52 protein-coding genes (1 of these 52 cut by a window edge) are annotated in these 56,974 nt (G+C 72.0%); 37 read left to right on the top strand and 15 right to left on the bottom strand.

The window, feature by feature from the left end; genetic code table 11:
- The 5 genes in view from ABZ215_RS11210 to ABZ215_RS11190 are tightly spaced (at most 52 nt apart) and all read left to right on the top strand, a layout consistent with a single transcriptional unit that may run on beyond the window.
- Positions 1-792 carry the 3' portion of a histidine kinase gene (locus ABZ215_RS11210; protein ID WP_354949414.1) on the top strand. The gene continues 288 nt to the left of window position 1, outside the view, so the window shows 792 of its 1,080 coding nt (coding positions 289-1,080); its start codon lies beyond the left edge, outside the window; it ends in the stop codon at positions 790-792.
- Complete coding sequence (locus ABZ215_RS11205; RefSeq protein ID WP_354949413.1) at positions 789-1,448, top strand: response regulator transcription factor; 660 nt, start codon at positions 789-791, stop codon at positions 1,446-1,448. Before ABZ215_RS11210 ends, ABZ215_RS11205 begins: the two co-directional genes overlap by 4 nt.
- 52 nt (positions 1,449-1,500) lie before the next feature.
- Complete coding sequence (locus tag ABZ215_RS11200; RefSeq protein WP_354949412.1) at positions 1,501-2,202, top strand: ATP-binding cassette domain-containing protein; 702 nt, start codon at positions 1,501-1,503, stop codon at positions 2,200-2,202.
- Positions 2,199-2,975 (top strand): ABC transporter permease, encoded by a 777-nt coding sequence (locus ABZ215_RS11195; protein WP_354949411.1) that lies wholly within the window; start codon positions 2,199-2,201, stop codon positions 2,973-2,975. Before ABZ215_RS11200 ends, ABZ215_RS11195 begins: the two co-directional genes overlap by 4 nt.
- Position 2,976: 1 nt before the next feature.
- Positions 2,977-3,576 carry a hypothetical protein gene (locus ABZ215_RS11190; protein WP_354949410.1) on the top strand — a complete coding sequence of 200 codons (600 nt, stop codon included), beginning with the start codon at positions 2,977-2,979 and terminating at the stop codon, positions 3,574-3,576.
- 50 nt (positions 3,577-3,626) lie between these two features.
- On the opposite strand, the gene ABZ215_RS11185 is transcribed toward ABZ215_RS11190, so the two are convergent.
- Entirely contained in the window at positions 3,627-3,902 is a 276-nt protein-coding gene (locus tag ABZ215_RS11185) for a DUF2631 domain-containing protein (RefSeq protein WP_020418174.1), read from the bottom strand.
- Positions 3,903-4,000: 98 nt separating this feature from the next.
- Between ABZ215_RS11185 and dxr the strand changes: the two genes are divergently transcribed.
- The 8 genes from dxr (at position 4,001) to map (ending at position 11,296) form a co-directional block, all read left to right on the top strand.
- Positions 4,001-5,206, top strand: a complete 1,206-nt coding sequence (dxr, locus tag ABZ215_RS11180; protein WP_354949409.1) for a 1-deoxy-D-xylulose-5-phosphate reductoisomerase — start codon at positions 4,001-4,003, stop codon at positions 5,204-5,206.
- A gap of 3 nt (positions 5,207-5,209) precedes the next feature.
- The gene (locus ABZ215_RS11175) at positions 5,210-6,433 is read left to right on the top strand and encodes a site-2 protease family protein (protein WP_354949408.1); all 1,224 of its coding nucleotides are present in this window, start codon (positions 5,210-5,212) and stop codon (positions 6,431-6,433) included.
- A 127-nt stretch (positions 6,434-6,560) separates the two neighbouring features.
- Complete coding sequence (gene ispG / locus ABZ215_RS11170; protein WP_027935889.1) at positions 6,561-7,712, top strand: flavodoxin-dependent (E)-4-hydroxy-3-methylbut-2-enyl-diphosphate synthase; 1,152 nt, start codon at positions 6,561-6,563, stop codon at positions 7,710-7,712.
- A 39-nt stretch (positions 7,713-7,751) separates the two neighbouring features.
- Positions 7,752-8,264: a Uma2 family endonuclease gene (locus ABZ215_RS11165; protein ID WP_354949407.1), complete on the top strand. Its 513-nt coding sequence runs from the start codon at positions 7,752-7,754 to the stop codon at positions 8,262-8,264.
- A 3-nt stretch (positions 8,265-8,267) separates the two neighbouring features.
- A complete protein-coding gene (locus tag ABZ215_RS11160; protein WP_354949406.1) occupies positions 8,268-9,098 on the top strand; it encodes an AraC family transcriptional regulator in 831 nt (276 codons plus the stop codon).
- Positions 9,095-9,490 carry a VOC family protein gene (locus ABZ215_RS11155; protein WP_020418180.1) on the top strand — a complete coding sequence of 132 codons (396 nt, stop codon included), beginning with the start codon at positions 9,095-9,097 and terminating at the stop codon, positions 9,488-9,490. Before ABZ215_RS11160 ends, ABZ215_RS11155 begins: the two co-directional genes overlap by 4 nt.
- Before the next feature lie 48 nt (positions 9,491-9,538).
- A complete protein-coding gene (locus tag ABZ215_RS11150; protein WP_027935890.1) occupies positions 9,539-10,393 on the top strand; it encodes a GNAT family N-acetyltransferase in 855 nt (284 codons plus the stop codon).
- A gap of 45 nt (positions 10,394-10,438) precedes the next feature.
- A complete protein-coding gene (gene map, locus ABZ215_RS11145; RefSeq protein ID WP_237336305.1) occupies positions 10,439-11,296 on the top strand; it encodes a type I methionyl aminopeptidase in 858 nt (285 codons plus the stop codon).
- Here map and ABZ215_RS11140 read toward each other — a convergent pair.
- Positions 11,283-11,951 (bottom strand): FadR/GntR family transcriptional regulator, encoded by a 669-nt coding sequence (locus ABZ215_RS11140; RefSeq protein ID WP_020418183.1) that lies wholly within the window; start codon positions 11,949-11,951, stop codon positions 11,283-11,285. The genes map and ABZ215_RS11140 overlap by 14 nt on opposite strands.
- 105 nt (positions 11,952-12,056) lie before the next feature.
- Here ABZ215_RS11140 and ABZ215_RS11135 point away from each other — a divergent pair, with 105 nt between their 5' ends.
- Together ABZ215_RS11135 and ABZ215_RS11130 are read left to right on the top strand one after the other, a co-directional pair.
- Complete coding sequence (locus ABZ215_RS11135) at positions 12,057-13,214, top strand: MFS transporter (protein WP_354949436.1); 1,158 nt, start codon at positions 12,057-12,059, stop codon at positions 13,212-13,214.
- A 43-nt stretch (positions 13,215-13,257) separates the two neighbouring features.
- Positions 13,258-13,413 carry a hypothetical protein gene (locus ABZ215_RS11130; protein ID WP_354949405.1) on the top strand — a complete coding sequence of 52 codons (156 nt, stop codon included), beginning with the start codon at positions 13,258-13,260 and terminating at the stop codon, positions 13,411-13,413.
- Positions 13,414-13,471: 58 nt separating this feature from the next.
- On the opposite strand, the gene ABZ215_RS11125 is transcribed toward ABZ215_RS11130, so the two are convergent.
- Both ABZ215_RS11125 and ABZ215_RS11120 read right to left on the bottom strand, forming a co-directional pair.
- The gene (locus tag ABZ215_RS11125; protein WP_354949404.1) at positions 13,472-14,863 is read right to left on the bottom strand and encodes a mycothione reductase; all 1,392 of its coding nucleotides are present in this window, start codon (positions 14,861-14,863) and stop codon (positions 13,472-13,474) included.
- A 64-nt stretch (positions 14,864-14,927) separates the two neighbouring features.
- Positions 14,928-15,761 carry a M15 family metallopeptidase gene (locus ABZ215_RS11120; RefSeq protein ID WP_354949435.1) on the bottom strand — a complete coding sequence of 278 codons (834 nt, stop codon included), beginning with the start codon at positions 15,759-15,761 and terminating at the stop codon, positions 14,928-14,930.
- 171 nt (positions 15,762-15,932) lie between these two features.
- On the opposite strand from ABZ215_RS11120, the gene ABZ215_RS11115 reads away from it, so the two are divergent.
- Positions 15,933-16,742 (top strand): serine protease, encoded by an 810-nt coding sequence (locus ABZ215_RS11115; RefSeq protein ID WP_020418187.1) that lies wholly within the window; start codon positions 15,933-15,935, stop codon positions 16,740-16,742.
- Between the two features lie 10 nt (positions 16,743-16,752).
- Positions 16,753-17,199, top strand: a complete 447-nt coding sequence (locus tag ABZ215_RS11110) for a GNAT family N-acetyltransferase (RefSeq protein WP_020418188.1) — start codon at positions 16,753-16,755, stop codon at positions 17,197-17,199.
- On the opposite strand, the gene ABZ215_RS11105 is transcribed toward ABZ215_RS11110, so the two are convergent.
- Positions 17,165-18,340, bottom strand: a complete 1,176-nt coding sequence (locus ABZ215_RS11105; protein ID WP_354949403.1) for an 8-amino-7-oxononanoate synthase — start codon at positions 18,338-18,340, stop codon at positions 17,165-17,167. The genes ABZ215_RS11110 and ABZ215_RS11105 overlap by 35 nt on opposite strands.
- Before the next feature lie 45 nt (positions 18,341-18,385).
- Here ABZ215_RS11105 and ABZ215_RS11100 point away from each other — a divergent pair, with 45 nt between their 5' ends.
- Positions 18,386-19,105, top strand: coding sequence for a PIG-L deacetylase family protein (locus ABZ215_RS11100; RefSeq protein WP_354949402.1), 720 nt, complete (start codon positions 18,386-18,388; stop codon positions 19,103-19,105).
- Here ABZ215_RS11100 and ABZ215_RS11095 read toward each other — a convergent pair.
- On the bottom strand, positions 19,102-19,698 hold the full coding sequence (locus ABZ215_RS11095) for a dihydrofolate reductase family protein (RefSeq protein ID WP_354949401.1): 597 nt from the start codon (positions 19,696-19,698) through the stop codon (positions 19,102-19,104). The two genes, ABZ215_RS11100 and ABZ215_RS11095, sit on opposite strands and share 4 nt — an antisense overlap.
- A gap of 94 nt (positions 19,699-19,792) precedes the next feature.
- On the opposite strand from ABZ215_RS11095, the gene ABZ215_RS11090 reads away from it, so the two are divergent.
- Positions 19,793-20,293 (top strand): helix-turn-helix domain-containing protein, encoded by a 501-nt coding sequence (locus tag ABZ215_RS11090; protein WP_354949400.1) that lies wholly within the window; start codon positions 19,793-19,795, stop codon positions 20,291-20,293.
- A gap of 425 nt (positions 20,294-20,718) precedes the next feature.
- Here ABZ215_RS11090 and ABZ215_RS11085 read toward each other — a convergent pair whose 3' ends face one another.
- Together ABZ215_RS11085 and ABZ215_RS11080 are read right to left on the bottom strand one after the other, a co-directional pair.
- Positions 20,719-22,095: a DEAD/DEAH box helicase gene (locus ABZ215_RS11085; RefSeq protein WP_027931758.1), complete on the bottom strand. Its 1,377-nt coding sequence runs from the start codon at positions 22,093-22,095 to the stop codon at positions 20,719-20,721.
- A 214-nt stretch (positions 22,096-22,309) separates the two neighbouring features.
- Positions 22,310-23,242, bottom strand: a complete 933-nt coding sequence (locus ABZ215_RS11080) for an RIO1 family regulatory kinase/ATPase (RefSeq protein WP_020418194.1) — start codon at positions 23,240-23,242, stop codon at positions 22,310-22,312.
- Between the two features lie 209 nt (positions 23,243-23,451).
- On the opposite strand from ABZ215_RS11080, the gene ABZ215_RS11075 reads away from it, so the two are divergent.
- On the top strand, positions 23,452-24,537 hold the full coding sequence (locus tag ABZ215_RS11075; RefSeq protein ID WP_354949399.1) for an FAD-binding oxidoreductase: 1,086 nt from the start codon (positions 23,452-23,454) through the stop codon (positions 24,535-24,537).
- Here ABZ215_RS11075 and yaaA read toward each other — a convergent pair.
- Complete coding sequence (yaaA, locus tag ABZ215_RS11070) at positions 24,524-25,255, bottom strand: peroxide stress protein YaaA (RefSeq protein ID WP_020418196.1); 732 nt, start codon at positions 25,253-25,255, stop codon at positions 24,524-24,526. The two genes, ABZ215_RS11075 and yaaA, sit on opposite strands and share 14 nt — an antisense overlap.
- 68 nt (positions 25,256-25,323) lie before the next feature.
- Here yaaA and ABZ215_RS11065 point away from each other — a divergent pair, with 68 nt between their 5' ends.
- Both ABZ215_RS11065 and ABZ215_RS11060 read left to right on the top strand, forming a co-directional pair.
- On the top strand, positions 25,324-26,265 hold the full coding sequence (locus tag ABZ215_RS11065) for a GNAT family N-acetyltransferase (RefSeq protein ID WP_354949398.1): 942 nt from the start codon (positions 25,324-25,326) through the stop codon (positions 26,263-26,265).
- 57 nt (positions 26,266-26,322) lie between these two features.
- The gene (locus ABZ215_RS11060) at positions 26,323-27,498 is read left to right on the top strand and encodes an FAD-dependent monooxygenase (protein ID WP_354949397.1); all 1,176 of its coding nucleotides are present in this window, start codon (positions 26,323-26,325) and stop codon (positions 27,496-27,498) included.
- Here ABZ215_RS11060 and ABZ215_RS11055 read toward each other — a convergent pair.
- Positions 27,486-30,617, bottom strand: a complete 3,132-nt coding sequence (locus tag ABZ215_RS11055; RefSeq protein ID WP_354949396.1) for a BTAD domain-containing putative transcriptional regulator — start codon at positions 30,615-30,617, stop codon at positions 27,486-27,488. The genes ABZ215_RS11060 and ABZ215_RS11055 overlap by 13 nt on opposite strands.
- Positions 30,618-30,694: 77 nt before the next feature.
- Between ABZ215_RS11055 and ABZ215_RS11050 the strand changes: the two genes are divergently transcribed.
- On the top strand, positions 30,695-31,447 hold the full coding sequence (locus ABZ215_RS11050; protein ID WP_354949395.1) for a PP2C family serine/threonine-protein phosphatase: 753 nt from the start codon (positions 30,695-30,697) through the stop codon (positions 31,445-31,447).
- Positions 31,448-32,136: 689 nt separating this feature from the next.
- Complete coding sequence (locus ABZ215_RS11045) at positions 32,137-32,649, top strand: DUF2087 domain-containing protein (protein ID WP_354949394.1); 513 nt, start codon at positions 32,137-32,139, stop codon at positions 32,647-32,649.
- Between the two features lie 307 nt (positions 32,650-32,956).
- Here the strand turns inward: ABZ215_RS11045 and ABZ215_RS11040 are convergent, their stop codons facing one another.
- Entirely contained in the window at positions 32,957-33,205 is a 249-nt protein-coding gene (locus ABZ215_RS11040) for a S1 RNA-binding domain-containing protein (protein ID WP_237336292.1), read from the bottom strand.
- A gap of 196 nt (positions 33,206-33,401) precedes the next feature.
- On the opposite strand from ABZ215_RS11040, the gene ABZ215_RS11035 reads away from it, so the two are divergent.
- Positions 33,402-35,219: a sugar-binding domain-containing protein gene (locus tag ABZ215_RS11035; protein ID WP_354949393.1), complete on the top strand. Its 1,818-nt coding sequence runs from the start codon at positions 33,402-33,404 to the stop codon at positions 35,217-35,219.
- A 256-nt stretch (positions 35,220-35,475) separates the two neighbouring features.
- Here ABZ215_RS11035 and ABZ215_RS11030 read toward each other — a convergent pair whose 3' ends face one another.
- Positions 35,476-35,856, bottom strand: coding sequence for a peptidase inhibitor family I36 protein (locus tag ABZ215_RS11030; RefSeq protein WP_237336291.1), 381 nt, complete (start codon positions 35,854-35,856; stop codon positions 35,476-35,478).
- A gap of 193 nt (positions 35,857-36,049) precedes the next feature.
- Positions 36,050-37,123, bottom strand: coding sequence for a LacI family DNA-binding transcriptional regulator (locus tag ABZ215_RS11025; RefSeq protein WP_354949392.1), 1,074 nt, complete (start codon positions 37,121-37,123; stop codon positions 36,050-36,052).
- Between the two features lie 66 nt (positions 37,124-37,189).
- On the opposite strand from ABZ215_RS11025, the gene ABZ215_RS11020 reads away from it, so the two are divergent.
- The 9 genes from ABZ215_RS11020 (at position 37,190) to ABZ215_RS10980 (ending at position 53,180) form a co-directional block, all read left to right on the top strand.
- On the top strand, positions 37,190-38,377 hold the full coding sequence (locus tag ABZ215_RS11020; RefSeq protein WP_354949391.1) for an MFS transporter: 1,188 nt from the start codon (positions 37,190-37,192) through the stop codon (positions 38,375-38,377).
- A 20-nt stretch (positions 38,378-38,397) separates the two neighbouring features.
- Entirely contained in the window at positions 38,398-40,407 is a 2,010-nt protein-coding gene (locus ABZ215_RS11015; protein WP_354711801.1) for a cytochrome c oxidase assembly protein, read from the top strand.
- A gap of 170 nt (positions 40,408-40,577) precedes the next feature.
- On the top strand, positions 40,578-41,075 hold the full coding sequence (locus tag ABZ215_RS11010; RefSeq protein WP_020418208.1) for a single-stranded DNA-binding protein: 498 nt from the start codon (positions 40,578-40,580) through the stop codon (positions 41,073-41,075).
- Positions 41,076-41,173: 98 nt separating this feature from the next.
- Positions 41,174-42,850 (top strand): energy-dependent translational throttle protein EttA, encoded by a 1,677-nt coding sequence (gene ettA, locus ABZ215_RS11005; protein WP_020418209.1) that lies wholly within the window; start codon positions 41,174-41,176, stop codon positions 42,848-42,850.
- Positions 42,851-42,902: 52 nt separating this feature from the next.
- The gene (locus ABZ215_RS11000; RefSeq protein ID WP_354949390.1) at positions 42,903-45,545 is read left to right on the top strand and encodes a hypothetical protein; all 2,643 of its coding nucleotides are present in this window, start codon (positions 42,903-42,905) and stop codon (positions 45,543-45,545) included.
- Between the two features lie 726 nt (positions 45,546-46,271).
- Entirely contained in the window at positions 46,272-51,233 is a 4,962-nt protein-coding gene (locus ABZ215_RS10995) for an NAD-glutamate dehydrogenase (RefSeq protein ID WP_354949389.1), read from the top strand.
- A 10-nt stretch (positions 51,234-51,243) separates the two neighbouring features.
- Positions 51,244-51,666 carry a thioesterase family protein gene (locus tag ABZ215_RS10990; RefSeq protein WP_017987638.1) on the top strand — a complete coding sequence of 141 codons (423 nt, stop codon included), beginning with the start codon at positions 51,244-51,246 and terminating at the stop codon, positions 51,664-51,666.
- Positions 51,663-52,301 carry a hypothetical protein gene (locus ABZ215_RS10985; RefSeq protein WP_237336285.1) on the top strand — a complete coding sequence of 213 codons (639 nt, stop codon included), beginning with the start codon at positions 51,663-51,665 and terminating at the stop codon, positions 52,299-52,301. Before ABZ215_RS10990 ends, ABZ215_RS10985 begins: the two co-directional genes overlap by 4 nt.
- A gap of 39 nt (positions 52,302-52,340) precedes the next feature.
- On the top strand, positions 52,341-53,180 hold the full coding sequence (locus tag ABZ215_RS10980; protein ID WP_237336284.1) for an LLM class F420-dependent oxidoreductase: 840 nt from the start codon (positions 52,341-52,343) through the stop codon (positions 53,178-53,180).
- A gap of 37 nt (positions 53,181-53,217) precedes the next feature.
- Here ABZ215_RS10980 and ABZ215_RS10975 read toward each other — a convergent pair whose 3' ends face one another.
- Together ABZ215_RS10975 and ABZ215_RS10970 are read right to left on the bottom strand one after the other, a co-directional pair.
- Positions 53,218-53,601, bottom strand: a complete 384-nt coding sequence (locus ABZ215_RS10975; RefSeq protein ID WP_020418215.1) for a globin — start codon at positions 53,599-53,601, stop codon at positions 53,218-53,220.
- 16 nt (positions 53,602-53,617) lie between these two features.
- Positions 53,618-54,574, bottom strand: a complete 957-nt coding sequence (locus ABZ215_RS10970; protein WP_020418216.1) for a mechanosensitive ion channel family protein — start codon at positions 54,572-54,574, stop codon at positions 53,618-53,620.
- A 382-nt stretch (positions 54,575-54,956) separates the two neighbouring features.
- On the opposite strand from ABZ215_RS10970, the gene ABZ215_RS10965 reads away from it, so the two are divergent.
- The 3 genes from ABZ215_RS10965 to ABZ215_RS10955 all read left to right on the top strand — a co-directional run bounded on the left by ABZ215_RS10965 (position 54,957) and on the right by ABZ215_RS10955 (position 56,874).
- Positions 54,957-55,454 (top strand): HNH endonuclease, encoded by a 498-nt coding sequence (locus tag ABZ215_RS10965; protein WP_017987643.1) that lies wholly within the window; start codon positions 54,957-54,959, stop codon positions 55,452-55,454.
- 678 nt (positions 55,455-56,132) lie between these two features.
- The gene (locus ABZ215_RS10960) at positions 56,133-56,402 is read left to right on the top strand and encodes a hypothetical protein (protein ID WP_017987644.1); all 270 of its coding nucleotides are present in this window, start codon (positions 56,133-56,135) and stop codon (positions 56,400-56,402) included.
- Entirely contained in the window at positions 56,389-56,874 is a 486-nt protein-coding gene (locus ABZ215_RS10955; RefSeq protein WP_020418218.1) for a DUF5130 family protein, read from the top strand. The genes ABZ215_RS10960 and ABZ215_RS10955 overlap by 14 nt, the downstream gene beginning before the upstream one ends.
- The last annotated feature ends 100 nt before the right edge of the window (positions 56,875-56,974 follow it).

The raw sequence follows: 56,974 nt of genomic DNA, 5'->3' as shown, positions 1-56,974 counted from the left end.
TCCCGGATCGCGCCGGTGACGCTCGCCGTGGTCGTGGCCGTCCTGCTCACGGCCGGATCGACGGCGTGGGACGACGTCCTGCGGTACGTCATGGTGAGCCTCCTGGTGCTGGCAGGCGCGTTCCGGCTCGGCGAGTCGGTCCGGCGGGAGCGCGCGGAAGCCGCGCGGCGCGCGGTGCTCGAAGAGCGGTTGCGGGTGGCGCGGGAAGTGCACGACGTGGTGTCGCATTCGCTGGGCACGATCGCGGTCACCGCCGGGGTCGCGGCCCACGTCGTCCCGCACGACGCCGCGAAGCTGACGAACCGGCTGACCCGCATCGAGCGGACGGCGAAGGACGCGCTGACCGACCTCCGGTCGGTGCTCGGCGCGGTCCGGGACAGCGACCGCCCCGCCGAACGCGCGCCCCAGCCAGGGATCGCCGACCTCGAAGCCCTGGCCGAACGGGTGCGTGGCACCGGCATCGAGGTGACCCTCACCGTGCGGAAGGCGGACGGCCTGCCCGCGAGCACGGGGCTGGCGGTGTACCGGATCGTGCAGGAAGGGCTGACGAACGCGGCCACGCACGCGCCGGGCTGCCGGTGCTCGGTGTCCGTCGCGGTGCGGGACGGCGAGGTCGTCGTGGAGGTGACCAACGGCGGTGGAAGCATGGGCGGCACGCGTCACGGCGGGGGAGGGTTCGGTCTGATCGGGTTGCGGGAGCGGGTGGAGTCGCTCGGCGGCGAACTGACGGCCACGCCGGCCGCGGACGGCGGTTTCACCCTGCGTGCCGTTCTGCCGGAGCCGCGCGGATGAGCGGCCGGATCCGTGTGCTCGTCGCCGAGGACGACGCCCTCCTGCGCGGCTCGCTGTGCGAACTGGTCACCGCCGACGCGGGGCTGGTGCTCGTGGGCGAGGCGGGCGACGGCGCCGCCGCGGTCGCCGCGGTGCGGCGGCTGCGTCCGGACGTGGTGCTGATGGACATCCGGATGCCGGTGCTGGACGGGCTGGCGGCCACCCGCGAGGTGTGCGCGTCCTCCTCGGCCCGGGTGCTGATCCTGACGACCTTCGACCTCGACGAGTACGTGTACGAGGCGCTGCGCGCGGGAGCCTCCGGGTTCCTGCTGAAGAACGCCGGCCCGCCGGAGATCCTCCGCGCGGTGCGGACGGTCCACGACGGGCACGCGATGCTGGCGCCCGAGGTGACCGGCCGGGTGATCGCGGAGTTCGCCCGGCGCCGCGAACAGCCGGAACGCGCCCGGTTCGACGAGCTGACCGAACGCGAGCGGGACGTCGTGGCGGCGATCGCCGAAGGCATGTCGAACGACGAGATCGCCGCCGCGTTGTTCCTGAGCCGCGCGACGGTGAAGACGTACCTCAGCCGTCTGTTCGACAAGCTCGGCGTGCGGGACCGGACGCAACTCGTCGTCCTCGCCTACGAAACCGGGTTCGTCGACTCGCTGCGCCGTTAGGTGTCAACCTTTGGCCGATGCCGCCCGGCCCGGCAGGCCACAGGCTGGCGGCATGATCGAAATATCGGGTCTGGTCAAGCGGCACGGGGCGAAGGTCGTGGTGCGCGAGGTCGGCTTCACCGCGAAGGCCGGTCAGGTCACCGGGTTGCTCGGCCCCAACGGCGCGGGCAAGTCGTCCACGCTGCGCATCCTCCTCGGCCTCGATTCGGCCGACGCGGGCACCGCGCTGATCGGCGGGAAGCCGTACCGGGCGCTGCGGAATCCGTTGCGAACGGTGGGCTCGCTGCTGGAGGGCAGCGGGGCGCACCGCTCGCGGACCGCGCGCGGCCACCTGGCGTGGGTGGCCACCAGCAACGGCATCCCGCGCAGGCGGATCGCCGAGGTGCTCGACCTCGTCGGGCTCGGTGACGCGGGGCGCAAGCGGGCCGGCGCGTTCTCCCTCGGCATGAACCAGCGGCTCGGGCTCGCCGCGGCGCTGCTCGGGGAACCGGACGTGCTGGTGCTGGACGAGCCGGTGAACGGCCTCGATCCGCACGGGATCCGGTGGCTGCGGGAGTTCCTGCGGTCGTACGCGGGAGAAGGCCGGACGGTGCTGCTGTCCAGCCACCTGATGAGCGAGCTGGCCAACACGGCCGACCACCTCGTGGTGATCAACCGCGGCACGGTCGTCCACAGTGGATCCGTGGTCGAGGTCTCCGCCGGTCACGCATCGCTGGAGGACGCCTTCTTCGCGCTGACCGGGGAGGGCCGATGACGTACCTGGGCGCCGAGTTCCGCAAGCTGGTGTCGTTGTGGCCGGCCCGGATCGCGGCCGGGATCTGCCTGGTCGCCGCTCCGGCGATCACCGGGCTGAACGCGAACACCATCCGGTCGCGGCTCGCCGAGGGGCATTCGCTCGGCGGCCGGAACCTCACCGAGCTGAGCATCGAGACCGGTGCCGTCGGCGCCGCCGCCGGGGTGCTGCTCGGTGTCGTCGCCATCAGCAGCGAGTACACCGCAGGCGCGGCCGACGCCGGTGGCGGGCGGCAGATCACGGTGAGCCTGACCAGCCAGCCCCGCCGCGGCCTGCTGTTCGCGGCGAAAGCGGTGGTGGTGGCGCTGGTGACGGCCGCGCTGACCGCCGCGTCAGTTGTGCTCGGGGTCGTCGTGGGACAGCCGTTGCTGGGTCCCCACGGCGTGCCGCCCGCGCAGGCGCTCGACGCGCTCGGCTGGCGGATCGGCGGCGTCGCCCTCTACTGCGCCTGCATGTCGCTGATCGCGCTCGCCGTCGCCACCGTGACGCGCGGCGGGGTGGTGCCGCTGGTCGTGCTCATCGCCAACACCACGGTGGTCTCGGTGTCGTTGCTGCTGGCCAAGGTCTTCCCGGCGGCGAAGTTCCTGCCCGACGCGGCCGGGGCGCAACTGTTCGTGCGGAACAGCCCCCTGACGGCGCCGCTGTCACCCACCGCAGGCGGTGTCGTGCTGGCCGGGTGGACCCTGCTCGCACTCGGGGTCGGCGCGGTGGTCTTCCGCCGGCGGGACGCCTGACGTGGCAGGCAGCAACGCGCTCCGCCACGTCGTCCTCGCCGAGCTGATCAAGCTGGCCACCCTGCGCGTGGTGCCCGGAACGGTCGCGCTCACCGTGGTCGTCACGCCCCCGCTCGGCCACCGCGCGGTCGAGTTCGGTCAGGCGGGGTTCCTGCTGCTCGGGGTCCTGTCCGCGGCCACCGAGTACGCCGGGGGTCAGATCCGCACCAGCCTGGCCGCCGTGCCGGACCGGCTCGTGCTGCTCACCGGGAAGGTGCTCGCCTACCTCGCCGTCGCCACCCCGGCCGCCGCGCTGACCGGCGCGCTGTCGCCCGGCGTGCCGGTGGTCGGAGCCACCGCGTACCTCGTCCTGATCGGCTTGCTCGCGCTCGCCGTCGGCCTCGCGGTGCGAAGTCTCGTCGGGGCGCTCGCGACGGTGGTGACACTGGTGTACGTGGTGTCCCCGCTGCTGCCCGCCGCCGCCTACCTGCCCGACCGGGCCGGGGCGGCGCTCTACCGGCCGGGTGCCCTGCCGCCCGCGCTGGGTGGACCGGTGCTGGCCGGGTGGCTCGTGGCCGCGCTCGCCGTGACCGGCTTCCTCTTCGCCCGGCGGGACACCTGAGCAGCAAAAAGGGGCCCCTCGCCGAGGGGCCCCTCATCATGTCCGGTGCGTCAGCGGCGCCAGGCCGTGCGCTTCTTCCTGATGTCCAGCAGCAGGCCGATCACGATGCCGGCCGCGATGCCGACCAGCCACACGTTCTCGGTGTTGTTCTCGTGGTTGTTGTAGATCATCGCCAGCAGCACGACGACCGTGACCCAGCCCGCGATGCGCGCGCCCTTCGGGAACCCGCCGTGCCAGCCCCACTCGGCCGACGGCTCGTCCCGCGGGTCCACCTTCGCCGGAGCGGCCTGCTGCCGCTTCTCGACCGCCTTGCTCGCCACGATCACTCCTCCAGGCCCTGCACGAACGTCCAACCGGATGATTCCACACCGCGACCCGCCCCGCGCCGATGACCCGCTCGGACGGGTTCGCGACAATGACCCCGATGAACGCACCCCGCACCGTGCTCGTGCTCGGCTCGACCGGCTCGATCGGCACCCAGGCCCTCGACGTCGCCGCCCGCAACCAGCACCTCTTCCGCATCTCGGGCCTCGCCGCGGGCGGGTCCGACCCGGCGCTGCTGGCGGCGCAGGCGCTGGCGCACGAAGTGGACGCCGTGGCCGTGACGAAGCCCACGGTCGTCGAGGACCTGCAGCTCGCGCTGTACGCCGAGGCGCAGAAGCGCGGCTACTCGCGGGGCGAGTTCAAGATGCCGCGCATCTTCGCCGGCCGCGACGCCGTCGTCCAGCTGATCGGCGCGGTCGGGGTCGACGTGGTGCTCAACGGCCTGCCCGGCTCCCAGGGCCTCGAACCGACGCTCAAGGCGCTCGAGACCGGCGCGACCCTCGCGCTGGCGAACAAGGAGTCGCTGATCGCGGGCGGGCCGCTCGTGCTCAAGCAGGCCAAGCCCGGCCAGCTGGTCCCGGTCGACTCCGAGCACTCGGCGATGGCGCAGGCCCTGCGCGGCGGCCGCGCCGAGGAGGTCGACCGGTTCGTGCTGACCGCCTCCGGCGGGCCCTTCCGCGGCCGCAAGCGCGCCGACCTGGCGAACGTCACGATCGACGACGCGCTGGCCCACCCCACCTGGGCGATGGGCCGCCTGATCACCATCAACTCGGCCACCCTGGTCAACAAGGGCCTGGAGCTGATCGAGGCGAGCCTGCTCTTCGGCGTCCCCTGCGACAAGATCGACGTGGTCGTCCACCCGCAGTCGATCGTGCACTCGATGATCACCTTCACCGACGGCTCGACGCTGGCCCAGGCCAGCCCGCCGGACATGCGCCTGCCCATCGCGCTGGCGCTGAACTGGCCGGACCGGGTGCCCGGCGCGGCCCCGGCCTGCCGCTGGGACCAGGCCGCGCGGTGGACGTTCGAGCCGCTGGACAACGAGGCCTTCCCGGCCGTGGAGCTGGCCCGGCACGTCGGGACCGTCGGCGGCTGCATGCCCGCGGTCTACAACGCGGCCAACGAGGTGTGCGTCGAGGCCTTCCTGACGCAGAACGCGGGCTTCACGGCGATTGTGGACACTGTTACCGAGGTGGTGGAGGCCGCCGACGAGTGGCGTCGCGAGCCGGGCGACGTCGCGGAGGTACTGGCGGCCGAGGAGTGGGCGCGAGCCCGGGCCGCCGAAATCATGACCGGAGGGAAGTAGCGGGTGGCCTACGTTTTCGGAGTCGTGCTGTTCGCGCTGGGCATCTGCGTGTCCGTCGCACTGCACGAGGCGGGTCACATGCTGACCGCCAAGGCGTTCGGCATGAAGGTCCGCCGCTACTTCGTCGGGTTCGGCCCGAAGGTGTTCTCCTTCCGCCGCGGCGAGACGGAGTACGGCCTGAAGTGGATCCCGCTCGGCGGGTTCTGCGACATCGCGGGCATGACCGCGCTGGACGAGGTGACGCCGGACGAGGCGCCGCGCGCGATGTGGCGCTTCAAGACCTGGAAGCGCACCGTCGTGATGGCCGCCGGGTCGGTCACGCACTTCATCCTCGGCTTCGTCGTGCTGTACCTGATGGCCGCCACGATGGGCCTGCCCAACGCGGTCGTCGGCAAGCCGCAGATCTCGTCCGTCTCCGAGTGCGTGCGCAGCGCGACCACCGACGAGGAGTACGCGAACCCGGTGTGCCGGCCCGGCGACGCCGCGCCCGCCAAGAACGGCGGCATCCAGCCCGGCGACGAGATCGTCTCGGTCAACGGCCAGCGCACCAAGACCTACGCCGACGTCACGGCCCTGATCCAGAACCTGTCCGGCCCCACCCGCTTCGAGGTCGACCGCAACGGCCAGATCGTGCCGCTGACCGTCGACGTCGTGCGCGTCGACCGCCCGGTCACCGACCCGGCCAACCCCAACGGCCCGGAGAAGATCGTCACCGTCGGCTCGATCGGCGTGACCTTCCCGAGCACGCTGGAGTACAACGCGATCACCGCGATCGGCGGCGCGGCGTCGTTCACCGGTGACATGTTCGTGCAGACCTGGCAGCGGCTGATCGAGTTCCCGGAACGCATCCCGGCGGTGGTGTCGTCGATCTTCGGCGGCGAGCGCGACCCGAACACGCCGGTCAGCGTGGTCGGCGCGAGCCGCATCGGCGGCGAGGCCGTCGAGGCCGGGCTGTGGTCGCTGTTCCTGCTGCTGCTGGCCAGCCTGAACTTCTTCGTCGGCGTGTTCAACCTGCTGCCGCTGCTGCCGCTGGACGGCGGGCACATCGCGATCGTCTGGTACGAACGCGTCCGCGACTGGATCCGCAAGCTGCGCGGCAAGGCCGCCGGTGGCCCGGTCGACTACTCGAAGCTGTCCGCGGTCACCGTGGTGCTGGTGCTGATCGGCGGCGCCGTAACCCTGCTCACCGTCACCGCCGACATCGTCAACCCGATCAGGCTGCAGTAACGCCAGGTCTTCGCAGGTCAGGGCCCCGCGCGGGGTAACTCACTCCGGCTGGTCACCACCGGGGCGGGCCCGGCCTGTGAGTAAGCTGGACAACGTCAGCAGCCCGTCTCACGCCGTAGAGGATTCGATGAGCGTCGAGCTTGGTATGCCCGCCCTCCCCGCCCCCGTGCTGTCCGAGCGCCGCAAGACGCGCCAGCTCATGGTGGGCAACGTCGGCGTCGGCAGTGAACACCCGATCTCGGTGCAGTCCATGACGACCACCCTGACCGCGGACGTGAACGCGACGCTGCAGCAGATCGCGCAGCTCACCGCGGCCGGCTGCGACATCGTGCGCGTGGCCTGCCCGTCCGCGGACGACGCCGAGGCGTTGCCCGCGATCGCGAAGAAGTCGCAGATCCCGGTCATCGCGGACATCCACTTCCAGCCCAAGTACGTGTTCGCCGCGATCGAGGCCGGCTGCGCCGCGGTGCGCGTGAACCCGGGCAACATCAAGAAGTTCGACGACAAGGTCAAGGAGATCGCCCAGGCGGCGAAGGACCACGGCACGCCCATCCGGATCGGGGTCAACGCCGGTTCGCTGGACCCGCGGCTGATGAAGAAGTACGGCAAGGCGACGCCGGAGGCGCTGGCCGAGTCGGCGTTGTGGGAGGCGTCGCTGTTCGCCGAGCACGACTTCCACGACATCAAGATCTCGGTCAAGCACAACGACCCGGTGATCATGGTCCGGGCGTACGAGATCCTCGCCGAGCAGTGCGACTACCCGCTGCACCTCGGCGTCACCGAGGCCGGCCCGGCGTTCCAGGGCACGATCAAGTCGGCGGTGGCGTTCGGCGCGCTGCTGCGGCAGGGCATCGGCGACACCATCCGCGTGTCGCTGTCCGCGCCGCCGGTCGAGGAGGTCAAGGTCGGCATCCAGATCCTGCAGTCGCTGAACCTGCGGCCGCGGAAGCTGGAGATCGTGTCGTGCCCGTCGTGCGGGCGGGCGCAGGTGGACGTCTACAAGCTGGCCGACGAGGTCACCGCGGGCCTGGAGGGCATGGAGGTCCCGCTGCGCGTCGCGGTGATGGGCTGCGTGGTGAACGGCCCCGGCGAGGCGCGCGAGGCCGACCTCGGCGTGGCGAGCGGCAACGGCAAGGGCCAGATCTTCGTCAAGGGCGAGGTCATCAAGACCGTGCCGGAGCACCAGATCGTCGAGACGCTGATCGAAGAGGCGATGCGGATCGCCGAGGAGGCGGGGGACGCGGAAGGAAGCGGTTCGCCCGTCGTCACGGTGAGCTAGCCTCCTGGCAGCGGGCCCCGGCAGAACGGGAGTGGGTCGATGAGCACCGCGTTCGCACGTCCCGAGACAGCCTGGAACCGAGCGCTGGACATCTGGCGCGAACTGCACGTGCCGGAGGGCTGGCGGCCGGAGCTCACCGCCGAGGGGATCTGCATGACCCCGCCACCCACCGGACAGCACAACCTGACCGCGAGCTCGGTGCACGACGCGCTCGCGTCGGCCGAGCTGGATGGTTGCGGCATTCTCCAGACGCTGGGTGTCGGTATCCGCGCGACCGGGAGCATCTACGTGCCGGATCTCTGCGTGGTGCCTCGCGACGCCGTTCCGGACAACTCTGATCCGGTCCCGGCGGAGAAAAAGAAGTGGGCCTACGCCCACGGCGGCATCCCGCAGTACCTGCTGATCGACGCCTACGACGAGGACGGTCCGGCGGTCTCGCTGTTCACCGAGCCGGTCCAGGGCGTCTCCAGCCGCACGGTGCGGGTCCCCTTCGGGCAGCCGGTCGAGGTCGGCGATCCGTTCGGGATCCGGCTGGAGACCACCGAGTTCTGAGCGATGGCCGCCGCCGAATGGGCTGTTCGCGCGCCGCACCCGCAGTTGCGGCCCGCGATCACGCGCTACATCGGCTACACGCAGCACGGCGTGACCCTCGGCACCCACCGCGGGCTGCCGTCCCGGCACGTCACCCTCGTCATCAGCCTCGCCGAGCCGATCCGCTTCACCGGCATGCCCCGCCCGGACCAGTCGCCCGGCCGCTTCACCGCCGCGGTCGGCGGCATGCACACCGCGCCCGCCCTCATCGCCCAGGACACCTTCCAGTCGGGCATCCACGTCGAGATCGACCCGCTCGCCGTGCCCGCCCTGTTCCACGTCTCCGCGGCCGACCTGTCCGGCTGCGTCGTCGACCTCGCCGAGCTGGGCCCGAAGCACCTCGCCGAACAGCTCGCGGAGGCGCCCACCTGGGCGGACCGCTTCGGCATCCTCGACGACGCCTTCCGCGGCGCCCTCGCCGACCGCCGGCCCGCCCGGGAGGTCGGCTGGGCGTGGCGCCGCCTCACCGCGGCAGGCGGGCTGATCCGCGTCGAGGACCTCGCCGCCGAGGTCGGCTGGAGCCGCCGCCACTTCGCCGAACGCTTCCGCCGCGAGCTGGGCCTGCCGCCCAAGCAGGCCGCCCGCGTGCTGCGCTTCGAACGCGCCATCAGCAGGCTCCGCGAGGCGCCCACGGACCTCGCCACCCTCGCCGTCGACTGCGGCTTCTACGACCAGGCCCACCTGTCCAACGAGTGGCGCGCACTGGCCGGGTGCACGCCCCGCACCTGGATCACCGAGGAGCTCCCGTTCCTCCAAGACCGCCACGCCGCCGCGGACGCAGACTCGCAGGCATGAGCGAAAACCCACCCACCGTCTGGCCCGCCTTCCGCTACGACGACGCGCACGCCGCGCTGACGTTCCTCACCGAGGTGTTCGGCTTCCGCGAGGCGCTCGTCGTGCCGGGGGAGGACGGGCAGATCACCCACGCCGAGCTGCGCTGGCCCGAGGGCGGCGGCGTCATGTTCGGCAGCACCAGCCACACCGAGGGCGTCCACGGCGACACGAAGCACGCCGGCTCCGCGTACGTGGTCACCGACCAGGTCGACGAGATCCACGACCGCGTGCGCCAGGCCGGCGCGGAGATCGTCGCGCCGCTCCACGACACCGACTACGGCTCCCACACGTTCACCGCCCGCGATCCGGAGGGCAACCTGTGGACCTTCGGGACCTACCGCGGGGCCCCTTGATCCCCCACGATTTCCCGATCCACCACTCCATCTGGCAATCTGGTGGATGTGTTGCGGCTTGCCGGTGCACGGCTGCTCAGTGATCGGGATCATCCCGTGGTCCGCGCCGTGCTCGCGGCGGACCCGGTGGCCAGTTGCATGGTCAGCGCGCGCGTCGAGGTGGCCGGTCTGGACCCCTGGCGCCTCGGCGGCGAGCTGTGGGCCGCCGACTACCGCGGCGCCCGCGGTGGCCGGCTGCCCGGACTGTGCTTCTCCGGCCCGAACCTGATCCCGTTGCGCGGCAACGCCGCGGCCCTGCGGTCCTTCGCCGACCGGGCCCTGCGCAAGCAGCGCGTGTGCTCCTCGCTGGTCGGCCCGGCCGAGCAGGTCCTCGGCCTGTGGGACGAGCTGGCGGGGGAGTGGGGCCCGGCTCGCGAGGTCCGCGAGGACCAGCCGCTGATGGCGATGGACGCCCAGCCCGCGGTGGAGCCGGACCCGCTGGTGCGCCCGGTGCGCCCGGACGAGCTGGAGCGGTACCTGCCTGCCGCGATCGCGATGTTCATCGAGGAGGTCGGCGTCGACCCGCGCGCCGGCGACGGTGGCGTGAGCTACCGCGCCCGCGTCGCGGAACTGATCTCCAGCGGCCGCGCCTTCGCCCGGTTCGAGAACGGCGAGGTCGTGTTCAAGGCCGAGATCGGCGCGATGTCCCGCAGCGTCGGCCAGATCCAGGGGGTCTGGGTGCGGCCGGACCGGCGCGGCCACGGGCTCGGCACGTCCGGCACGGCGGCCGTGGTGAGCCGGCTCGTCAACGGGCTCGGCCGCACCGCCAGCCTGTACGTGAACAGCTTCAACAGTCCCGCGCTCGCCGCGTACCGCCGCATCGGGTTCAGGCAGGTCGGCCGGTACGCGACCGTGCTGTTCTGACCGGGCTCACGGCCGCGCCGCCCGCGGGGGTCGTAGGGTGGAGTCATGTCCCAGCGTGCTCCGTTGACCCCTGGCGTCCAGACGCCGCGCCGCCCCGTGCCAGCCAGCATTCCGCGCCCCGAATACGTGGACAAGCCGGCGCCGAAGCGGGACACCGGCAACGGGGTGCGCACGCCCGAGGTCATCGAGGCCATGCGGGTGGCCGGCAAGATCGCGGCGCAGGCTCTGGAGGAGGGCGGCAAGGCCGTCAAGCCGGGCAACACCACCGACGACGTCGACAAGGTGGTGCACGAGTTCCTGCTCGACCACCACGCCTACCCGTCGACCCTGGGCTACCGCGGCTTCCCGAAGTCCTGCTGCACCTCGCTCAACGAGGTCATCTGCCACGGCATCCCGGACTCGACGGTGATCCAGGACGGCGACATCTGCAACATCGACGTCACCGCCTATATCGGCGGCGTGCACGGCGACACGAACGCCACGTTCTGCGCCGGTGACGTCTCGGAGGAGGTGCGGCTGCTGGTCGAGCGCACCCACGAGGCGACGATGCGCGCGATCAAGGCCGTGCGGCCGGGACGCCAGCTGAACGTGATCGGCCGCGTCATCGAGTCCTACGCCAAGCGCTTCGGCTACGGCGTGGTGCGGGACTTCACCGGCCACGGCGTCGGCCCGTCCTTCCACACCGCGCCGACCGTGCTGCACTACGAGGACCCGTCGGTGACCACGGTGATCGAGGAGGGCATGACCTTCACGATCGAGCCGATGATCACCCTGGGCTCCATCGACTACGACATCTGGGACGACGACTGGACGGTCACCACCAAGGACAAGAGCTGGACGGCCCAGTTCGAGCACACCCTGGTGGTGACCGCGACCGGCGCGGAGATCCTCACGCTTCCCTGATCAGGGAGTCCAGGAAACCCGCGGCCTCGGCCATCGCGCGCTCGGCGTCACGCGCCGCGATGGCCTCCAGCAGGCCGCGGTGGCCGATCGCCTCCGACTCCGGCAGGCGGGTGTCCGTCGTGGCCGCGACACTCGCGGTCACGGCCTCCAGGATGCCGCGGTAGAGCTCGGTGAGCAGCTCGTTGTGGGCGGCGCGCACGACAGCGAGGTGGAACTCGGTGTCGGCGCGCACGTACGTCTCGATCTCCTCGACGCGGTAGGCCGCGTCACGCCGGTCCAGCAGTTCGGTGATGGCCGCCAGCTCCTCTTCGGTGCGGACGGTCGCCGCCAGCCGCGCCGCCTCGACTTCCAGCGCCCGCCGCACGCCGAGCACCTCGCGCAGCTCCGAGCCGCAGAGCCGGCGGATCGCGCCGGACACCTCACTGGTCGCGCGCACGTAGGTGCCGTCGCCCTGGCGCACCTCCAGCAGGCCGCTGTGCGCGAGCGCGCGCACGGCTTCGCGGACCGTGTTGCGTCCCACACCGAGGCTCTCGGCGAGCGCCGCCTCAGTGGGTATCCGTTGCCCGATCGGCCATTCGCCCTGCGCGATGGCGTCCCTGAGCTGCCCGATCACCTGGTCGACGAGACCGGTCCGGCGGGTCGTGGCGAGTGGCACGGGGATATCCCTTCACCCGATCATCCTACGTTTGTCATACTAGCCTCTGTGACGGTCAATGATGAGGCATCGGTGCAGGAGAAGACGCGCGTCCCCGCGTCCCGCGTGCTCATCGGCACCGGGTTGCTCGGCGTGGCGGTTCTGCTCGCCGCGCTGAACCTGCGGCCGGCGGTGACCAGCGTCGGCGCGGTGCTCGACGAGATGCGCGACACGCTGGGGGCGTCCGCGACGTGGGCCGGTGCGCTGACGACCGCGCCCGGCCTGTGCTTCGCGCTCGCCGGCCTGACCGCGCCGGTGGTCGCCCGCCGACTGGGCATCGCGGTGGCCGTGGCGCTCGCGCTCGCGTTGCTGGCCGGCGGCCTGGTGCTGCGGGTGCTCGACGGGCCGCTGGTGGTGCTGGGCGGGACGCTGATCGGCACCGCGGGAATCGCGCTGGCGAACGTGCTGATCCCGGTCGTGGTCAAGGAGTCCTTCGCGACGCGGATCGGCCTGATGACCGGCCTCTACACCGGCGCGCTGCAGGCCGGCGGCGCGCTCGGCTCCGCGCTGACGCCGCCGCTGGACAGCGCGTTCGGCGGGTGGCGCCCCGGGCTCGGAAGCTGGGCGGCGCTGGCCGTGGCGGCGCTCGTGCTGTGGCTGGCCGCCGCGCGCACCCGGCCCGGCGGCCCGACGTCCGCTCAGAACGCGACCGCCGCGCGCTCGCTGTTCCGCAGCCCGCTGGCGTGGGTCGTGACGATCTTCTTCGGCCTGCAGGCCTGCCTGGCCTACATCGTGATGGGCTGGCTGCCGCAGGTGCTGATGGACGCGGGCGTCAGCCGCGCCGACGCGGGCCTGCTGATGGGCCTGGTGTCGCTGCTCGGGCTGCCGGTGAGCCTGATCGTGCCGCCGCTGGCCGCGAAGCGGGGCAGCCAGAGCGGGTGGATCCTGCTGCTCGGCGTGTTCGGCATCGCGGGCGTGATCGGCCTGATGGTCGCGCCGGAGGCCGCGCCGCTGCTGTGGTCGATCTTCCTGGGCATCGGGATGGCCGTGTTCTCGCTCGCGCTGACCACGATCGCGCTGCGGGCCCGCACGGGTGCGGAGACGGCGAAGCTGTCCGCGATGGCGCAGGGGATCGGCTACCTGCTGGCCGCGGTGGGCCCGTTCCTGTTCGGCCTGCTGCACGACGTGACGCACGGGTGGAGCGTGCCGTTCGCGATGCTGCTGGCCGTGGTCGTGGGGCAGATGGTGTTCGGCTTCTTCGCGGGGCGGCCGCGCTACGTCTGATTCCCGCCAGCGCCCGGCCGAGCCGTGATCCACGGTGGTGATCGTGGAAACCACTGTGCACGCTCGGTCCCGGGCAACCGGGCGCGAGCTGCGGTTCCCGATCCTCCAGACCATCGCGATCGTGCACGGGCGGATCGCCGAGGTGCATCCGTTCTACCGGGACACCTCGGTGATAGCCGATGCCTGCACGCCTCGCTGACCGGCCGCGCTACGTCTGACCGCGCCGGCGCACTTCCGTCGGGGAAGTGCGCCGCCGCTCAGAGCGGCAGGTTGAGCAGCGCGTTCTCGATCAGCTCGGGCATCGCCGGGTGGATCCAGTACTGGCCGCGCGCCATGGACTTCGCGTCGAGGCCGAAGCTCATCGCCTGGATCAGCGGCTGGATCACCGTTGGCGCCTGCGGGCCGATGATGTGCGCACCGATCAGCTGCCCGGTCGACGGGTCGGCCAGCAGCTTCGCGAAACCGCTGGTGTCCTCCATCGCCCAGCCGTACGCGATGCCCGCGTAGTCCTGTTTGGACGTCACGTACGCCACGCCCCGCGCCTGCGCCTCCTGCTCGGTCAGGCCCACCGAGGCGATCTGCGGCGACGTGAACACCGCGTGCGGCACGAACCGGTGGTCGGCCGTCATCGGCGACTCCGGGTTCAGCAGGTTGTGCTGCACGACCCGCGCCTCGTGGTTCGCGACGTGCTTCAGCTCGTACGGCGACGAGATGTCGCCGAGCGCGTAGATGCCCTCGACCGCGGTCTGCTGGTGGTCGTCGACCACGACGTGCCCCGCCTCGGTCGTCGTCACGCCCGTCGCGGCCACGTCCAGCAGGTCGGTGTTCGGCCGGCGCCCGACGGCGATCAGCAGCTCGTCCGCCTCGACGGTCTCGGCGCCCGACGGCCCCTCCAGCTCCACCGCGACACCCCTGCCCGACGGCCGCACCCGCACGGCCTTCCGGTTGAGCCGCACGTCGAACCGCTGCGCCGCCAGCTCGGTGAACCGCTCGCTGATGTCGAAGTCCTCGCCGCGCAGCAGCGCGCCGGACCGGGCCACCAGCGTGACCTCGACCCCGAACGAGCGGAACACGTGCGCGAACTCCGCGGCGATGAACCCACTGCCGATGATCACCATCCGCGCGGGCAGCGCGTCGAGCCGCATCACGGTGTCCGACGTGTGGTAGCGGACGTCCTCGAGGCCGGGCAGGTCCGGCACCACCGGCCGGCCGCCCGCGGCGAGCACGAACTTGTCCGCGGTGACGACCTCGTCCGGCCGCCCGTCCGCGAACGACACCGTCAGCTCCTTGTGCCCGGTGAACCGCCCCTGGCCCTCGTAGACGGTGACGCCGGCGTTGTCCTCGTGGCTCTTCCGGTACTCGCGCCCGCCCTCGGCGATCGGGTCGATGCGGCCGAAGATCCGGTCGCGCACGTCCGTCCAGCGCACCTTGTCCAGCGTCTCGTCGACGCCGAACCGGCCGGCCACCGACGGCGTCGCGGCGACGTCCGCGGCGTGCACGAACATCTTCGTCGGGATGCACCCGACGTTCAGGCACGTGCCGCCGAACACGCCCTTCTCCACGATCGCCGTCTTCCAGCCCGCGAAACGGGGATCGAGGATCGAGTTCCCCGAGCCGGTTCCGACGATCACCAGGTCGTAGTGGGGCACGTGATTACCTCCCAAGCAGTCCGCACCCGTACAACCGGGCCGGACCCGAAATCTGTTCCCGTTCCTACCCGCCGGTCGCCGTGAAATGCATCCTGTCCACCGGCTCCCGCCAAGCCCCGCCCCAGTCCCAGCCGACCGCGGCGAACGCCCGCACGGTCGCGTCGCCCGCCTCCACCATGCCCGGCCGCACCCACGAGCGGTCCAGGTACGCCGAGGCGAGTTCCGGCAGCACCACGTCGCCCTTGGTGTAGGGGTTGCAGAACGGGTTCAGGTCAATCGCCAGACCGTACGCGTGCGCCGACCAGTTCGTCTGACCGCGCACCGGACGGCAGACGAAGGCGCTGGTGTTGTTGCCGTCCCCGGTCGGCGGGGCGTCGAGTTCGGCAGGCGAGGTGACCCGCATCTCCTCGATCGGGAACCGCGCCGCGAACAGCTGCCCGAACACCCGGGTCACGTCCTCGGCGACGGAGGCGCCGACGAGCATCTCGCCGGTGTGCGGCTTCCCGTCGAAGCCCCAGAACGACATCGTCAGGTACCGCAGCGCGGACGCGGCCACCGGGCACGCGGGCTGCCAGGTGCTGCGGGCCAGCACGTCGGCCGGGACCGCGCTGACCGTCGACGCGTAGCGGCCGTCCGCGGGCGGCGGCAGGAAGTCCCGCGTCGGCAGGCGGCGGTCGCGCAGCACCGCCGGGGTCGGCCGGATCTCGCCGAAACCGTCCGGGCGGCGGGGCAGCGTCGTGGCGCCGACGGTCCACGGCGGTGCGGCGGAGGTGGTGGTGGTCGGCGGCGCCGTGGTCGTGGTGGTGGCCGCCGGGGCCGTCGGCGAGGGCACAGGCGGGGGCGGCGGCTCGGGTGGGGCGCCGCACGCCACGAGCCCGAGCGCCAGCAGGAGCGCCACGATTCCTCGCACGTCTCCAGCTTCGCAGAGCCGGAGTCCACCCGATCCAGTGACACCGGTTCCGGGCCCTTGTCGATTACTGTATGTGCGGCAATCTCACGCCCCGAATTCGTTTCCGGCGATCGGGTGTGGCACCGGGGGACATCGAGCTTTTCCGAAGGGAGCGCGCGCATGGCGAAGCACCGCCGACGCGACCGCAAGTTCCGCCTGGCGCTGACGGCGGTCATCACCGCCGCCGCGTTCGTGCCGGTGGTGGCAGCGGCCATGCCGAGCACCGGCGCCCGCCCGAACATCGTCGGCGGCACCGAGGCGTCCACCAGCAGCTACCCGTTCGCGGTGTACCTGACCGACAAGAGCGGCAACCAGTTCTGCGGCGGCGTCATCGTCAGCTCGACCGCGGTGGCCACCGCGGCGCACTGCGCCAACGCCGTGAAGCGCGCGGACCTGCGGGTCGTCGCGGGCCGGACGGACAAGCGCACGAACGACGGCAAGACCGTGTCGGTGCGCGAGGTGTGGACGCCCGACTCGTTCTCCGACCCCGGCAAGGGCGACGACGTCGCGGTCCTCAAGCTCGCGCAGAGCCTGCCGTACCAGCCGGTGGAGCTGCCCAGCGACGACTCGCTGTACGCCGAGGGCACCCGGGCGACGGTGCTGGGCTGGGGTCGCACCTCCGACGGCGGCCCCCGCTCGGACGTGCTGCGCAAGGCCGAGGTGCCGCTGCTCAGCGACTCCGGCTGCCGCGCCAGCTACTCGAACTACGACTCCCGGTCGATGGTGTGCGCAGGCTACCCGGACGGCAAGATCGACGCCTGCCAGGGCGACTCGGGCGGTCCGCTGGTCGTCGGCGGCACCCTCATCGGGCTCGTCTCGTGGGGCGATGGGTGCGCGCAAGCGGGCAAACCGGGCGTGTACACCCGCGTGCTCACCTACGTGAACGAGATTCGCAGCGAAGCCGAGTCGTCGCGGCTCGTGTTCTGGTAGTCAGGAGTCCGTGAACCCCGACAGAGGCGTCCGCGGACCGGACCTGACCACGCAGCAGCTGTACGACATCCTCCGGCTCCGGGTGGAGGTGTTCGTCGTGGAGCAGACCTGCCCGTACCCGGAGCTGGACGGGCGTGACCTGCTCCCGACGACCCGCCACTTCTGGATCGACGGGCCCGACGGCATCGAGTCCTACCTGCGGGTGCTTGACGACGGGGACGGCGTCCAGCGCATCGGCCGGGTCGTCACCGCGAAGCACGCCAGGGGCCGGGGCCTCGCCGCCCGCCTGATGACCGCCGCGCTGATCTCGGTCGGCGACGCGGACAGCGTGCTCGACGCGCAGACCTACGCTCGCGGTTTCTACGAGAAGTTCGGGTACGTCGCGGAGGGCGACGAGTTCGACGAGGACGGCATCCCGCACATCACGATGCGGCGCCGGCTGGCGCCGATTCGCTGATCACCTTCACCGCGGTGTCCACATCGGACTCCGTCAGGTCGGCCCGGGCGGTCAGGCGCAGCCGCGAAATCCCGTCCGGGACCGACGGCGGGCGGAAGCAGCCGACCCGCACGCCCTGCTCGGCGCAGCGGTCCGCCCACTCGACGGCCGATTCGGCCGAGGGCGCCTGAACCGAGATCACCGCCGCCTCCGGGTTGCTCACCCGGAACCCGGCCGCGCGCAGCTGGGCGGACAGCGTGATCGCATGGGTCAGGACCTTCTCTGGCAGGTCAGGCTCGGACTTGAGCACCCCGAGCGCGGCCAGCGCCGCGGCCGCGCTGGCCGGCGCGAGCCCGGTGTCGAAGATGAAGCTGCGGGCCGTGTCGACGAGGTGCCGGATCACGCGGCGCGGTCCGAGGACGGCGCCGCCCTGCGCGCCGAGCGCCTTGGACAGCGAGATGGTCGTGACGACGTCCGGCTCACCGGCCAGCCCGGCGGCGTGCACCGCGCCCCGGCCGCCGTCGCCGAGCACGCCGAACCCGTGCGCGTCGTCGACCAGCAGGGCCGCGCCGTGCTCGCGGCACACCTGGGACAGCTCCGGCAGCGGCGCGAGGTCGCCGTCGACGGAGAATACCGAGTCGGTGACCACCAGCGCCCGCGGCTTGCGGCGGGTCGCCAGCGCGTGCTTGATCGCCGCCGGATCGCAGTGGCTGATGGCCGCGACGTCGGTGCGGGACAGGCGGCAGCCCTCGATCAGCGACGTGTGGATGTGCTTGTCGCTGACGATCGCCGACTCCGCCCCGGACAGTGCCGTGACGGCGCCCAGGTTGGCCGTGAAGCCCGAGGAGAACACCAGCGCGGCCTGCGCGCCGCAGAAGCGCGCGAGCTCGTACTCCAGCTCGGTGTGCACCTCGGTGGAGCCGGTGTCCAGGCGTGAGCCGGTGGCGCCGGCGCCCCAGCGGAGCGCGGCGGCCGCGGCGGCACCGGCGACGCGCTTGTCGCGGGCCAGGCCGAGGTAGTCGTTGCCGGCGAGGTCCAGCTCCGTCGAGGAGGCTCCCCGCGGCCGCAGCCGGCGGGTCAGCCCGGCCGCCGCGCGCTTCTCGGCGGCGGCGTCGAGCCAGTCGAAAACCTGCTCTGGGGAGGAGGAAGCCGGTAGGTTCACGTCACGCAGTGTCGCACCGAGCCACGGCTGGGCAGTGGAGGGGCCATGACCGACACGGGACCGGCGATGATGCCGGAGGACTGGAACCGGGCGCTCGCGGTGGTCGCGCACCCGGACGACCTGGAGTACGGCGCGGCCGGGGCGATCGCCCGGTGGACCGGGCAGGGGAAGTCGGTGGTCTACGTGCTCGCCTCACGCGGCGAGGCCGGGATCGACACCATGCCGCCCGAGGAGGCCGGGCCGCTGCGGACGCGGGAACAGCTCGCCGCTGCCAGGGTCGTCGGAGTCGAGGAGGTCGAGTTCCTGGACCACCCGGACGGCCTGATCGAGAACGGGATCGCGTTGCGGCGGGACATCGCGGCGGCGGTCCGGCGGCACCGCCCGGAGCTGGTGGTGACGCTCAACCACCGCGAGTCCTTCCCCGGCGGCGGGTACAACATGGCCGACCACCGCAACGTCGGCGTGGCGACCCTGGACGCGGTCCGGGACGCGGCGAACCGCTGGCTGTTCCGCGACCTCGGTCTGGAACCGTGGAGCGGCGTGCGGTGGGTGGCCGTGTGCGGCTCGCCGGTGCAGACCCACGCCGTGGACATCACCGACACCTTCGACGCGGCGGTCGCCTCGCTGCGGGAGCACAAGGCGTACCTGGCGGCGCTGGGCGGCGAAATGGCCGAGCCGGAGCCGTTCCTGCGCCAGTTCGCCGCCATGGCCGGTGAGTCGTTCGGCGTGCCGCTGGCCTGCACGTTCGAGCTGTTCCCGATCTAGTGCCGGACCCGGTAGGTCACGTGCGTGGCCAGTGAGGTGGTGCGCGACGAGACGGGCTCGAGGTCCAGGCTGGTCACGCCGGCGAAGAGCCGGGCGCCGTCGCCGAGCACCGTCGGCGCGATGGACAGCCGCAGCTCGTCGATCAGCCCGGCCTGCAGGTACTGGTCGATCGTCGACGCGCCGCCCATGACCGCCACGGACCGCTCGCCCGCGGCGGCGCGCGCCTGGTCGAGCGCCGACTCGATCCCGTCGGTGACGAAGTGGAAGGTCGTGCCGCCCGCCATCTCGATGGGCTCGTGGGGGTAGTGGGTCAGCACGAAGACCGGCGCGTGGTACGGCGGCTCCTCGCCCCACCAGCCGCGCCAGCCGGGGTCGTCCCACTTGCCGCGGATCGGGCCGAACATGTTGCGCCCCATGATGTACGCGCCGTGGCCGAGGATCGCTTCGCGCTCGGCCTTGTTCTCCTCCGCGGCTTCGAACATCCACCGGTGCAGCTCCTCGCCGCCTTCGCCGAGCCCGTGCTCGCGGCTCTGGCGGGGACCGGCCATGAAGCCGTCGATCGAGATGGTCGGGCTGCTGAACACCTTGCTCATGGGAGTTCTCCTGACTGGTTGTGGTTTGCAATCGGTCTTGGGAACCGTACTGCTTCCGGAACCGGTTGTAAACTGCAATCGGAAGGAGAGTTGGATGACGGACGAACGCCGGTCGGGATGCCCGATCAACCTGTCGGTCGAGGTGCTGGGCGACAAGTGGTCGCTGGTCGTGATCCGGGACATGATGTTCGGCAACCTGCGGCACTTCCGGGAGCTGCTGCAGAACTCGCAGGAGGGGATCGCGTCGAACATCCTCGCGTCCCGGTTGCAGCGGCTGACCGAGCTGGGGCTGGTGTCCCGCGCCTCGGACCCGACGCACAAGCAGAAGGTGATCTACAGCCTGACGGAGCCGGCGATCCAGCTCGTGCCGGTGATGGCGCACCTGGGCGCGTGGGGGCGCAGGCACCTGCCGGTGACCCGCGAACTGGCCGTGCGGGCGGAGCTCCTGGAACGCGGCGGGCCCCAGCTGTGGGACGAGTTCATGGACGAGCTGCGCGAACAGCACCTTGGCATCCCGCGCCCGCCAGGGCGGGAGTCGGTGTTCGTGAAGCTGCGCACCGCCTACGAAGCGGCGCTCGCCGAGCAGAGCGCGTAACCCGCGGCGCCGCGCCTGCACGCCGCGAGACTCACCGGGGAAGGCCGCTGAATGAAAGAACCGCCGCGACCCCGGGCTGGGATCGCGGCGGTTCTGGGTTCAGCAGGATCTGCTGGAGCGCTGCCTGGGCTTGTACCCGGCGGAGGGCGTAGCGGCGGTGGTCGGGCCGCTCGATCCCGCGCCGCGCGACTTGCCGGGAAGGCTCGCTGACTGAAGAACCGCCGCGATCGCGGGCTGGATCCCGGCAGTTCTGGGTTCGGCAGGAATCGCTGGAGCGCTGCCTGGGGCTTGTACCCGGCGGAGGGCGTAGCGGCGGTGGCCGGGGCTGTTGATGAGCGCGCCGCGCGACTCGCTGAAAAGGCCCGCTGAACGAAAGAACCGCCGCGACCCCGGGCTGGGATCGCGGCGGTTCTGCGTTCAGTACGTCAGCTGGCCGACGGCGTGCTGCGACGCGGGCCGCGGCCCGGACGTCCCTGCCGGTAGCCGCCACCGTGACCGCGGTCCCGGTCGCCGTAGCTGCCGCCCCGGCGCGGCCGCTGCGGCCCGCCGAAGCCACGCGAGCCGCCACCCCGGCGCGGGGCGGTGTCGCGCGGACGGTCGACCACCGGAACACCGCTCGGCTCGCGGGCGCCGGTGATGTCGGACAGCTTCGCGTCACCGGGCCGCACGACCAGCTGGTCGGCGCGCACGCCGGCCTTGTCGGTCATCCGGCGCACGGTGCGCCGCTGGTCCGGCGTGATCAGCGTGACCACGGTGCCCGACGCACCGGCGCGCGCGGTGCGGCCGGCGCGGTGCAGGTAGTCCTTGTGGTCCGCGGCCGGGTCGACGTGCAGCACCAGGCTGACGTCGTCGACGTGGATGCCGCGCGCCGCGACGTCCGTGGCGACCAGCACCGTGGTGTGGCCGTCGCGGAAGTCCTGCAGGACCCGGTTGCGCTGGCCCTGCGACTTGCCGCCGTGCAGCGCGCCCGCCCGCACACCGCGCTCACGCAGCCGGTCGGTCAACCGGTCCACGTGGTGCTTGGTGCGCACGAACATGATCGTGCGGCCCTCACGGGCGCCGATCTCGGTGACCACCGACTGCTTCTCCTGGCGCGAGACCTGGAACACGTAGTGGTCCATGGTGTCGACGCTGGCCGTGGCCGGCGCGACCGAGTGCTCGACCGGGTCGTGCATGTACCGGTTGACCAGCTGCCCGACGTCGCCGTCCAGCGTCGCCGAGAACAGCAGCCGCTGGCCGTCCCGCGGGGTCAGGTCCAGGATCTCCCGGACCTGGGGCAGGAAGCCCATGTCCGCCATCTGGTCGGCCTCGTCGATGGCGATGAACTGGACCTCGCTGAGGTCCGCGGTGCCCTGCCGGACGTGGTCGGACAGACGGCCCGGCGTGGCGATCAGCAGGTCGACGCCGCGGTGCAGCGCGTCGGCCTGCCGGGGGAAGGCCATCCCGCCGACGGCGGTCCGGCACCACAGGCCCAGCGCGCGGGCCAGCGGGGTGAGCGCGTCGCTGACCTGGAGGGCCAGCTCACGCGTGGGAACGAGGACCAGGCTGCGGGGCTTCCGCGACCGGGCCTTCCCGCCCTCGAGGCGGGCCAGCAGGGCCAGCCCGAAGGCGAGGGTCTTCCCGGACCCGGTCTGCGCCCGGCCGAGCACGTCGCGCCCGGCGAGCGCGTCCGGCAGGGTCGCCGACTGGATCGGGAAGGGTGCGTCGATGCCGGCCTTGCGCAGAGCCCCGAGCAGGGGCTCCGGCAGGTTCAGGTCGGCGAACGACTGCACGGTGGAAGTGGACTCAAGGGTGATGCTCACGCACTGCCTCTCGGACGTGGTGGTACGTCGCAAGGGAGGCCCGGTGTGCCTGCGCGCAGGCAGGCTGAAGAACAAGTTCGGCGGGCTTTCACAAGGACGAACCCGGCGCGGCTGCGCCATCGGTGGTGTGTCCGCGTCCCATGAAGGGGGCGACCCGAATTCACGTCGCCCGGTTGCGGACTGTGATCAGAATACCTGAAGACCGTCGGGGACCTCACCTCAGCCCCGCCCGCTGCCGCAGGTCGAAAGCCAGGTCATCGGCCTCGACCTGCAGACCCCGCGCGGCAAACCACGCGGAGATGTTGTGGACGTCACGGGTGAGGTACTCCGCTCCTCTCGGATTCGCCACGACATCCACGACCTGGGGCAGGTCGATGAGCACGATCCGGCCCTCGTGGACGAGGATGTTGTAGGCGGACAGGTCTCCGTGCGCGAGCCCCTCCGACGCCAGTACGTCGAGCGCCCCGATCGTCTGGAACCACAGTTCGCGTAGTTCGTCCGGTTCGGGCCGCAGCTGTGCCAGGCGTGGCGCCGCTGTGCCGTCGGGCTCTCCGACGAACTCCAGCAGCAGTTCCGTGCCGTCCCGCTGCACCGGGTACGGCACCGGCGCGCCGATCGTCCACAATCGACTGAGCGCGGCGAACTCGGCGACCGCCCACTGCTCTGCGATGAGGTTGCGGCCGAACGAGGTGCGCTGCGCCATGGCCCGGTTCTCCCGGGACCGGCGCATGCGCCTGCCCTCGAGGTAGCCGGAGTCGCGGTGGAACTGGCGGTGCTCGCTTGATCGGTAACGCTTCGCGGCGAGCAGGCATTCCCGGCTGCGGTCGGGGAGCCCGCGGCGCAGCAGGTGCACCTCGGCCTCCTTGCCGGTCTTGAGGACACCCAGCTCGGTGTCCACGGCGGCCAGTTCGGTGACCAGCCAGGCCGGGTGCGGGCGCGGGCCGTGCTCGGCGCTGTCCCACGTCGAGTACCGGTCGGCGCCGCCGGGCACCGCCGGTTCGGCGTAGCTGTCGTCGCGCACGCGGGCGAGCCGCTGCCGTTCCTGTTCGGTCAGGCGGCCGCTGCGGACGGGGTTGATCTCGTCGTCGAACCGCGGGCGGCGACGACGTGAGCGTGGGGTGAAGTCTTCGAAATCGTGCTGACGCACTGGTGGGTCTCCAAGGCTGAGGGGCCCCACCGGCGCCGTTCGATCAGGCGGGTGGGGCGGGTGGACGGGCGGCGAAGGCACGGCCCAGCACAACGACGGACACAACGCACCTCCTTCACTCGCCACCGGGGCCCAGCACACCGGCGTTTCGCGTGATCATGCCCGCGGCGGCGCTGCGGCCGCAACCGAATTACCGGCAGACTGGCGGCATGCGCGTGATCGTGATCGGCTCCGGGATCGCCGGAGCGAGCACCGCCCACCAGCTCGCCCGCCGCGGCGCCGAGGTCGTGGTGGTCGAGGCAGGCCGTCCGGGAGTGGCGACGGCCGCGGGTGCGGGCATCGTGTGCCCGTGGACCAGCCGCCGCGGCGACGACGAGTACCGCTTCGCCGCCGCGGCCGCCGCCTACTACCCGGAGCTGGTCGCCCAGCTGGCCGAGGACGGCGCCGGTGACACCTCGTTCGAGGTGGTCGGCGGGATGGTCGTGTCGGCGGACCCGGCCGAACTCGACGAGGCGTTCGCCCGGGTGAGTGCGCGCGTTGCCGGGGAACCGGCGGCGGGCGAGGTCTCCCGGCTCGATCCGGCGCAGGCCCGCGAGCTGTTTCCCGCGCTCGCGCCCGATCTGGCCGCGGTGCACGTCTCCGGCGGCGGCCGCGTGGACGGGCGGCGGATGCGGCAGGCGCTGCTCGACGCCGCGGTGGCGCGCGGCACCCGGATCGTCGAGGGCGCGGCGGAGCTGACCGGGCGCGGCGTCCGGGTCGCCGGGGAGGAGCTGGACGCGGACAAGGTCGTCGTCGCGGCCGGGGCGTGGAGCAGCGAGCTGGTGCCGTCGGTGTCCGTGGCGCCGCAGCGGGGCCAGATCAGCCACTTCGAACTGCCGGGCGCGGACACCGCGCGCTGGCCGGTGGTGCTGCCGGTGTCCAGCCACTACCTGCTGGCCTTCCCCGGCTCGCGGGTCGTCGCGGGCGCCACGCGGGAGACCGGCTCCGGCTTCGACCACCGCATCACCGCGGCCGGGCAGCGGGAGGTGCTGGACCACGCCCTGACCGTGGCGCCGGGCCTGGCCGACGCGACGCTGCTGGAAACCCGGATCGGCTTCCGGCCCGCCTCGCCGGACGGCCTGCCGCTGCTCGGGCCGCTGGCGGAGCGGCCGGACGTGCTGATCGCCAACGGGTTCGGCCCCGGCGGGCTCACCGCGGCGCCGTTCGCCGGACGTCTCGTCGCCTGCCTCGCGCTCGGCGAGGAGGTGCCGGTCGACCTCGCGCCCTACCGGCCGGAGCGGTTCACCGGTCGGTGATCAGCTCCAGCTCCTGCTCGCCGACCCGGTCCAGCGTGATGCCTGCCCGCTCGGCGGCGCCGATCAGGCCCTCCACAGTGGAGGGTTCACGGGTGGCGGTCGCCAGCGCGGCGGCGAGCTTTCCCTTGTAGGCCTTGTTGAAGTGGCTCACGGTCTTGCCGCTCGCGGTGACCACGCGCACCGTGATCGCACGCGGGATGCGGGCCAGCGCGGCGTAGGCGCCGGAGCGCAGGTCGACGATCAGACCGTCCACTTCGGCCAGTGCGGGCTCCAGGACGGGCCGCCACAGCGACCGCAGCGTGCCGAGCGCGGGCAGGGTGGTGCCCCCGGAGAGCCGGTAGGCCGGGATGCGGTCGTCGCCGCGGGCGATGCCGAACAGGGCGGAGGCGACGGCCAGCCTGCGGTCCGCCTTAGCCCGCGCGGCGGGACGGAGACCGCCGTAGTCGAGCGCGTCGTAGAGCACGCCGGTGTAGCGCTCCAGCGCGGGCAGGGTGGGCGCGCTCCAGAGCGCGGCGTTGCGCGCCACCTCGTCCTCCTGCCGCGCCGACAGGCCCAGCACGTCCAGGCTCTCCCGAACGTTGCCGGCCAGCTCGACCAGCGCGTCGGCCAGCTTGCGCCGCAGCGGGTTCAGCTCGGCGAACGACAAGGCGTCGAGATCCAGCGGAGGGCCGTCCCCACCGGCGGCTTTGGTTTCCGAAGGAGGCAGCAGCACCAGCACGGCCAGCAGGGTAACCCGGGCGCGGAAAATCGCTGGGACGGGCCAGCGGCTGTGCCTACGCTCGACCGATGACTGTGACCTGGCGCGCACTGCGGCTGGACGACGCCGAAGCGGTGACGGAGTTGTTCGCCGCAGGCGAGAAGGTGGAGCCCACGGGGGAGGAGCACAGCGTCGACGACATCAGGGAGAGCCTGGAGTCGCCGAACTCGCCGCTGCCCGAGGCGGGGGTCGCCGTGCTGGACGGCGACCGGATGATCGCCTACGCGATGACGGCGCGACGGACCGCCGCCGATCCGGTGCACCAGATGCGGGTCGAATCGATGGTGCACCCGGACCACCGGACGGACGCCCTCGGCGCGGAGCTGCTCCGGTGGTACGAGGAGGCGAGCTCCGAACTTCACCGGAAAGTGTTCCCGGGAGCGCCGCTGGAACTGCACGCCATGGCGCACGACAACCAGCGGTGGTACGCGTCGGTGCTGCGCCGCGGCGGCTACGAGCACGTGCGCACCTTCCTCGACATGACGGCGGACCTGTCGGCCCTGCCGTCCGTGGAGTCCACGGTCGAGCCGGTCCGGTACGAGCCGCGGCACGAGGAGGCCACCCGGCTCGCCCTCAACGAGGCGTTCGGCGAGCACTTCGGCAGCGCGCCGCTGACGCCCGAGGTGTTCCGGCACCGCGTCACCGGCAGTGCCGGGTTCCGGCCGGAGCTGTCGTTCCTGACGCTCGACGGCGACCGGGTGACCGCGCTGGTGCTGTGCGTCGAACGCGGCGTCGCGGACGGCGAGGTGGTCGTCGAGTACGTCGGCACCCGGCCCGAGGCGCGGGGTCGCGGAGCGGCGAAGAGCCTGGTGGCGCGGGTGTTGCGGGAGGCCCGCGAGCGCGGCTACCAGCGGGCGGTGCTCGGCGTGGACGGCGAGAACCCGACCGGCGCGCAGCGGGTGTACGAGCGGTGCGGCTTCGTGGTGACCGGCCACTGGCACGTGCACGCGCGCCCGGTCAGCGGACGGTAAGCCGCCGGTCAGCGCTCCTGGCGAAGCTCGGGGCAACCGAGTTCGAGGAGTGCTTCGATGAGTAGGACAGTGCTGATCTCCGGCGCGAGCATCGCCGGCCCGTCCACCGCGTTCTGGCTGAACCGCCTTGGCTACGCGACGACCGTGGTCGAGCGGGCGCCCGCCCTGCGGGAGGGTGGACAGGCCGTCGACTTCCGCGGCGAGCAGGTGGCGGTGCTGCGGCGGATGGGGTTGCTGGAGGAGATCCGCGCGCACCAGACGTCGATGGGGGAGCAGCACATCCTGGACGCGTCTGGGAAGCGCGTGGCGAGCCTGCCGTCCTCGATGATCAGCGGTGAGGTCGAGATCCAGCGCGGCGACCTGAGCCGAGTGCTGTACGAGGCGACGAAGGACCGCACGGAGTACGTCTTCAGCGACTGGATCACGTCGCTGACGGAGACCGGTTCGGGTGTCGAGGTGACGTTCGCCCACGGCGCCCCGCGGACCGTCGACCTGGTGATCGGCGCCGACGGGCTGCACTCGGGCGTGCGGGCGCTGGCGTTCGGGCCGGAGTCGCGGTTCCGCACCGAGATGGGGTACGCGTGCGCGGGGTTCAGCGCGCCGAACCACCTGCGGCTCGACCACACCGGGCTGATCTACAACGTGCTCGGCCGCGGCGTGACGTACGCGGCGCAGGACCCGGACGGCCCCGCCAGCATCGGTTTCGTCTTCGCCGCCGACGGCCTGACCTACGACCGCAAGGACGAGGACCAGGTGAAGCGTTTGATCGCGGACGTGTACGACGGCGTCGGCTGGGAGGTCCCGCGCCTGCTGGACGCCCTGCGCGACGCCGCTGATCTGTACTTCGACGAGCTGGCGCACGTGTACCTGCCGCGCTACACCAGCGGCCGGGTCGCACTGGTCGGCGACGCGGGCTGGGGCGTGGGGCCCGGCGGTGGCGGCACGGGCCTGGCGATGATGGCGGCGTACGTGCTGGCGGGCGAGCTGGCCGCCGCGGGCGGGGACCACGCGGTGGCCTTCGAGCGGTACGAGTCGGAGGTCCGCCCGGCCGCCGAGGCGGGCGCGAAGCAGGCGAAGGGCACCGGCCCGTTCCTGGCGCCCCGCACCGCGCGTGGTCTGTGGCTGCGGAACCAGTCGCACCGGATGCTGACGACCCGCGTGTTCTCCGGGGTGTTCGACAAGATGACCCTGAAGGCGGCGAACACGTTGAAGCTGAAGGACTACGGGATCTGAGGCTCCCGGGAGCCGAGGGTTTCGGCGATCTCCTCGAAGGACATGGCGGTGCCGCGGTCGTAGGCGGCTGCGAAGGCGTCGGCGCCCAGCAGCTTCTGGCAGCCGGCCGCCACCGCCGCCACGTCCTGGTCGTGCGGCCTGGCGGCGCTCCGCAGCGCCACCGCCATCCCCAGCTGCTCGGCCGCCCGCTCGGGGTCGCCGTCGAGCAGGGTCATTCCCGCCTGGCCTTCCAGCGCGTCCGCGATGTCGGTCCGGAAGTGCTGCGCGAGCGTGATGTCCAGCGCCTGCCGGTGCCGTGCCCGCGCCTCAGGCCAGTCGCCCGTCGCCTCGGCGAGCCTGCCCATCGCCGTGAGGGTCCGGGCGCTCGCCGCGTCGCTCTGCCAGTCCGTGCCCAGCGTGGCCAGCGCCCGCTCGAAGTGCACCCTGGCCTGCGCGAAGTCCCCGCGACGCCGGGCCAGCTCGCCGAACCCGCGCTCGGTGAGGCCGAGCAGGGTCGAGGCGCCCGCGCGCCGCGCGAGGTCGGCCGCGTGGCGGTGACCGGCTTCGGCGTCGGTCAGGTCGCCGTCGCGCAGCAACCGGTCCGCCCGCCGCGCCCACAGCTCGGCCAGCTCCTCCGTCGCGTTGAGCTGCCCGAGCAGGTCCATCGCCTCGTCGACGAGCGCCGCGGACCGGTCCCGGTCACCCCGCAGGTCCGCGAGCTCGGCGAGCCCGTCGAGCACCTGCGCGGTGCCCCACCGGTCGCCGATCCGCCGGAACAGCTCGAGCGATCTGGCGAAGGCCTCTTCGGCGCCCGCGCTGTCACCGTTGAACAGGCGCAGGTAGCTCGTCGAGAAGTGCACCAGCGCCTGGAACCACGGATCGTCGTCGTCGACCATGGCCTGTTCCAGCTCGTTCGGCCGCCGCGCCGGGCTCGGCGGGCCGGCGAACAGCGCCCAGTAGACGAGCAGGTACGGCTGACGCAGCGGCCACGGCAGCGACGGCACGATCGAATCGACCCGCCGCAGGTGTTCGTCGAGACCAGGTGGTTCGGCGGGCGCGGCGTTGAGCACGCACAGCACGTACTCCTCCGCCAGGTCGGCGGGCGGTTCCGGGCCGAGGTTGGCCAGCAGCCGCGCGGCGAGCGGCGCGATTTCCGTGCGCACGCCCTGCAGACGCCAGTACGAGGACAGTGCGCCGACCAGTCGCAGTGCCAGCGCGGTGTCCGACTCGACCGCCCAGCGCAGTGCCGCGTGCAGGTTCGCCCGCTCGGCGGTCAGGCGGGCGAGCCATTCGATCTGCTCGGTGCGGCGCAGGTGCGGGTCGGCGGTCTGGGCGAGGGCGAGGAAGTGCCCGGCATGCGCCCTGGCCACCGCGTCCCGTTCGCCCGATTCGTCCAGCCGCTCGGCGCTGAACGCCCGGATCGTCTCCAGCATCCGGTAGCGCTCACCGGAGAACTCGATGAGCGACTTGTCGACAAGGCTGTCGAGGAGGTCTACGGTGTCCGGTTCGGACAGTCCGCACACGCTCGCGACCGCGTCCACCGTCGCCCCGCCCGCGAAGATCGCGAAGCGGCGCACCAGGTTCTGTTCGTCCGGCGTGAGGAGGTCCCAGCTCCAGCCGACGACGGCACGCAGCGTCTGGTGCCGGGGCGCGGCGGTGCGGCTGCCCTTGGACAGCAGGCGGAACCGGTCGTCGAGGCGGGCTTCGAGCTGGTCCAGCGGCAGGGTCCGCAGGCGCGCCGCGGCGAGTTCGATGGCCAGTGGCAGTCCGTCGAGCGCCTCGCAGATCCGCCGCACCCGCTCGGCCGAGTCGTCGTCGAGGCGGAACCCGGGCCGCACGGCGGCGGCGCGTTCGGTGAACAGCCGCACCGACTCGTAGCCGGTGGCCTCGGCCGCGCCGCTGCCGTGCGGCGGGGACGCGAGCGGCGGCACCGCGCACAGCGCCTCGCCGGTGATTCCGAGTGGTTCGCGGCTGGTGGCGAGCACCCGCAGCCCGGGGCTCGACGAGAGGAGCCGGTGGACGAGCTTCGCGGCGTCGGCGATCACGTGCTCGCAGTTGTCGAGGATCAGCAGCAGGCGCCGGTCGGTGAGCGCGACCTCGATGCGCCCGACCGGGTCCGGCGGGGCGCCGCCGGTGGGGAACAGGCCGGTCTCCCGCAGGCCGAGCGCGGTGAGGACGGCCTGGGCGACGTCGGCGCCGCTGGTGACGGGGGACAGGTCCACGAAGCACACTTCGCCGTCGGCACGGCCACCGGCCTCGATGGACAGACGGGTCTTGCCCGCGCCGCCGGGGCCGGTCAGGGTGACCAGGCGCCCGGTGTCGAGCAGGTCGGCGATGCGGGCCAGTTCCGCTTCGCGGCCGATGAAAGTGGTGAACTGGGCGGGGATCTTCGGCGGTTCGGGCGGCGGCTCGGCGCGCAGCACGGCGAGGTGCGCGGCGGCGAGTTCCGGGGACGGGTCGGCGCCGAGTTCGTCGGCGAGCACGCGCCGGGCATCGGCGAAGACGGTGAGCGCCTCGGCTTGGCGGCCGTTGGCGGCGAGCGCGCGCATGAGCAGGACGCGGGGCCGTTCCCGCAGGGGGTGCGCGGCGCACAGTTCGGTGAGTTCGCCGATCACCGCGCGGGATTCGCCGACGGCGAGGTCGGCTTCGGCGCGGTCCTCGACGGTGGCGACGCGCAACTCGTCGAGGCGCGCGGCCTGTGCTTCGGCGAAGGGGGCGTCGCGCACGTCCGCGAGGGCCGGGCCGCGCCAGAGGTCCAGGGCTTCGCGTAGCAGCTTCGCGGCGCGGGCGTGTTCGTTGGTGGTGAGGGCTTGGCGCCCGTCGCGGGCGAGGCGGGTGAAGCGGTGGAAATCGACCTGGTCCGGTTCGACCGCGAGGCGGTAGCCGGCGGGGTGGGATTCGATGCGGGCTTGGTCGCCGAGTTTGCGGCGGAGGCGGGACACCTGGGCCTGCAGGGCGTTGGCCGCGTCGCCCGGCGGGTGGTCGCCGTAGAGGCCGTCGACGAGCCGGTCCGTGCCGACGACGCGACCGGCGTCGAGCAGCAGGAGCGCGAGGAGGGACCGGGGCCGTGGCCCGCCGAGGGGCACCGGGTCGCCGGCCGCGGAGCGCGCCTCGACAGGACCCAGGACGGCGAACCACACCCCGCGATTGTGGCGCATGGCGCGCCGGACGGGGTGAGGCTGTGCCGCGGTTCGCGGGCCGCTGCTTTACTTCACTCATGGAACCTGGGCCGCTGACGATTTCCTACGCCGTGGCTTCCGACGTCGGGCAGCGACGCGAAGCGAACGAGGACTCGGTCTACACCAGTCCGCGTCTGCTCGCCGTCGCCGACGGGATGGGGGGTCACGTCGCCGGTGAGGTCGCCAGTTCGGGCGCGGTCGCCGCGATCGCCGCCCTGGACGAGCGCCTCGAGGCGGAGTCCGCGAAGGCCGACGTGGAGGCGCTGGCGACCGCCGTGGCCGACGCCGGTGCCCGCTTGCGGGCCCAGGTCGAGGAGGACAGCCGGCTGCAGGGCATGGGCACCACGCTGACGGTGCTCGCCTGGGACGGCACGTCGTTCGCGGTGGCCCACGTCGGGGACTCGCGGGCGTACCGGCTGCGCGAGGGCGAGCTGGCGCAGGTGACGCGCGATCACACGGTGGTGCAGGAGCTGGTGGACCAGGGCCGGATCTCGCCGGAGCTGGCGATGAGCCACCCGCAGCGTTCGGTGCTGACGAGGGCGCTCCAGGGCGCCGGCGAGCCCGAGCCGGACCTCTTCGTGCTGGACGCCAGGCCCGGCGACAGGTACCTCATCTGCTCCGACGGCCTCTCCGACGTCGCGACGCCGGAGCAGCTGACGGAGGTGCTGACGACGGTGCCGACCCCCGAGGAGGCCGTCCAGAGGCTCGTGGAGCTGGCCAACGCGGGCGGCGGACCGGACAACATCAGCTGCGTCGTGGCCGACGTGGCGGAGGCGAACGCGGCCGACTGAGGCCGACGCGGGCGGCGTGGCCGACTGAGGCCGACGCGGGCGGCGTGGCTGGCTCGGTCCGGTGTGACTGGCTGGGGCCGGTGTGGCGGTCATGGACGCGGCCGGCTGACGCCGACATGTCGGACGCGGCGGCATGGCCGGCTGAGGCCGGCGTGGCTGGCTCGGCAGGCGTGGTGACGCAGACGCGACCGGCTGACGTGGTCGGCTAGGACTGGCGCGGTCGGTTAGGGCTGATGGGGCTGGCGCGGCCGGCTAGAGCCGATGGGCCGACCCGGCTGACGTGCTCGGTTAGGGCTGACGCGGTCGGTTGGGGCTGATGCGGCTGGCGCGGCCGGCTAGGGCCGATGGGCCCGATGGGGCTACGCTCGGGTCGGTCGTCGCGATGGCCGAGGCTGGTCAGGCCTGCGGAGTCGCGCGCCGGTGGAGGCTGTTCCAGCGGGCGGCGGCTGCCCGCGGCGGCTGAGGCTGGTCGCGCGCTCTGCGAACGCCGCTGGTTCTTCCACCCGGGCGGCGGCCCGCCTTCCGGCGGGTGTGCCCTCCGAGGTGGGCTTCGCCGCCCGGCGGCGACTGTGCAACCTTGGTGGGGTGCGCCACCTCGTGGTGGGCGTGCCCGGTCGGCCCGGCGGCGTGCCGGTTCGGATCTTGAAAACTGGTTCGCGGGGGCGTCGGCCGCGGGTACGGTCTGGGCCATGGCCTCACCGGAATCGCTGGTCTCCGCGCTGGCGGACCCTGAACGCCTGATGCTCTTCGCCCGGATCTGCACTTCGCACGACGGGTTACCGGTGGCAGGGGATCGGCATACCGCGAAACTTGCGAAGCGCCTCGTTTCGGCTGGGATCGTCACCGTTGCCGGGGATCGGTACCGGGCAGTGCCGCAAGCTTTCCGCGACTCGCTCGCCAAGCTGCCGAGCGATCCGCTCGAAGCGCTGTTCAGCCGCGGCCGGCTCACCACCATTCCGCGTCCGGGCAAGCTTCGCCAGGCCCTGCTCGAGAAACTCGCCGAGCAGTTCGAGCCCGGCCGGGTCTACACCGAGCCGGAGGTCCGCGCGAAGCTCGCCGCGATCTACGAGGACCATGCCGCGCTTCGCCGCTACCTCGTCGACGCCGGGCTCCTCCAGCGCAGCAACGACGGACGCGCATACGGCCGCCCCGCCGAAGCCCGGCCCGACTCCGAGAACGACGGCCGTCGCGTTCACGTCTGAGCGGTTCGGCCATAACGAACGCCGGCTTGAGCCGCTGACCCGGCGAGTTTGGCGTTGTGGTTTGCCCACAACTGGCCGTTGCCGCGCACGGCTCGGCTCCAGGTGCACGTCGGCGCGGCTGCTCGGCCCCGAGGTGGACCTCGGCGCGGCTGCTCGATCGGGTCGGCGCGGTCCGGCCGCCCCGGCAGCGCGCGGCGCGACAGGGCCGAAACGGCGGCGTCCCAGGGCTGGTGCTCGTCGCTAGGCTGCGGAGAGTGCGGGGGCAGCGCCATTCTGCCCCCGCACCCTGTCGATCACACCGTGTCAATCACGCAGGAACCACGCTCACGCGCCGGTTCTCGACGTCGAGGCTCGCGATGCGGACATCGACCCGTTCACCGGCTTCCGCTTCCGCGGTCCAGGCGGGCCGGGACAACAGCCCGGGAACGCCCGGCGGCAGTTCGACGAAGGCGCCGAACGGAACCACTCGCGTCACGGTCGCGGTGATGACTCCGCCATTCGCGTGCTGGGCGAGGAAATCGCGCCACACGGCCTGCGAGACCTGGTACTGGGACATGTGATCACCTCCTTTCGCTTCGTCCCAGAGAAGGGGAGAGCGCAGGAGGTGGCGGGCCGCGGGCCCGCCGGGTGATCACGGCGCGGCCGGGAGTCCTGTCTGTGCGCGGCGCAAGGCCGACCCGGCAGTCACGGCGTCGAAGTTAACAGCTCACGGGGTCATGCTCAACAGTCCTTCCTGTCGTAGGGTTTCCGGCATGATCGCCGCCGACCCGGACCGACTTTGCCCACGACCACAACTCGTCCGGTCCGAGTGGTTCGACCTGGACGGCGCCTGGGGCTTCGCCTTCGACGACGACGATCGCGGCCTCGCCGACCACTGGTTCACCGCCACCGAGCCGTTCGACCGGACGATCACCGTCCCGTATCCGCCGGAGTCGGAACTCTCCGGCGTGCACGCGACCGAACCGCACACCGTGGTCTGGTACCGGCGTGAGTTCGACGCCCCGCCGATCCCCGCCGGCCACCGGCTCGTCTTGCACTTCGCCGCCGTGGACTACGCCGCCTCGGTGTGGATCAACGGGAGCCACTTCGGCAGCCACGAAGGCGGGCAGACGCCGTTCTCCTTCGACATCACCGCGGCTCTACGGCCCGACGGTCCGCAAGTGATCGTCCTGCGCGCGGAAGACCGCCCGGACGAAGGCACCCAGCCCAGGGGCAAGCAGGACTGGCACCCGGAGCCGCACGACATCTGGTACCACCGCACCACAGGGATCTGGCAGCCGGTGTGGGCGGAGGTCGTCCCCGCGCTCCACCTTCGCGAACTGCACTGGACTCCCGAACTCACCCGCGCATCGGTCTCTTGCGAGGGCGAGCTTTCCGCGACGCCCGGCGAAGCGGTGACGATCCGCGTGGTGCTGCGGCACGGCGACGAGATCCTTGCCGAGCAGTCCGTGCGCATCGACCGGCGGCGGTTCCGGTTCGACATCGCCGTGCCCGCGCTGCGGCACGGTCAGGACCGGTTCCGCCTGCTGTGGTCGCCGGAGAACCCGGTGCTCGTCGATGCGTCGGTCGAACTGCACGCCGCGGAAGCGCCGTCCGACACGGTGAGCAGCTACCTGGGTCTGCGCGAGGTCGGCGTGGCCGACGGCCGCTTCCTCCTCAACCACCTCCCTTACTACCCGCGAATGGTCCTGGAACAGGGCTACTGGCCGCAGTCGCACCTGGCCGCGCCGGACTCGGTCGCACTCCGCCGGGAGGTCGAGCTCATCAAGGAACTCGGCTTCACCGGCGTCCGCGTGCACCAAAAGGCCGAGGATCCGCGGTTCCTCTTCTGGTGCGACAAGCTCGGCCTGCTCGTCTGGGGCGAGACCGCGAACGCCTACGAGTTCGCGCCCGAAGCCGTCGAGCGGCTCACCCGGGAGTGGCTGGAGATCCTGCGCCGGGACCGCAGCCACCCCTGCATCGTGACCTGGGTGCCGATCAACGAGAGCTGGGGCGTCCCCGACGTCGCCACGGCACCCGGGCAAACCCACTTCGTGCGCTCGATCTACCACCTCACCAAGAGCATCGACCCCAGCCGCCCGGTCATCGGCAACGACGGCTGGGAAATCCCGGAAGCCGACATCATCGGCGTGCACGACTACGCCCCGACCGGTGAGGCACTGTCCACACGGTACGGTGCCGAATTGCGCCGTACCCTGTCCGACGGCCGGCCCGGTGGTCGCCGCCTCCTGCTCGACGACACCGCTTCCGACCGCCCCGTCATGCTGACCGAGTTCGGTGGCCTCTCCCACGTTCCCGCTGAGGACGAGAAGTGGTTCGGCTACTCGACGGTGACCGACGACGAGGAGCTGGCCGCCCGGCTGGACCAGCTCGTCACCGCGGTCCTCTCGTCGCCGGACCTCGCCGGCTTCTGCTACACCCAGCTGACCGACACCGAGCAGGAACGCAACGGCCTGCTCACCGCCGGACGCGTGCCCAAGATCGATCCGGCCCGGGTACGAGCCATCCTCACTCGCCCTGCCGCGGCCGTGCCCCCGGAAGAACTGAACCCCTACCGGGAGCGCAGCTGACAGCCGGGACCTTCGAGTGGTGTCACCATCCCGGTCTTGTGTTGCCGGCGATCTTCGGCACCAAGCGGGAGTGCGAGACCACCGCTGGTACCTCGGCCCGTGGGCGAGAACCTTCAGTGGTGACCCGCGGGCGCGCCGTGTGCCCGCGACGCGCCCGCGGGCGGGAACCGCGGGGAAGCGGTTCCCGGACCGCCGCCAGCCCGGACTCACGTCCCCAGGAGCGGGCGAACGGCGATCTCGTCTGCGGCGGCGCGGCCTAGTAGTCCCAGATCTGGATCGCCCGCACAACGAACGGCGCGTGCGGCACGAACGTCCCGCCACCCGGGTACGTGGTGAAGTCGCCTTCGGTGGAGCAGTCCTCGCCCTGGTACACCGTCACCTCGCGGTCCAGCCGGTTCACGAACGACCGCGCGTCACCGCTGAGCGGGATGCACTCGCCGGGATTGGCCGTGCGGAGGTCGAGGAACTGCACCGACCCGCCGTAGAACTCCTCGGACCACGCGCAGAACTCGCCCTGCTCGCAGCCGTACCCGACCGGCGGCGCGGTCTCGGCCTCGGCGATGCCGCCCGCGGTCAACAGTCCCAGCGCGGCCAGGACGAGCGCCTTCGGCAGATACGCGCGAAAATTCCCGAACATTTCTCATCTCCCCTGTGAGTCGGTCTCCGCGGTGCGCGGTTCCGGACTCCACAATGGCCGGTGGGAGAAGGGCTGTCAGCAGGGATTTCTACTTCTGTGGATAAGTAGGTTCCGTTAACTCGATCGGGGCCTTCGGAAACGCACTTGTCCACAGGGTGCCGAATTCGTTCTTGCCGAATGGGCGAAACCTCTGCTATTTGGCGGGACCCGTGGAACCGCGCACCACCAGTTCGACGTCCAAAGTGGTCGCCTTCGGCGCGCGTTGCCCGGCGAGCAGGCGCAGCGCCAGTTCCCCGGCGAGCTGCCCCTTGCGCACGAGGTCCTGCCGCACGGTCGTCAACGGCGGATCCGACCACGCGGCCGGCGGCGTGTCGTCGAACCCGACGATCGACAGGTCCGCAGGCACCCGGAGACCGCGTTGCCGGGCGACGGCCAGCGCCGCGAGGGCCAGCTCGTCCGACATGCACAGCAGCGCGGTCGGCTCCCGGTCCAGCAACGCCGCCGCGCCCGGCATGGCCGCCTCCCGCGACAGTCCGGACACCTCCCAGATCGGCACCGCGTCCGGATCGATCCCGGCCGCCGCCAAGGTTTCCAGGTAGCCGGCGAGCCGCTCCCGGTTGTCCAGGAACCGGCTCCGCGCCGCCTCCGTCGCGCTCAACGGGCCCCCGTGCGGCTCGGACAGGCACTGCGCGGACAGGATCGCGAACCGCCGGTGGCCCAGCTCCAGCAGGTGCCGGGCCGCGGCCGTCGCGCCGCCGCGGTCGTCCGTCGACACCCGCGCCGACCCGGGCACGATCGGCTGGTCGATCACCACCAGCGGCAGTCCGCGCTGCTTGACCGCCCGCAGCGCCGGCGCGTTGTCCGCCAGCGAGTAGGCGACCGCGAGGTCCGCCTGTGCCGCCAGCACTCGGTCCGCCCGTGGTCCGCCGTCGTGCCCGCCCGGCAGGAGGAGCAGCGCGTGCCCTTCCGGATCGACCCGGCTCGCGAGCGCGTCGAGCGTGATCGACAACGCCGGGTCGGAGAACGCCGCCGACAACCCGGTGTCGAGCATGAAGGCGATCGCGCCCGAGCGCTGCGTGGCGAGGCTGCGCGCGGTCGGGTTGGGACCCGCGTAGCCGAGCCGCTTCGCCACGCGCAGCACTTCGTCCCGCAGCTCGGCCGACAGCTGGTCCGGGCGGTTGTACGCGTTGGACACCGTCGCCCGCGAGACGCCCACCGCTTCGGCGACGTCGTCGAGCGTCGGGCGGCGCCGACGGGTACCGGTCATCGCCGCAGTCTAGACCGATCACCGACCGGGTTGACGTTCTGAAGCGCTTAAGTCATTGTGGGACGGGTGATTGGGGTCAGTGATCGGGTAGCCGTCTTCGTCGTCTTCGCGCTCAACGGTGCGGTTTACGGGTCGTGGGCGCCGCGCGTGCCCGCGCTCGCCGAGCAGGTCGGAGCCAGTCCGGGCGAACTGGGGCTGGCGCTGCTCGGCGGCACCGCGGGGCTCCTGCTTGCGGCACCGCTGTCCGGCCGCGTGTCGGAGCGGTTCGGCGCGCGTGCCGTGATGCTCGTGGCGACCCTGCTGTCGTGCGTCGTGCTGTCGCTGACCGGGCTGGTCGGCTCGGTGGCGTGGCTCGCGGTCGCGTTGTTCGGCCTCGGCTTCGCCAACGGCGGGCTCGACGTGGCGATGAACATCGGCGGCGTCAGCGTCGAGCGGCGCACGGGCAAGGCGATCATGCCGGTCTTCCACGCCGGTTTCAGCTTCGGTGGGCTGGTCGCGTCCGCCGCCGCCGGGCTCGCCGCGGCGCAGCATTGGTCACCTGAGCGGCACTTCCTGGTCGCCGCCATCGTGACCGCGCTTGTGATGCTGGTCGTCTACCACGGCTTGCCGCGTGCGGTGCCCCGGACCGACCGAGCCGCCCGGCCGGCGACCACCGCACCCACCCGGCGCCCGGTGCTGTGGCTGCTGGCCGTGGTGCCGCTGTGTTCCGCGATGGCCGAAGGCGCCAGCTCGGACTGGTCCGCGTTGCTGCTGGTCACCGAGCACGGCGCGGGCGAGGGCGCCGCCGCGCTCGCCTTCACCGCGTTCTCGCTCGCCATGGCTGTCACCCGGCTCGGCAGCGCGTGGGTGCAGCGCCGCCTCGGCGCCACCCGGACCCTCGCGATCGGCGCGGTCGTGGCCGCGGCCGGGCTGCTGGTCTCCGCACTCGTCCCGGTCGCCGCGCTGGCCTTCGCCGGGTTCGTGCTGGCCGGCACGGGTCTGGCCGCCGCGTTCCCGGTCGCGCTGAGCCTGGCGGGCGAGGCGGGCAAGCGCGCGGACGGCAGCGGTGGGGAGCGCGAGATCGCGTTCGTCACCACTGTCGCCTACACCGGGTTCCTGGCCGGTCCGCCGCTGATCGGCGGTATCGCACAGGCGACCTCGTTGTCCGCTTCGTTCGTGCTGGTAGCGGTTCTGGCGGCGCTCATCGCGCCGGCCGCGGTCGGCGCGAGTCGCGCACGTCACCGTGAACGGACCGCTGCCGAACTCCCCGTTTGAGGCGGGCCTACCCTCGACGTGTGCCCTCCGAAGTTTCCGAGACCGCGACCCGGCGCCGGGTGAGCGTCCTCCCGCTGCTCCTGGTGTGCGGGTTGCTGGCGGCGGTGGTGGCCGTCGCGCTGCTCGCGCTGTCGGGCGGGGCCACCTACCAGATCGCCGGCCTGCCCGAGCCGGGCCTCGTGACCCAGTACGGCGTCGGCGTGGTCCGGGTGCTCGCCGACGCGGCGTCGGTCGTGTGCGTCGGGTCCCTCCTGCTCGCGACGTTCCTGGTGCCGCCGCAGAAGTCCGGCGTGCTGGCGCGGGACGGGTACGCGGCGCTGCGCACGGCCGGGATCGCCGCGTGGGTGTGGTTCTTCGCCGCGCTCGCCTCGGTCCTGTTCACCGCGGCGGACGCGGCGGGCAAGCCGGTCACCGAGCTGTTCTCGCCGCAGGTCCTGCTGGACCTGGTGGACGCGATCGAGCAGCCCAAGGCCTGGCTGTGGACGGCTGGCATCGCGCTCGTGCTGGTGCTCGGCTGCCGCCTGGCGCTGTCGTGGGGCTGGACCGCGGTGCTGTTCGGGCTGTCCGTCGCCGGGCTCGTCCCGGTCGCCGTGACCGGCCACTCGGCCAGCGGCGGCTCGCACGACCTCGCCACGAACAGCCTGCTCTACCACCTGATCGCCGCCTCGCTGTGGGTCGGCGGCCTGGTCGCGCTGCTCGCGCTCGGGTGGCGGCGCGGGGAGCACCTGTCGCTCGCGGCGCGCCGCTTCTCCCGGCTGGCGCTGGTCTGCTGGATCGTGATGGCCGTGTCCGGCGTGGTCAACGCGCTGGTCCGGCTGCCGCTGTCCGACCTGCTCACCACCGAGTACGGGCTGCTCGTCGTGGCGAAGGTCGTCGCGTTGCTGGTGCTCGGCGTGTTCGGCCAGCAGCAGCGGACTCGCGGGGTGCGCGCGGTGGTGGACGGACAGGGCGGCGGGCAGTTGCTGCGGCTGGCCGCGGTCGAGGTCCTGATCATGTTCGTCACGATCGGCATCGCCACCGCGCTCGGCCGCACCCCGCCGCCGCAGGAGGCCGTCCAGCCGTCGACGACGGAACTGCTCATCGGCTACGACCTGCCCGGCGCGCCGACCGTGCTCCGACTGTTGTTCGACTGGCGCTTCGACCTCGTCTACGGCACGGCGGCGATCGTGCTGGCCGTCCTCTACCTGGCGGGCCTGCGGCGGTTGCGGCGCAACGGGATCGAGTGGCCGGTCGGACGCACGGTGGCGTGGCTGGCCGGGTGTTTCGTGCTGCTGATCGCCACGTCGTCCGGCATCGGGCGCTACTCGCCCGCGATGTTCAGCGTGCACATGGGCAGCCACATGCTCCTGTCGATGATCGCGCCGGTGCTGTTCGTGCTGGGCGGGCCGGTGACGCTGGCGCTGCGGGCGCTGCCGGTGGCGGGCCGGGACGCTCCGCCGGGGCCGCGCGAGTGGTTGCTGGCCGCGGTGCATTCACCGGTGTCCCGCGTGCTCACCCATCCGATCGTCGCGCTGGCCTTGTTCGTCGGTTCGTTCTACGCGCTGTACTTCTCCGGCCTGTTCGACGCGGCGCTGAACTACCACTGGGCACACCTTCTGATGAATGCCCACTTCCTCCTCGCCGGTTACGTCTTCTACTGGCCGGTGATCGGGGTGGACCAGGCTCCGCGGCGCCTGCCGCACCTCGGCCGGCTCGGGATGATGTTCGCCGCGATGCCGTTCCACGCCTTCTTCGGCGTGATCCTGATGTCGAAGCAGACGATCATCGGTGACAACTTCTACCGGGCGCTGCACCTGCCGTGGGTTTCCGACCTGCTGGCGGACCAGCGACTCGGCGGCGGCATCGCGTGGGCTTCCGGCGAGGTGCCGGTGCTGCTGGTGCTGATCGCGTTGCTCGTGCAGTGGTCGCGGGCCGACGCGCGCGAGGCGAAGCGGAAGGACCGCCGCGAGGAGGCCAGCGGCGACCAGGAGCTGGCGGCCTACAACGCGATGCTCAAGCAGATGGCGGACCAGGGCAAGCCGCGCCCCTAGCACAGCCCACCGACAATTCCGGGATCACGACCGATCAGCCCGGCGAGTTGTCCACACGCCCCGAAACCATCCACAGATTTCGGCCGATTTCGCTTTCGCTCTCCCAATCGCTCGTTCCCGGTGCACTCTTGATCTCAAGCACGTGACGACGAGCGTGAAGGAGAGCGGCGATGGCGATCGGGGAGACGATGGTGACCCTGGTGGGCACGGTGACCAGCGACATCACGGTCAAGCGGGTCGGGCAGGACCGGCACGAGCTGGCGATCTTCTGGGTGCGCAGCGACGAGCGCCGGTTCGACCGGAACAGACAGGAGTGGGTGCCGGGCAGGCGGTTCTCGGCGCGGGTGGTGTGCCGCCGCGGGATGGCGGTATCGGCCGCCGACGGGCTGCGCCGGGGCGATCCGGTCGTGGTCAACGGGCGGCTGCACACCGCTGACCCGGACACCGGCGGGTCTCGTGCTCAACTTGAACTCGAGGCTTTCGCGCTCGGGCCGAACCTCGCCCAGTGCGGCGTCTCGCTGAGGCGGGGCCCGCGGCCCGAACCCGATGTCCCGTCCCAGATCCCGTTGTGGGACGCTGCCGGCTCCGCCGTCGAAACCCTGCAGGACGGGCCCGTGGACGAGCCTGCGCCGGCGCTCGCCGGGCCACGAGGAGGGCAGGGCCCGTGACGAGCGGAGCGTTCTCCACGGTGACGAGGGGTTGACTGTCCGTCGCGGGATGGTGACCGGCGTTCGGTCGCGCGTGACACGGCTCTACGATCGTGGGCATGGCCGAGTTCATCTACACCATGAAAAAGGTGCGCAAGACCGTCGGGGACAAGGTCATCCTCGACGATGTCAGCACCGCGTTCTACCCGGGCGCCAAGATCGGCGTCGTGGGTCCGAACGGTGCCGGCAAGTCCACCGTGCTGAAGATCATGGCGGGGCTCGATCAGCCGAGCAACGGTGAGGCCTTCCTCCAGCCGGGCGCGAGCGTCGGGATCCTGCAGCAGGAGCCGCCGCTCAACGAGGACAAGACTGTGCGCGGCAACGTCGAGGAGGGCCTCGGCGAGATCAAGGTGAAGCTCGACCGCTTCAACGAGATCGCCGAGCAGCTGGCCACCGACTACAGCGACGAGCTGATGGAGGAGATGGGCCGGCTCCAGGAGGAACTCGACCACGCCGACGCGTGGGAGCTGGACTCCCAGCTCGAGCAGGCGATGGACGCGCTGCGCTGCCCGCCGCCGGACGAGCCGGTCACCCACCTCTCCGGTGGTGAGCGCCGCCGGGTGGCGCTGTGCAAGCTGCTGCTGTCGAAACCCGACCTGCTGCTGCTCGACGAGCCCACCAACCATCTGGACGCGGAGAGCGTGCTGTGGCTGGAGCAGTTCCTGGCCACCTACCCCGGCGCTGTCCTCGCGGTCACCCACGACCGGTACTTCCTGGACAACGTCGCCCAGTGGATCATGGAGCTCGACCGCGGCCGCGTCGTCGGCTACGAGGGCAACTACTCCACGTACCTGGAGAAGAAGCGGGAACGCCTCGAGGTCCAGGGCAAGAAGGACGCCAAGCTCGCGAAGCGCCTGAAGAACGAGCTGGACTGGGTGCGGTCGAACGCCAAGGCGCGCCAGACCAAGTCGCGGGCCCGTCTCGACCGCTACGAGGAGATGGCCGCGGAGGCCGAGCGCACCCGCAAGCTGGACTTCGAGGAGATCCAGATCCCGCCGGGGCCCCGGCTGGGCAGCGTGGTCGTCGAGGTCTCGCACCTGAAGAAGGGCTTCGAGGACCGCGTCCTGATCGACGACCTGTCGTTCACGCTGCCGCGCAACGGCATCGTCGGCGTGATCGGCCCGAACGGTGTCGGTAAGACGACCCTGTTCAAGACCATCGTCGGGCTGGAGAAGCCGGACGACGGCGAGGTCAAGATCGGCGAGACGGTCAAGCTGTCCTATGTAGACCAGAACCGGGCCGGGATCGACCCGAAGAAGACGGTGTGGGAGGTGGTGTCCGACGGGCTCGACTACATCAACGTCGGGCAGACCGAGATGCCGTCGCGCGCGTACGTGAGCGCGTTCGGGTTCAAGGGCCCGGACCAGCAGAAGCCGTCGGGCGTGCTCTCCGGTGGTGAGCGCAACCGGCTGAACCTGGCGCTGACCCTCAAGCAGGGCGGCAACCTGATCCTGCTGGACGAGCCGACCAACGACCTGGACGTCGAGACCCTGGGCTCGCTGGAGAACGCGCTCGAGCAGTTCCCCGGGTGTGCCGTGGTCATTTCGCACGACCGGTGGTTCCTGGACCGCGTGGCGACGCACATCCTCGCGTGGGAGGGCACCGACGAGAACCCGGCCAAGTGGTTCTGGTTCGAGGGCAACTTCGAGGGCTACGAGAAGAACAAGGTGGAGCGGCTCGGACCGGACGCGGCCCGGCCGCACCGGGTGACACACCGCAAGCTGACTCGCGACTGAGCGGGGAAGCCCCGTGCTAGCACGCTCGAGCCGACACGGAAGCGGAGTCCCCTTGGTAGCCACCCAGCACAGCCGATCCGGTTCGCGTCCGCAGGACGGCGGCCGGAGCGCGGAGATCGCCGCGGTCGAGCGCCTGCTCGGCCAGGCCGCCGACTTCGAGTTGCGCGCGCCCGAGCTGGCGCTCGTGCTCGGGGAGCGGGCGGCGGCCCTGGCCGAGGCCGCCGGGGCCGAGGAGCTGTGGGTGCGTGGCGAGGGACTGGCGGTGTCCGCGCGGGTTCGTCTCGGTTTGCGCGCGCCGACGGTGGGGCGTGCCGTGGCTGCTTTGCGTGCCGCGGAGGACACGGGGCAGACGACGCTCGCGGCGCAGCTGCGCACCGACCTCGCCGTCTGCGCCCGCAGCGTCGGTGCGCCCCTCACCGGGCTCGCCGCGCTGCGGCCGGTGCTGGACGCGTCCGGTTTCGGCGGTGCGCGGAAGGCGGCGGTGCTGAGCCAGCTGGTGGCGTGCCTGGCGCAGTTCGGGCGCAAGTTGGAGCTCGACAAGACCCTTGCCGAGGCGGACCGGTTGTGCGGGGCGGACGACGACCTCGACGGCGACGGGCGGCTGCTCGCGCGGTCGCTGCTGCGGGTCGCGGTGTCGGCGCACCGGCGGCGTCACGGCGACGTGATCGGCGCGGCCGACGCGGCGCGCACGGGGCTCGGTTTCCTCGAACAGCTGGAGGACGCGCAACACGACGGCGGTGTGGTGCGGGTCCGGCTGGTGCTCCAGCTCGTGTGCTCGCTGCTCGACCGCGGGGACGGCAGGAACGCGCTGGACCTCGCGCAGTCGGTGCTGGACGAACCGGCGCGGGCCGCGTCGGTCGCCCCGGCGGGATGGCTCCGGATGGCGATCGCCACCCGGGTCTTGCTGCCCTCCGGCAGCGTGGAGGCGGCCGCGCGCATGCTGCGGGATGCCGTGCACGCCACGGAACGGCACGAGCTGCACGCGTTGACCGCGCGGCTGTGGACAGAGCTGGCACACGTCGAGGAGCGCCTCGGCCGCTACGCCGAAGCCATCGAGTGCCTGCAGCTGGCGCGTGCGGCCGAACACATCCACGCGCGGGCCCGCCGCCAGGCGGTGGGACTGCTCGCCGGAGAGTTCGGCGGCGGCGGGCACGAGGTCGACCTGGACCGCGTGCTGGGCTCGGTGCCGGCGGGCGAGGGAACGAGTGCTTCCGTTGCGGTCGCGCCGTTGTCGGTGCCCGAGCCGAAGGTTCCGGCCAGCCGTGAGCCCAGCGCCGAGGTCGCGACCAAGAACGCGGACGCCCCGCGCCCCCGTGTGGCGGCGGAACAGAGCCGGAACAACAGCGAACGCACGAGCTGGTCGCTGGCGCCCGAACCCGCCGACAACCGGCCGGACGTTGCGAAGGTCTCCGGCGCCGAGGATGCGGCACGGGTGTCGCGGTGGGATGAGATCGGGACCGCCTCGCGGTTGGAGCGGACCTCGCGAGCGGACGAGAGCGCGGCAGCGTCGCTCGAGCAGCGTGAGTCGGTGCGTGACCAAGCTGAGGAGGTCGCGGCGGTCTCGCGCCTCGACTCACGCGAGTCGGTGCGGTCTGACGCGGGTGTGTCGCGGTCCGAACCGGCTTCTGGCGACGTGGTGCGGTACCGGCGGCCCGAGACCGCCACGTCCGGCATGCCGTCGGATTCCGAGCGGCGGACAGGCGGAGGGCGTCGGCGGGCCGAGGAGAAGTCGGCCGGGCAATCGGCTGATGTCTCGCCGGATGAGGTGTCGTCCGAGATCGTGGCGATTTCCCGGTCGGAGCGCGCTGACACGCGGGCGTCCCGGAAGACGCGGCACGATTCGGAGCACGGGTCGGTCGCGGCGCGGAGCGTGCTGGACCGGCTGGGGGTCAGTACGGGCGCGGGTGGCGGGCGCCGCCGCGCGCCTGGCACGGGAGAGCCCGAGTCGGGCGGGCACCGTCGCGCGCCTGGCTCAGGGGAGCCCGAGTCTGGTGGACGTCGCCACGCTGAGGACGGCCCGAGCCGGGAATCCGTCGCGCCCGAAGCTGTGGGCGAGGGCGTCCGCGGTGAGTTCGTTGATGCGGGCCGGGATTCTGCCGGACGAGCCGACGGGAGCACGACCTTCAGCGGCGACTCGGGCACGCGCCGCGAGTTCTCCGCCCCGGAGGACACCGCCCGGGAGGACGGTGGCTCGCCGAGCGAGTCGTGGTTGAGCGCGGATGCGGAGCCGGTCAGCCGGGCGGACGTCTCGCCGGCGGGGCGGGCCGAATCCGAGGCGCGCAGTGAGAACGAGCCTGCGCCGAGCATGCCGGTCATCGACAACTGGTTGCCGCGCTTGCGGTTGCCACCGTCGCTGGCTCCGTGGGACGACTCCACCGATACGGACAGCGAACCGGCTCCCAGCAACAGCACGTCGGAGACTCCGTTCACGAACGCGCCGGTGCTGCAGGACGACGGCCTCGGCGAGCCGTTCCGCACCGAGCTGACCGGCGTGCCGGACGACGACCTGCCCGAGGACGCCGGCCTCGCGGACCTGCTCGCCCGCGCGCTCGCCGAACACCAGGCGGGCACCGCGAGCGCGGCGGCGCTCGTGAAGCGACTCGGCAACCAATCGTCCTCCGAGCCGCGGCCCGTCAACGGCCACGGACGCAACGGCAGCGAGCCCGGAAACGGCCGCCACCGCGGCGACCGCTGATCTCCCCGGCCGGCCTGTCGACGCCGGCGCGGCAGGCTTGGCCTGGCGTTGCTGCGCTGGTGACCCCTCGCAGCGCGCAGCCGGAGTGAGGGGTTGGCGGTGGGCGTTGCTGTGCTGGTGCCCCCTCCTGGCGCGCGGACGGGGTGAGGGTTTGCGCTGGGTGCGTTGCCGAGCCGGTGCACCTCTCGGCGCGCGGCCGGGGTGCGGGGTTGGTGGTGGGCGTTGCCGAGCCGGTGACCCCTCCCGGGGTGGAGCTCGGGGTGAGGGGTTGGCGGTGGGGGGGGGGATGGCGCGTTGGTGAGGCTCCGGTGGCTGGTTGGGCCGGGGGGAGTGGCGGCGGTGGGATTCGACGCGATCGGCGGCTGCGGTGGAATTCGCGGCGACCTGCGGGTGAACCGTCCGAGCACTGCATCTCGCGGCGGTCTGGGCCCGTTGTCACCCGGTGGGGGCCGGGCATCACGCGGCGGTGCATTCGCGGGGGTTTGCCGCCTCGCCAGGCGGGGCAGTCGCGGGGGATGGACAGCGGCGGCCGATCGCCCCGCCGGGCCGCGCGAAACCCGGGCGCGGAGGCACGATGAACACCTCCGAACCCCAGCGCCGATCTGCCTCGATTGTGCATCGATTCAACAATCCGATGGTCGGGCGTCAGCAGGTTTTACGAGCTGGTTATGGTGGTGTTCGTTCAGCGTCACGCGCGCGATCAGACTCGGTGGAGAGTTGCCTGAGATGAGCTCGACGAGAGTGTCCGTCCGCCCCGGAACCGCGACCGGAACCGACCGCCTACGACCCGCCAGCCCGGAGCAGATCCGGGACGAGCTGATCGAAGCCGCGGCCCGGCACGCTCCCGACATCGCCGACCTCATCCGCCTCTACTACCGCCACATCCCCGCCGACGAGATCCTCGGCGACGACCCCGTGGACCTCGTCGGCGCCGTCCGGTCCCACCAGGAGTTCGCCCGCAACCGCGTGCCGGGGCGGCCCGCTGTCCGGCTGTTGAACCCGACCACCGCCGAGGACGGCTGGACCCGCGACGCCACCGTGGTCCAGATCGTCACCGACGACATGCCCTACCTGGTCGACTCGATCACCGCCAAGCTCGCCCGCGACGGCGTCCAGGTCCAGCGCCTCGTGCACCCGATCGTCGCCGTCACGCGGGACATCACCGGCGAGCTCGTCAAGGTCCACCCGGCCGCCGACGTCGCCAACCCGCCCGAGGGCGCGATGGTCGAATCCTGGATGTACGTCGAGATCGACCTCATCACCGACCTCAACCGCGCCCGCGAGCTGGACACCCACCTCGCCTCCGTGCTCGGCGACGTCCGCGAGGTCGTCGAGGACACCGACAAGATGATCCAGGCCGCCGAAGGCCTCGCGGCCGAGCTCGACGCCACCCCGCCGCCCCTGCCCTCCGACGAGGTCACCGAGGGCGCGAACCTCCTGCGCTGGCTCGCCGACGGCCACTTCATGTTCCTCGGCTACCGCCGCTACGAACTGGTCGAGGACCCCGACCCGGGCACCGACGAACCCGCCCTGCGCGCCGTCCTCGCGTCCGGGCTCGGCGTGCTCCGCCAGGACAGCCTCGCCGCGCGCAGCCTCACCGCAGGCCCCGACACGGCCGCCACCGCGCTCGCCCCGCACCTGCTCGTCCTCACGCAGGCCAGCGCACCGTCCACAGTGAACCGTCCGGTGTACCCGTACTACGTGGGCGTCAAGACGTTCGACGAGCGCGGCAACGTCACCGGCGAGCACCGGTTCCTCGGCATGTTCACCACCTCCGCGCTGCACGAGGACGTCCTGGACGTCCCGGTCGTCTCGCGCAAGGTGTGCGAGGTCATCCACCGCGCCGGCTTCCCCATGGAGTCCTACTCCGGCCAGCGCATGCTCGAGGTCCTGCAGAACTGGCCGCGCGCCGACCTGTTCTCCGCCGACCTCGACTCGCTCTACTCGACCGCCATCGGCGCCATCACGCTGTCCGACCGGCGCCGCCTGCGGCTGTTCCTGCGCCGCGACACCTTCGGCCGCTTCTACTCGTGCCTGGTGTTCCTGCCGCGCGACCGCTACACCACCCGGTCCCGCCTGGCGATGCAGGAGGTGCTGCTCGCCGAACTGGAGGGCACCCACCTCGAGTACGGCACGCGCGTCGGCGAGACCGCGCTCGCCCAGGTCCACTTCACCGTCCACACCGACCCGGCCACGCGCGTCGAGCCGGACGTGCTGCGCATCCAGGAACGGCTCAACGCGGCGGTGCGCAACTGGGACGACCTGATGGTCGAGGCGATCCTGGCCGAGCGGCGCGAGCGGGCGGGCGAGGTCGCTCGCACCACCGCCACCCTCGGCGAGGAGTCGGCCGGCGAGCTGGGCCAGCGCTACTCGGGCATCTTCCCGGAGGCGTACAAGGAGGACTTCACCGCCGTCGAGGCGCTCGCCGACCTGCGCAAGCTGGAGGGCCTGACCGGCCCCGACGACCTGGCGATGTCGTTCTACACGCCGGACGGCGCGGAGCCGGGGGAGCGGCGGTTCAAGCTCTACCTGCTCGGCGAGGGCGTCACGCTGTCGGCCGTGCTGCCCGTGCTGCAGCGGATGGGCCTGGAGGTCGTCGACGAGCGGCCCTACGAGCTGCGCCGCTGGGACGGCACCCGCTCCTGGGTCTATGACTTCGGCCTGCGCATCGGCCTCACCGACCTCGGTGACGCCGAGGTCGACCTGCGGGAACGCTTCCAGGACGCGTTCGCCGCCGCCTGGCGGGGCGACTGCGAGGTCGACGACTTCAACGCCCTCGTGCTGCGCGCCGGGCTGACTTGGCGCCAGGCCGCGGTGCTGCGCGCCTACTCGCGCTACCTGCGCCAGGCAGGCACGCCGTACTCGCAGGAGTACATCCAGCGCGCCGTCCTCGCGCACACCGACATCGCCAAGGCGCTGGTGAAGCTGTTCGAGCACCGCTTCGACCTCGCCACGAACCCGGACGCCGACGAGCAGACCGAGGCGCTGGTCGGCGAGATCTCGGCGATGATCGACGCCGTTACCAGCCTGGACGAGGACCGCATCCTGCGGCGCCTGCTGTCGGTCATCTGCGCCACCCTGCGCACCAACTACCGCGTCACCGACGCCGACGGCCGCCCCCGCCCGTACCTGGCGCTCAAACTCGACCCGAAGAGCGTGCCGGACCTGCCGGAGCCGCGGCCGCGGTTCGAGATCTTCGTGTACTCGCCGCGCGTCGAGGGTGTGCACCTGCGCTTCGGCTCGGTCGCGCGCGGTGGCCTGCGCTGGTCCGACCGCCGGGAGGACTTCCGCACCGAGATCCTGGGCCTGGTCAAGGCGCAGGCGGTGAAGAACGCCGTCATCGTGCCGGTCGGCGCGAAGGGCGGGTTCGTCGTCAAGCGCCCGCCCGCCCCGACCGGCGACCCGGGCGTGGACCGCGACGCGCACCTGGCCGAGGGCATCGCCTGCTACCGCATGTTCATCTCGGGACTGCTCGACCTCACCGACAACCTCGTCGAGGGCCGCACGGTCCCGGCCAAGGACGTCGTGCGCTACGACGGCGACGACAACTACCTCGTGGTCGCCGCGGACAAGGGCACCGCGACCTTCTCCGACATCGCCAACGAGGTGTCCGCGTCCTACGGCTTCTGGCTGGGCGACGCCTTCGCCTCCGGCGGCTCGGTCGGCTACGACCACAAGGCCATGGGCATCACCGCGCGCGGCGCGTGGGAGAGCGTCAAGCGGCACTTCCGCGAGCTGGGCGTGGACACCCAGAGCCAGGACTTCACGGTCGTCGGCATCGGCGACATGGCGGGCGACGTGTTCGGCAACGGCATGCTGCTGTCCGAGCACATCCGGCTGGTGGCGGCGTTCAACCACCTGCACGTCTTCCTCGACCCGAACCCGGACGCGGCGGCGTCGTTCCGTGAGCGCAAGCGCCTGTTCGAGCTGCCCCGCTCGTCGTGGGAGGACTACGACCGCTCGCTGATCAGCGAGGGCGGCGGCGTCTTCTCCCGTAGCGCCAAGACGATCCCGGTCTCGCCGCAGGTGCGGCAGGCGCTCGGCCTCGCCGACGACGTCACGCAGCTCGCCCCGGCCGACCTGATCCGCGCGATCCTGCTGGCGCCGGTGGACCTGCTGTGGAACGGCGGCATCGGCACCTACGTCAAGGCCGAGACCGAAAGCCACGCCGACGCCGGGGACAAGGCCAACGACGCCGTGCGCGTCAACGGCAACCAGCTGCGGGTGAAGGTGGTCGGCGAGGGCGGCAACCTGGGGCTGACCCAGCGCGGCCGCATCGAGTTCGCGCGCGCCGGCGGCAAGATCAACACCGACGCGCTGGACAACTCCGCCGGCGTGGACTGCTCCGACCACGAGGTCAACATCAAGATCCTGCTCGACCACCTGGTCAGCAGCGGCGCGCTGGACCGCGAGCAGCGCAACGAGCTGCTGCACCAGATGACCGACGAGGTCGGCCGCCTGGTGCTGGCGGACAACTACCACCAGAACGCCGTGCTCGGCGTGAGCCGGGCGCACGCGCCGCAGATGCTGCCCGTGCACGCCCGGCTGGTCGCGAACCTGGAGAAGGCCGGGGCGCTGGACCGCAAGCTGGAGGCGCTGCCGAGCAAGCAGCAGTTCCAGGCGCTGGAGAAGGCCGGCGACGGCCTCACCTCGCCGGAGCTGGCGACCCTGCTCGCGCACGTGAAGCTGGAGCTGAAGGACGAGCTGCTGGCCAGCGACCTGCCGGACGCGGAGGTGTTCGCCCGGCGGCTGCCCGAGTACTTCCCGGAGCCGCTGCGCGAGCGGTTCGCCGACCGCATCGGCGAGCACCCGCTGCGCCGCCAGATCATCACCACGCTGCTGGTCAACGAGGTCGTCGACGGCGCGGGCGTGTCCTACGCCTACCGCCTTGCGGAGGAGATGAACGCGACCGCGACCGACGCGGTGCGCGCGTACACGATCGTCACGCGCGTGTTCAACCTCAACGCCCTGTGGGACGACATCAACGCCCTCGACAACGCGGTGCCCACCGAGGTCCAGGACGAGATGATGCTGGAGTCGCGGCGGTTGCTGGACCGCGCTGCGCGCTGGTTCCTCGCCAACCGGCCGCAGCCGCTGGCCGTCGGGGCGGAGATCTCGCGCTTCGGGCCGGTCGTCGCCGAGCTGGCGCCGAAGGTCGACACGCTGCTGCGCGGCCGCGAGGCCGAAGCGGTGCGCGAGCAGGCCGACCGCTACGCCGAAGCCGGCGTGCCACGTGAGCTGGCGCTGCGGATCGCGGGCCTGCTCGACGCCTACGGCCTGCTCGACGTCGTCGAGGTGGCCGAGCTGGCGGTCCGCGAGGCCGGGGTGGACGTGGAGAGCAGCCCGGAGGAGGCGTCGCAGCTCTACTACGCCCTGTCCGCGCACCTGGACGTCGACCGGCTGCTCACCTCGATCAGCGCGCTGGAGCGGGGCAACCGCTGGCACGCGCTGGCCCGGCTGGCCCTGCGCGACGACGTGTACTCGTCGCTGCGGGCGATCACGCTGGACGCGCTGCGGCACAGCGATCCCGGGGACGGCACCGACGAGAAGATCGCCCAGTGGGAGAAGGCGAACGCCTCCCGGCTGGCACGCGCCCGGGTGTCGCTCGACGAGATCAACCAGTCGGGCCGGCTCGACCTGGCGACGCTGTCGGTCGCCGCGCGCCAGCTGCGGAGCACGGTGAGGTAGGAATATCGGGGTGTACGTAGCGAAGGTGCGGCCCCGCTGGTCGGACATGGACGTGTTCGGGCACGTCAACCACGCGAACATGGTGACGTTGCTCGAAGAGGCACGCGTGCCGTTGTTGTTCGACGAAGCGGGCCGCGCCGGGCTCGCGGAGTTCGCGAAGGGCATGGTCGTCGTGAAGCTGGCCGTGCACTACCGCGCCCCGGTCGTGGTCGACGGGCAGGAGATCCGGGTGGAGATCTCGTTGCAGGACCTCAAGTTCGCCTCGCTCACCCTGGCCTACCGGGTGCACGACGGTCCGGACGCGGAGTCGCCCGTCGCGGTCACCGCGGAGACCGTCCTGGCGCCCTACGACGTCACCACCAACCGCCCGCGCCGCCTCACCGCGGAGGAGCGGGCGTTCCTACAGACCAGGCTGACGGAGGCCGGCGCGTGACCGAGCTGCGCATCCCGGACCGGGGCGACCGCGAGACGCTCGGGGCCTTCGTGGCCAGGGCGGTGCGGCTGGACGGCCAGGCGGCGGTGCGGCTGCGCAACCGCAGTGGCGGCGGCGTCGTCGAGGCCTGGGTGTCCACGCCGTTCGACTGCCTCGCGACCCGCGCCGTGCACGGCGAGGTCGAGCCGGGCGACGTGACGGTGTCCGGCAACGAGTTGCTGGCCGCCCTCACGGTCGCCGGTGGCGAGCGGATGGACCCCGGCCCGCCGCGCGACCTGCTGTGGCACAGCGAGCTGCCGGCCACCGGGCCCTGGCAGCTGATCGACGAGCTGCCGACGAAGGTGATCAGCGAGCTCACCGACCGCGGTGTCGCGCTGGCCCGCGAGAACGCCGGCCCGCACGGCAACCCGCCGGCGTCGCTGATGGACCAGGCGGTCCTGACGGTCAGCGAGGGCGACGTCGAGGTCAAGGTCCAGATGCGGTGCCTGTTCGCCCTGTCCGGGATGGGGTTCTTCGACTCGTCCATCCCGGACGACATCATCCGGGTGACAGCCACGAACTCGTGGATGCGACTGGACGCCAGGTACGGCGCGGTGGTCCGGCGGCGGCACGCGCTGCTGCCCCTGCTGTTCTGACTTGCGCTGGAGCTGCTCCAGGTCGCTAGGGTCGCGGCCATGCGCTTCGCGTTCAAAACCTCACCGCAGAACACCGAATGGGCCGACATGCTCGCCGTGTGGCAGGCCGCCGACGACATCGAGGTGTTCGAGTCGGGCTGGACCTTCGACCACTTCTACCCGATCTTCTCCGACCCGACCGGCCCGTGCCTGGAGGGCTGGGTCACGCTGACCGCGCTCGCGCAGGCCACCAAGCGGCTGCGCCTCGGCACGCTCGTCAGCGGCATCCACTACCGGCACCCCGCGCTGCTGGCGAACATGGCCGCGACCCTGGACATCGTGTCGAACGGGCGGCTGGAGATCGGCATCGGCGCCGGCTGGAACGAGGAGGAGTCCGGCGCCTACGGCATGGAACTCGGCACGGTCAAGCAGCGCAGTGACCGGTTCGAGGAGGCCTGCGAGGTGCTGGTCGGCCTGCTCACCCAGGAGACCACCACCTTCCAGGGCGAGTACTACCAGCTCACCGACGCCCGCAACGAGCCGAAGCCGATCCAGCGCCCGCACCCGCCGATCGTGATCGGCGGCAGCGGCGAGAAGCGCACCCTGCGCACCGCCGCCCGCTTCGCGCAGCACTGGAACTTCGTCGGCGGCACGCCGGAGGAGTTCGCCCGCAAGCGGGACGTGCTGCACCAGCACTGCGCGGACATCGGCCGCGACCCGAAGGAGATCATGCTGTCCAGCCACGTGCGGCTGGGCACCGATCTCGACTACGCCAAGGTCGCCGACGAGGCCGCCGCGCTCGGCGAGCAGGGCCTCGACCTGGCCATCGTCTACCTGCCGCCGCCGCACACCCCGGACGTGCTGGAGCCGCTCGCCGACGCGCTGAGCAAGCTGGGCTGACGCCCGAGGGCCCCGTGCCCGGCCGCGGGCACGGGGCTCAGACCCAGCTGTTCATCATGCTCTGGGCGGCCATCTCCAGGTAGTTCCACAGCTGCGTCTCCAGCGGCTCCGGCAGCCCCGCCTCGTCGACCGCGATCCGCATCGCGCGCAGCCACGCGTCGCGCTCGATCGGGCCGATCTTGAACGGCGCGTGCCGCATCCGCAGGCGCGGGTGTCCGCGCTGGTCGGAGTAGGTGTGCGGGCCGCCCCAGTACTGCATCAGGAACAGCCGCAGCCGGTCCTCGGCCGGCCCGAGGTCCTCCTCGGGGTACATCGGCCGCAGCACCTCGTCCTTCGCCACCTCGGCGTAGAACCGCGCGACGATCTTGCGGAACGTGGGTTCCCCGCCGACGGCTTCGTAGAAGGACTGGGGGTCGCTCATACCGGTCACCCTTCCATCATGCCGTGGTCGCCGTGGACAGGAAGCCGGCTTCCTCCAGGGCCGTGAGGCACGCCGCACGCAGCTGCCGCTGCACGGCCCACTGGCGGCCCGGCCGCACCTTCACGGTCAGGCGCAGTTCGATGCTCTCCGGTGTGACCTTCTCCACGCCGAGCACCTCGGGCTCCTCCAGCAGGTCGACCGACAGCGGCTCGGTCGCGGCCGCGGTGTGGGCGGCCTCGGTCAGCACCGCCGTGGCGCGCTCGACGTCGGCGTTGTAGCTCAGCGGCACGTCGACCAGGGCGATCGCGTAGCCCTGGCTGGAGTTGCCGACGCGCGTCACCTCGCCGTTGCGGACGTACCAGACGGTGCCCTTGACGTCGCGGATCGTGGTGATGCGCAGGCCGACCGACTCGACCGTGCCGGTGGCGGGCCCGATGTCCACGACGTCGCCGACGCCGTACTGGTCCTCCAGCATCATGAACATGCCGGACAGGAAGTCCTTGACGAGGTTCTGGGCGCCGAAGGCGAGCGCGATGCCGACCACGCCGGCGGAGGCGAGCAGCGGCCCGAGGTTGATGCCCAGCTCGCCGAGGATGTAGATCGCGGCGAGCCCGAGCACGACGAACGAGGTCAGCGACTTCAGCACCGAGCCGATCGTCTTGGCCCGCTGGCGGCGCCGCTCGGCCACGACCGGGCCGAGGATGTCGGGGGCGCGCTCGCGCAGGGGACGCAGGATCGTGGGCAGCTTGCCGCCGTTGCCGCGCGGCATGGTGGTGACCCGGTCGATCAGCTTGTGCAGCAGGAACCGGATGATCAACGCGACGAGCAGGATCAGGATGATCCGCAGCGGCTTGGCGATCAGCCAGTTGGCGGAGGCCGCCAGCCATTCGTTGTGCGTGATCTGGAACACTTGGTAGCACCAGGTGCCGGGCTGGTTGATGCACTCGGGTGCTTCGTTGAGCAGCGGCGTCACGGGGCTCGGGGATCCCTTTCTGGCCGTTTTCGCCCGTCGTCACGCAGACGTCGAACGAATTTCACAGGACACGTCTTCTAACACAGGTGCGCATCGGGTGTGATCTGTGGTCGACTATGGCTGCACCGGTGGAGGTGGTCGAGTGCCAGACCGACAACCGATCCCCCTCGGCGCCCCCGACCAAGCGGTGGGCGGGCAGGCGCCGGAGGTAGCCCTGTGTGCTCACCAGGGTCAGGGGCCGCCCGGAGGCGGACCTCAGCCCAGTGGGCCACCCCCGCGAGGCGGCCGCGTGAGCCGACCCTCGGGTCAGCGTAGAGGGCGGGATCCGGCCGGTCTGAACGCCCCTGCCACGCCCGGCGCGTTCTCGATGGGCAGGCGTCGCGTGCTGCTCCTCAACGCCACGTTCGAGCCGCTGACCGCGCTCCCGCTGCGGCGGGCCGTGGTGCTGGTGATGTGCGGGAAGGCGGAGGTCGTGCACGGCGATCCGGGAGGCCTGACGTTGCACGCCGCGACGTTGTCACTGCCCGTGCCGTCGGTGATCCGGTTGTCCACGTACGTGCGGGTGCCCTACCGGGCGCAGGTGCCGCTGACGCGGGCCGGGCTGATGCACCGGGACCGCTACAAGTGCGCGTACTGCGGCGGGCGGGCCGAAACGATCGACCACGTACTGCCGCGCAGCAAGGGTGGGCCGCACAGCTGGCAGAACTGCGTGGCGTGTTGCGCGAAGTGCAACCACCGCAAGGCCGACCGGCTGCTGGAGGACCTGGGCTGGCAGCTGCGCGTGGTGCCGACGGCGCCGCGGGGCCCGCACTGGCGGCTGCTGGTGCACTCCGGGGACGCGGACCCGCTGTGGAAGCCCTACCTCGGCGTGGCGGCCTGACAGGGGACGCACCGGCGCCCCGGCTGTGGTGGTGAGCCGGGGCGTTCCGACGTCTTCGTCTCGGTGGTGGTTCGGTTCAGTTCGGGGAGGGACTGCGTCTCAGGCCGTGGTGACTCGCGTGCCGCGGGTGACCCGGGTGCCCATCGTGACGCGAGTGCCACGCGTGACGCGGGTGCCCATCGTGACTCGGGTGCCGCGGGTGACTCGCGTGCCACGGGTCACGCGGGTGCCGGCGGTCACGCGGGTCCCCCTGGTGACCCGGGTGCCGCGGGTGACTCGGGTACCGGCCGTCACCCGTGTGCCGCGCGTCACACGCGTGCCCCGCGTGGTGGAGCCGTTAGATGCGTCGATCAGTGACGCAGCGTGGTCATCGTTGGTCTGAGCGAGGGTACGGAGCAGGTGCATGATCTGTCCTCCAGGGACCTGTGCGTTACTCATTGGGAAGGGGAGCGGGGCGCAAGGCCCGTACAGGTGAAAAAGCTACGAGGAACTGGGCCACCGGACAAGGCAATCGCGCCCGGTGCGGCCGGCTGTACGTTGAGTTGCAACCTTTCGTCCGACCGCTCTTCAGCCCATCGCCCCAACGTGGTCGCGACGCTCGGCGGACGGCGGCCCCCACGCGACGAGCGGTCGTGACCGGCTTCGGCGGGCTTGGGCTCGTCGGGCTACTCTTCTGGCGTGAACATCGGAGAGACGATCCTGATCTTCGCGCTGATCCCGGCCGCGATCTACGGGGTGATCAGCGTGCTCACCCTGCGGTCGAAGCTGACCGGCACGCCGCGCTACCGGCCCGGCCAGGCCTGGGAGTACCCGCCGATGTGGTGGAGCGGCAACCCGGAAGGTATCGGGACCGTGCACGACACGCACTCCGGCGAACCGGTGGAGAACAGGGACGCGAGCGGGAACGCGCGCGTGACGGCGGCAGGAGGAGCCCGTGGCAGCTGGTGAGCTGACCCGACAGCCAGGATCGGACGAGGAGCTGGAGATCGGGGTCGCGATTACCGCGACCGGTCGCCGCTCGGTGGCCCGGATGTACGAGCCCGCTGCTCCATCCAGCCCATTCAGCACTGTCCAGTTGGCCCGTCTGGACGAGGCGCTGACGCTCGCGAGCCGGGAGACCGGGCTCGACTTCAGCGTGTACCTGGGCGAGCTGGGCTCCGAGAGCCGCGCCCGCGCCGAGGAGCTGCACGCGAGGATCGAACCCGACTCCGCGAACGCCGTGCTGATCGCCGTCTCGCCCGGCGAGCGTGTGGTGGAGATCGTGACGGGCTCCGACGCGATCCGCCGTCTCCCCGACCGCGGCGCCAAGCTCGCCGTGATGAGCATGGTGGCGTCCTTCAAGGAGGGCGACCTCATCGGCGGCCTCACCTCGGGGCTGCGCATGCTGGCCGACCAGGCCGGCTCCGCCCCCAAGCACTAAAAGGCAGAAAAGAAGAAGGGCGGCCGCGAAAGCGGCCCCCCCGAGTAATTTTATGGAGGTTATTGTTTGGGGGGGGGGGGGGCGGGGGAAATAAGAAGAG

Origin of the sequence: Amycolatopsis sp. NPDC006131 (genome assembly GCF_040614175.1) — a bacterium.
Lineage (GTDB): Bacteria > Actinomycetota > Actinomycetes > Mycobacteriales > Pseudonocardiaceae > Amycolatopsis_E > Amycolatopsis_E tucumanensis.
The sequence above is the reverse complement of the archived record's forward strand: the minus strand, read 5'-3'. Positions and strand labels throughout refer to the sequence as shown.

Excerpts from the sequence above, each read along its gene's own strand:
- ABZ215_RS10975 (WP_020418215.1), bottom strand. The coding sequence starts at position 53,601 with ATGAGCGACCCCCAGTCCTTCTACGAAGCCGTCGGCGGGGAACCCACG.
- ABZ215_RS11205 (WP_354949413.1), top strand. The coding sequence starts at position 789 with ATGAGCGGCCGGATCCGTGTGCTCGTCGCCGAGGACGACGCCCTCCTG.
- ABZ215_RS11065 (WP_354949398.1), top strand. The coding sequence starts at position 25,324 with ATGACTGTGACCTGGCGCGCACTGCGGCTGGACGACGCCGAAGCGGTG.
- ABZ215_RS11075 (WP_354949399.1), top strand. The coding sequence starts at position 23,452 with ATGCGCGTGATCGTGATCGGCTCCGGGATCGCCGGAGCGAGCACCGCC.
- ABZ215_RS11045 (WP_354949394.1), top strand. The coding sequence starts at position 32,137 with ATGGCCTCACCGGAATCGCTGGTCTCCGCGCTGGCGGACCCTGAACGC.
- ABZ215_RS11060 (WP_354949397.1), top strand. The coding sequence starts at position 26,323 with ATGAGTAGGACAGTGCTGATCTCCGGCGCGAGCATCGCCGGCCCGTCC.
- ABZ215_RS11115 (WP_020418187.1), top strand. The coding sequence starts at position 15,933 with ATGGCGAAGCACCGCCGACGCGACCGCAAGTTCCGCCTGGCGCTGACG.
- ABZ215_RS11095 (WP_354949401.1), bottom strand. The coding sequence starts at position 19,698 with ATGAGCAAGGTGTTCAGCAGCCCGACCATCTCGATCGACGGCTTCATG.
- ABZ215_RS11025 (WP_354949392.1), bottom strand. The coding sequence starts at position 37,123 with ATGACCGGTACCCGTCGGCGCCGCCCGACGCTCGACGACGTCGCCGAA.
- ABZ215_RS11160 (WP_354949406.1), top strand. The coding sequence starts at position 8,268 with ATGGCCGCCGCCGAATGGGCTGTTCGCGCGCCGCACCCGCAGTTGCGG.
- map (WP_237336305.1), top strand. The coding sequence starts at position 10,439 with ATGTCCCAGCGTGCTCCGTTGACCCCTGGCGTCCAGACGCCGCGCCGC.
- dxr (WP_354949409.1), top strand. The coding sequence starts at position 4,001 with ATGAACGCACCCCGCACCGTGCTCGTGCTCGGCTCGACCGGCTCGATC.
- ABZ215_RS11100 (WP_354949402.1), top strand. The coding sequence starts at position 18,386 with ATGACCGACACGGGACCGGCGATGATGCCGGAGGACTGGAACCGGGCG.
- ABZ215_RS11040 (WP_237336292.1), bottom strand. The coding sequence starts at position 33,205 with ATGTCCCAGTACCAGGTCTCGCAGGCCGTGTGGCGCGATTTCCTCGCC.
- ABZ215_RS11090 (WP_354949400.1), top strand. The coding sequence starts at position 19,793 with ATGACGGACGAACGCCGGTCGGGATGCCCGATCAACCTGTCGGTCGAG.
- ABZ215_RS11155 (WP_020418180.1), top strand. The coding sequence starts at position 9,095 with ATGAGCGAAAACCCACCCACCGTCTGGCCCGCCTTCCGCTACGACGAC.
- ABZ215_RS11195 (WP_354949411.1), top strand. The coding sequence starts at position 2,199 with ATGACGTACCTGGGCGCCGAGTTCCGCAAGCTGGTGTCGTTGTGGCCG.
- ispG (WP_027935889.1), top strand. The coding sequence starts at position 6,561 with ATGAGCGTCGAGCTTGGTATGCCCGCCCTCCCCGCCCCCGTGCTGTCC.
- ABZ215_RS11010 (WP_020418208.1), top strand. The coding sequence starts at position 40,578 with ATGGCGATCGGGGAGACGATGGTGACCCTGGTGGGCACGGTGACCAGC.
- ABZ215_RS11050 (WP_354949395.1), top strand. The coding sequence starts at position 30,695 with ATGGAACCTGGGCCGCTGACGATTTCCTACGCCGTGGCTTCCGACGTC.
- ABZ215_RS11165 (WP_354949407.1), top strand. The coding sequence starts at position 7,752 with ATGAGCACCGCGTTCGCACGTCCCGAGACAGCCTGGAACCGAGCGCTG.
- ABZ215_RS11035 (WP_354949393.1), top strand. The coding sequence starts at position 33,402 with ATGATCGCCGCCGACCCGGACCGACTTTGCCCACGACCACAACTCGTC.
- ABZ215_RS11030 (WP_237336291.1), bottom strand. The coding sequence starts at position 35,856 with ATGTTCGGGAATTTTCGCGCGTATCTGCCGAAGGCGCTCGTCCTGGCC.
- ABZ215_RS11200 (WP_354949412.1), top strand. The coding sequence starts at position 1,501 with ATGATCGAAATATCGGGTCTGGTCAAGCGGCACGGGGCGAAGGTCGTG.
- ABZ215_RS10995 (WP_354949389.1), top strand. The coding sequence starts at position 46,272 with ATGAGCTCGACGAGAGTGTCCGTCCGCCCCGGAACCGCGACCGGAACC.
- ettA (WP_020418209.1), top strand. The coding sequence starts at position 41,174 with ATGGCCGAGTTCATCTACACCATGAAAAAGGTGCGCAAGACCGTCGGG.
- ABZ215_RS10980 (WP_237336284.1), top strand. The coding sequence starts at position 52,341 with ATGCGCTTCGCGTTCAAAACCTCACCGCAGAACACCGAATGGGCCGAC.